This window comes from Parafrankia colletiae (genome assembly GCF_001854655.1).
Lineage (GTDB): Bacteria > Actinomycetota > Actinomycetes > Frankiales > Frankiaceae > Parafrankia > Parafrankia colletiae.
On the sequence record NZ_MBLM01000047.1, the window covers coordinates 1 to 57671 of the forward strand.

Annotated in this window: 51 protein-coding genes, 5 pseudogenes and 1 riboswitch (1 of these 57 running past the window's edge); of the genes and pseudogenes, 33 read left to right on the plus strand and 23 right to left on the minus strand. The window is 73.0% G+C overall.

From position 1 onward, the window contains the following. Positions 1-96 precede the first annotated feature (96 nt). The 3 genes and pseudogenes from CC117_RS40370 to CC117_RS06950 all read left to right on the plus strand — a co-directional run. Positions 97-233 (plus strand): annotated as a pseudogene (locus tag CC117_RS40370) (Tn3 family transposase); the annotation flags it as partial. 497 nt (positions 234-730) lie between these two features. Continuing rightward, positions 731-2182: an amidase gene (locus tag CC117_RS06945; protein WP_071082927.1), complete on the plus strand. Its 1452-nt coding sequence runs from the start codon at positions 731-733 to the stop codon at positions 2180-2182. 592 nt (positions 2183-2774) lie between these two features. After that, positions 2775-3272, plus strand: a pseudogene (locus CC117_RS06950) (dienelactone hydrolase family protein); the annotation flags it as partial. A 350-nt stretch (positions 3273-3622) separates the two neighbouring features. Here CC117_RS06950 and CC117_RS06955 read toward each other — a convergent pair. After that, entirely contained in the window at positions 3623-5197 is a 1575-nt protein-coding gene (locus CC117_RS06955) for an ISL3 family transposase (RefSeq protein WP_456320344.1), read from the minus strand. Between the two features lie 317 nt (positions 5198-5514). Next, the gene (locus CC117_RS06960) at positions 5515-6459 is read right to left on the minus strand and encodes an AraC family transcriptional regulator (RefSeq protein WP_071082928.1); all 945 of its coding nucleotides are present in this window, start codon (positions 6457-6459) and stop codon (positions 5515-5517) included. 180 nt (positions 6460-6639) lie between these two features. Here CC117_RS06960 and CC117_RS06965 point away from each other — a divergent pair, with 180 nt between their 5' ends. Continuing rightward, positions 6640-7716 carry a saccharopine dehydrogenase family protein gene (locus CC117_RS06965; RefSeq protein WP_071082929.1) on the plus strand — a complete coding sequence of 359 codons (1077 nt, stop codon included), beginning with the start codon at positions 6640-6642 and terminating at the stop codon, positions 7714-7716. A 543-nt stretch (positions 7717-8259) separates the two neighbouring features. On the opposite strand, the gene CC117_RS40375 is transcribed toward CC117_RS06965, so the two are convergent. From CC117_RS40375 to CC117_RS06980, 3 genes are all read right to left on the minus strand, one after another. Then, on the minus strand, positions 8260-8844 hold the full coding sequence (locus tag CC117_RS40375; protein WP_198541763.1) for a Tn3 family transposase: 585 nt from the start codon (positions 8842-8844) through the stop codon (positions 8260-8262). A 104-nt stretch (positions 8845-8948) separates the two neighbouring features. Further along, a complete protein-coding gene (locus CC117_RS06975) occupies positions 8949-9755 on the minus strand; it encodes a methylenetetrahydrofolate reductase (RefSeq protein ID WP_071082931.1) in 807 nt (268 codons plus the stop codon). A gap of 49 nt (positions 9756-9804) precedes the next feature. Next, positions 9805-10401, minus strand: a complete 597-nt coding sequence (locus CC117_RS06980; RefSeq protein WP_071082932.1) for a TetR/AcrR family transcriptional regulator — start codon at positions 10399-10401, stop codon at positions 9805-9807. Between the two features lie 148 nt (positions 10402-10549). On the opposite strand from CC117_RS06980, the gene CC117_RS06985 reads away from it, so the two are divergent. Next, the gene (locus tag CC117_RS06985) at positions 10550-11458 is read left to right on the plus strand and encodes a TIGR03620 family F420-dependent LLM class oxidoreductase (RefSeq protein WP_241829892.1); all 909 of its coding nucleotides are present in this window, start codon (positions 10550-10552) and stop codon (positions 11456-11458) included. Positions 11459-11504: 46 nt separating this feature from the next. Here CC117_RS06985 and CC117_RS06990 read toward each other — a convergent pair whose 3' ends face one another. Then, positions 11505-12095, minus strand: a complete 591-nt coding sequence (locus CC117_RS06990; RefSeq protein ID WP_071082934.1) for a class I SAM-dependent methyltransferase — start codon at positions 12093-12095, stop codon at positions 11505-11507. A gap of 59 nt (positions 12096-12154) precedes the next feature. Here CC117_RS06990 and CC117_RS40380 point away from each other — a divergent pair. Continuing rightward, a pseudogene (locus tag CC117_RS40380) lies at positions 12155-12516 on the plus strand (hypothetical protein); the annotation flags it as partial. A gap of 146 nt (positions 12517-12662) precedes the next feature. Further along, on the plus strand, positions 12663-13127 hold the full coding sequence (locus tag CC117_RS07000; RefSeq protein WP_131803027.1) for a hypothetical protein: 465 nt from the start codon (positions 12663-12665) through the stop codon (positions 13125-13127). Positions 13128-13298: 171 nt separating this feature from the next. Here the strand turns inward: CC117_RS07000 and CC117_RS07005 are convergent, their stop codons facing one another. Beyond that, complete coding sequence (locus CC117_RS07005; RefSeq protein ID WP_071082937.1) at positions 13299-14717, minus strand: AlbA family DNA-binding domain-containing protein; 1419 nt, start codon at positions 14715-14717, stop codon at positions 13299-13301. 455 nt (positions 14718-15172) lie between these two features. On the opposite strand from CC117_RS07005, the gene CC117_RS07010 reads away from it, so the two are divergent. Then, on the plus strand, positions 15173-15994 hold the full coding sequence (locus tag CC117_RS07010; protein ID WP_241829893.1) for a hypothetical protein: 822 nt from the start codon (positions 15173-15175) through the stop codon (positions 15992-15994). 44 nt (positions 15995-16038) lie between these two features. On the opposite strand, the gene CC117_RS07015 is transcribed toward CC117_RS07010, so the two are convergent. Continuing rightward, entirely contained in the window at positions 16039-16947 is a 909-nt protein-coding gene (locus CC117_RS07015; protein WP_071082938.1) for a DUF4232 domain-containing protein, read from the minus strand. A gap of 152 nt (positions 16948-17099) precedes the next feature. On the opposite strand from CC117_RS07015, the gene CC117_RS07020 reads away from it, so the two are divergent. From CC117_RS07020 to CC117_RS37295, 5 genes are all read left to right on the plus strand, one after another. Then, positions 17100-17534: a hypothetical protein gene (locus CC117_RS07020; protein WP_071082939.1), complete on the plus strand. Its 435-nt coding sequence runs from the start codon at positions 17100-17102 to the stop codon at positions 17532-17534. After that, the gene (locus CC117_RS39755) at positions 17519-17647 is read left to right on the plus strand and encodes a hypothetical protein (protein ID WP_256385359.1); all 129 of its coding nucleotides are present in this window, start codon (positions 17519-17521) and stop codon (positions 17645-17647) included. Before CC117_RS07020 ends, CC117_RS39755 begins: the two co-directional genes overlap by 16 nt. A 213-nt stretch (positions 17648-17860) precedes the next feature. Next, positions 17861-18106, plus strand: a complete 246-nt coding sequence (locus CC117_RS07025) for a hypothetical protein (RefSeq protein WP_071082940.1) — start codon at positions 17861-17863, stop codon at positions 18104-18106. After that, entirely contained in the window at positions 18079-18378 is a 300-nt protein-coding gene (locus tag CC117_RS07030; protein WP_071082941.1) for a hypothetical protein, read from the plus strand. The genes CC117_RS07025 and CC117_RS07030 overlap by 28 nt, the downstream gene beginning before the upstream one ends. Further along, the gene (locus CC117_RS37295) at positions 18332-18505 is read left to right on the plus strand and encodes a hypothetical protein (RefSeq protein WP_157905366.1); all 174 of its coding nucleotides are present in this window, start codon (positions 18332-18334) and stop codon (positions 18503-18505) included. Before CC117_RS07030 ends, CC117_RS37295 begins: the two co-directional genes overlap by 47 nt. Before the next feature lie 106 nt (positions 18506-18611). Here the strand turns inward: CC117_RS37295 and CC117_RS37905 are convergent, their stop codons facing one another. The 3 genes from CC117_RS37905 to CC117_RS07045 form a co-directional block, all read right to left on the minus strand. Further along, a complete protein-coding gene (locus CC117_RS37905) occupies positions 18612-19238 on the minus strand; it encodes a hypothetical protein (RefSeq protein WP_131803028.1) in 627 nt (208 codons plus the stop codon). A 358-nt stretch (positions 19239-19596) separates the two neighbouring features. Next, positions 19597-20886: an MFS transporter gene (locus CC117_RS07040; RefSeq protein WP_071083064.1), complete on the minus strand. Its 1290-nt coding sequence runs from the start codon at positions 20884-20886 to the stop codon at positions 19597-19599. Between the two features lie 56 nt (positions 20887-20942). Further along, on the minus strand, positions 20943-21830 hold the full coding sequence (locus CC117_RS07045; protein WP_071082943.1) for a dienelactone hydrolase family protein: 888 nt from the start codon (positions 21828-21830) through the stop codon (positions 20943-20945). Positions 21831-21918: 88 nt separating this feature from the next. Here CC117_RS07045 and CC117_RS07050 point away from each other — a divergent pair, with 88 nt between their 5' ends. The 4 genes and pseudogenes from CC117_RS07050 (at position 21919) to CC117_RS07065 (ending at position 24309) form a co-directional block, all read left to right on the plus strand. Further along, positions 21919-22647, plus strand: a complete 729-nt coding sequence (locus tag CC117_RS07050; protein ID WP_241829894.1) for a phosphotransferase — start codon at positions 21919-21921, stop codon at positions 22645-22647. Positions 22648-22728: 81 nt separating this feature from the next. Continuing rightward, complete coding sequence (locus CC117_RS07055; RefSeq protein WP_071082945.1) at positions 22729-23436, plus strand: SDR family oxidoreductase; 708 nt, start codon at positions 22729-22731, stop codon at positions 23434-23436. 56 nt (positions 23437-23492) lie between these two features. Next, positions 23493-23897, plus strand: a pseudogene (locus CC117_RS07060) (class I SAM-dependent methyltransferase); the annotation flags it as partial. Between the two features lie 130 nt (positions 23898-24027). Beyond that, complete coding sequence (locus tag CC117_RS07065; RefSeq protein WP_198541765.1) at positions 24028-24309, plus strand: nucleoside/nucleotide kinase family protein; 282 nt, start codon at positions 24028-24030, stop codon at positions 24307-24309. Between the two features lie 40 nt (positions 24310-24349). On the opposite strand, the gene CC117_RS07070 is transcribed toward CC117_RS07065, so the two are convergent. Next, the gene (locus CC117_RS07070; RefSeq protein ID WP_071082946.1) at positions 24350-24673 is read right to left on the minus strand and encodes a hypothetical protein; all 324 of its coding nucleotides are present in this window, start codon (positions 24671-24673) and stop codon (positions 24350-24352) included. Between the two features lie 120 nt (positions 24674-24793). Here CC117_RS07070 and CC117_RS07075 point away from each other — a divergent pair, with 120 nt between their 5' ends. Next, positions 24794-25672: an SCO6745 family protein gene (locus tag CC117_RS07075; protein ID WP_071082947.1), complete on the plus strand. Its 879-nt coding sequence runs from the start codon at positions 24794-24796 to the stop codon at positions 25670-25672. 50 nt (positions 25673-25722) lie between these two features. On the opposite strand, the pseudogene CC117_RS07080 reads toward CC117_RS07075, so the two are convergent. Further along, positions 25723-25953: pseudogene (locus CC117_RS07080) on the minus strand (VOC family protein); the annotation flags it as partial. A gap of 47 nt (positions 25954-26000) precedes the next feature. Here CC117_RS07080 and CC117_RS07085 point away from each other — a divergent pair. Then, positions 26001-26747, plus strand: a complete 747-nt coding sequence (locus CC117_RS07085) for a class I SAM-dependent methyltransferase (protein WP_071082948.1) — start codon at positions 26001-26003, stop codon at positions 26745-26747. A 5-nt stretch (positions 26748-26752) separates the two neighbouring features. Next, positions 26753-27538, plus strand: coding sequence for a histidine phosphatase family protein (locus CC117_RS07090; RefSeq protein ID WP_071083065.1), 786 nt, complete (start codon positions 26753-26755; stop codon positions 27536-27538). Between the two features lie 629 nt (positions 27539-28167). Here CC117_RS07090 and CC117_RS07100 read toward each other — a convergent pair. Then, complete coding sequence (locus CC117_RS07100; RefSeq protein ID WP_241829896.1) at positions 28168-28737, minus strand: hypothetical protein; 570 nt, start codon at positions 28735-28737, stop codon at positions 28168-28170. A 360-nt stretch (positions 28738-29097) separates the two neighbouring features. Here CC117_RS07100 and CC117_RS07105 point away from each other — a divergent pair, with 360 nt between their 5' ends. Both CC117_RS07105 and CC117_RS07110 read left to right on the plus strand, forming a co-directional pair. Further along, positions 29098-30495 carry an MBL fold metallo-hydrolase gene (locus tag CC117_RS07105; protein ID WP_071082950.1) on the plus strand — a complete coding sequence of 466 codons (1398 nt, stop codon included), beginning with the start codon at positions 29098-29100 and terminating at the stop codon, positions 30493-30495. A gap of 122 nt (positions 30496-30617) precedes the next feature. Then, positions 30618-31232 carry a TetR/AcrR family transcriptional regulator gene (locus CC117_RS07110; protein WP_071082951.1) on the plus strand — a complete coding sequence of 205 codons (615 nt, stop codon included), beginning with the start codon at positions 30618-30620 and terminating at the stop codon, positions 31230-31232. Positions 31233-31263: 31 nt separating this feature from the next. Here the strand turns inward: CC117_RS07110 and CC117_RS37005 are convergent, their stop codons facing one another. Beyond that, entirely contained in the window at positions 31264-32058 is a 795-nt protein-coding gene (locus CC117_RS37005) for a hypothetical protein (RefSeq protein WP_071082952.1), read from the minus strand. A gap of 362 nt (positions 32059-32420) precedes the next feature. Between CC117_RS37005 and CC117_RS07120 the strand changes: the two genes are divergently transcribed. The 7 genes from CC117_RS07120 to CC117_RS07150 all read left to right on the plus strand — a co-directional run bounded on the left by CC117_RS07120 (position 32421) and on the right by CC117_RS07150 (position 42929). Continuing rightward, positions 32421-33425, plus strand: coding sequence for a site-specific integrase (locus CC117_RS07120; protein ID WP_407673486.1), 1005 nt, complete (start codon positions 32421-32423; stop codon positions 33423-33425). Between the two features lie 138 nt (positions 33426-33563). Then, positions 33564-33694: riboswitch (cobalamin riboswitch) on the plus strand. Between the two features lie 179 nt (positions 33695-33873). Further along, positions 33874-36102, plus strand: coding sequence for a VWA domain-containing protein (locus CC117_RS07125; protein WP_071083070.1), 2229 nt, complete (start codon positions 33874-33876; stop codon positions 36100-36102). Next, positions 36102-36710, plus strand: a complete 609-nt coding sequence (gene cobO / locus CC117_RS07130; protein ID WP_071083068.1) for a cob(I)yrinic acid a,c-diamide adenosyltransferase — start codon at positions 36102-36104, stop codon at positions 36708-36710. The genes CC117_RS07125 and cobO overlap by 1 nt, the downstream gene beginning before the upstream one ends. Before the next feature lie 4 nt (positions 36711-36714). Next, positions 36715-38205, plus strand: coding sequence for a cobyrinate a,c-diamide synthase (locus CC117_RS07135; protein ID WP_071082953.1), 1491 nt, complete (start codon positions 36715-36717; stop codon positions 38203-38205). Further along, the gene (gene cobI, locus CC117_RS07140; RefSeq protein ID WP_071082954.1) at positions 38202-39008 is read left to right on the plus strand and encodes a precorrin-2 C(20)-methyltransferase; all 807 of its coding nucleotides are present in this window, start codon (positions 38202-38204) and stop codon (positions 39006-39008) included. Before CC117_RS07135 ends, cobI begins: the two co-directional genes overlap by 4 nt. Continuing rightward, the gene (cobM, locus tag CC117_RS07145) at positions 39005-41866 is read left to right on the plus strand and encodes a precorrin-4 C(11)-methyltransferase (RefSeq protein ID WP_241829898.1); all 2862 of its coding nucleotides are present in this window, start codon (positions 39005-39007) and stop codon (positions 41864-41866) included. Before cobI ends, cobM begins: the two co-directional genes overlap by 4 nt. A gap of 46 nt (positions 41867-41912) precedes the next feature. Further along, positions 41913-42929, plus strand: a complete 1017-nt coding sequence (locus CC117_RS07150) for a sirohydrochlorin chelatase (RefSeq protein WP_071082955.1) — start codon at positions 41913-41915, stop codon at positions 42927-42929. A gap of 42 nt (positions 42930-42971) precedes the next feature. Here CC117_RS07150 and CC117_RS07155 read toward each other — a convergent pair whose 3' ends face one another. Both CC117_RS07155 and speB read right to left on the minus strand, forming a co-directional pair. Continuing rightward, complete coding sequence (locus tag CC117_RS07155) at positions 42972-43295, minus strand: helix-turn-helix domain-containing protein (protein WP_241829924.1); 324 nt, start codon at positions 43293-43295, stop codon at positions 42972-42974. Positions 43296-43368: 73 nt separating this feature from the next. Beyond that, entirely contained in the window at positions 43369-44373 is a 1005-nt protein-coding gene (speB, locus tag CC117_RS07160; RefSeq protein WP_071082957.1) for an agmatinase, read from the minus strand. A gap of 502 nt (positions 44374-44875) precedes the next feature. On the opposite strand from speB, the gene CC117_RS07165 reads away from it, so the two are divergent. Continuing rightward, entirely contained in the window at positions 44876-45838 is a 963-nt protein-coding gene (locus CC117_RS07165; protein ID WP_071082958.1) for a hypothetical protein, read from the plus strand. A 38-nt stretch (positions 45839-45876) separates the two neighbouring features. Here CC117_RS07165 and CC117_RS07170 read toward each other — a convergent pair whose 3' ends face one another. From CC117_RS07170 to CC117_RS07195, 6 genes are all read right to left on the minus strand, one after another. Further along, positions 45877-46155 (minus strand): hypothetical protein, encoded by a 279-nt coding sequence (locus tag CC117_RS07170; protein ID WP_071082959.1) that lies wholly within the window; start codon positions 46153-46155, stop codon positions 45877-45879. Between the two features lie 180 nt (positions 46156-46335). After that, positions 46336-47319 (minus strand): lysophospholipid acyltransferase family protein, encoded by a 984-nt coding sequence (locus tag CC117_RS07175; RefSeq protein WP_071082960.1) that lies wholly within the window; start codon positions 47317-47319, stop codon positions 46336-46338. Then, complete coding sequence (locus CC117_RS07180; protein WP_071082961.1) at positions 47316-48875, minus strand: lactate racemase domain-containing protein; 1560 nt, start codon at positions 48873-48875, stop codon at positions 47316-47318. The genes CC117_RS07175 and CC117_RS07180 overlap by 4 nt, the downstream gene beginning before the upstream one ends. Positions 48876-49086: 211 nt before the next feature. Then, positions 49087-50379 carry a zinc-dependent alcohol dehydrogenase gene (locus tag CC117_RS07185; protein ID WP_071082962.1) on the minus strand — a complete coding sequence of 431 codons (1293 nt, stop codon included), beginning with the start codon at positions 50377-50379 and terminating at the stop codon, positions 49087-49089. Continuing rightward, positions 50376-52784, minus strand: a complete 2409-nt coding sequence (locus tag CC117_RS07190; RefSeq protein WP_071082963.1) for an HAD-IB family hydrolase — start codon at positions 52782-52784, stop codon at positions 50376-50378. The genes CC117_RS07185 and CC117_RS07190 overlap by 4 nt, the downstream gene beginning before the upstream one ends. A 259-nt stretch (positions 52785-53043) precedes the next feature. Continuing rightward, positions 53044-54144 (minus strand): 5'-3' exonuclease, encoded by a 1101-nt coding sequence (locus tag CC117_RS07195; RefSeq protein ID WP_071082964.1) that lies wholly within the window; start codon positions 54142-54144, stop codon positions 53044-53046. Between the two features lie 263 nt (positions 54145-54407). Here CC117_RS07195 and CC117_RS07200 point away from each other — a divergent pair, with 263 nt between their 5' ends. The 3 genes from CC117_RS07200 to lnt all read left to right on the plus strand — a co-directional run. After that, entirely contained in the window at positions 54408-54851 is a 444-nt protein-coding gene (locus tag CC117_RS07200; protein ID WP_026311539.1) for an Lrp/AsnC family transcriptional regulator, read from the plus strand. Positions 54852-54880: 29 nt separating this feature from the next. Beyond that, complete coding sequence (locus CC117_RS07205) at positions 54881-56485, plus strand: amidohydrolase (RefSeq protein WP_071083071.1); 1605 nt, start codon at positions 54881-54883, stop codon at positions 56483-56485. Positions 56486-56872: 387 nt separating this feature from the next. Further along, a protein-coding gene (gene lnt, locus CC117_RS07210) for an apolipoprotein N-acyltransferase (RefSeq protein ID WP_241829900.1) crosses the window boundary here: on the plus strand, positions 56873-57671 show its 5' portion. It continues 1814 nt past the right edge of the window; the window shows 799 of its 2613 coding nt (coding positions 1-799); its start codon is at positions 56873-56875; its stop codon lies beyond the right edge, outside the window.

The window sequence follows — 57671 nt, forward strand, 5'->3', positions numbered from 1 at the left end:
ACCCCGTCACACCCCGACGGCACAACTCAACATCAAAAACGGGGCAGGGTGACCCGACAAGCCGACCCAGCCACCCGGCGAAAGATCGAGGCTAGATCGCCGATCGTGTCGCTGCTGATCGAGATGGACAAACGACCGGGTTCCTGGACTGCTTCACCCACGCGGGCGGCAAACAGTCCCGGACTCCGGAGCTGAAGCGGAACCTGCTCGCGGTACTGCTCGCGCATTCCACTCTCGCTGACGAGTGTGAACTGGGCCGCATCGCGGCCGACGTCGACGCTGACTCGCTCGCGCTCTCGCTGATCGGGGCCGGACACCTGCTGTTCGCGGGCCGACAGGGCGCCCCAACCGGGACCTGGAGCTGTCGACAAGGTTTGTAAACCATGGTCATCGCCGATGCATGCAAAGACGGCTGCTGTAAGCCACCCGCCAGCGCACCGCTTGATGCAAGGCGTTAAGGAATTTCTCGCAAACGGTCATTTATGAGAATCACGGTGCGCGGCAAGCGTTGGTTGGGGCGGGTGCCCGTGTCATATCGCGATCGATCGGGGCGCTGGGGCGCCTCCGTCGTGACCGTCTCCGTAGGTGTGCCAGGCCGCCGTGCGTCGCCGTGGCCAGCGGTCGGGCGAATTTCTGTGGCCGGAGAGCAACATGATGGGTTGGAGACGTCTCTCCCGTTGCGCGAAGCGGAATTTCATGGCCTGTTTCAGGGGTCGGTAGCGTCGGATTCATGGAGTGGAGTTTTCGGTCGGCCGAAGAGTTGGTGGCCGCGTTGCGTGCCGGTGAGGTGACCTCGGTGGAGCTGACCGATGAGGCGATCGCCCGTATCGAGCGGGACGACAAGGTGATCAACGCGATCTGTGTGCCGGACTTCGACCGTGCGCGGGCCGCGGCGCGTGGTGCCGACCAGGCGCGTGCCCGCGGTGAGGTCCGGCCGCTGCTCGGTATTCCGGTGACGGTCAAGGAGTCCTACAACATGGTGGGGCTGCCCACGACCTGGGGCATGCCGCAGCACCGAGACTATGTGCCGGCCGAGGACGCGGTACAGGTGTCGCGGCTCAGGGTCGCGGGCGCGGTGGTGCTGGGTAAGACCAACGTGCCGTTGGGGCTGCAGGATATCCAGAGCTTCAACGAGATCTACGGCACCACCAACAATCCGTGGGATCACGGTCGCACTTCGGGTGGATCCTCCGGTGGGTCGGCGGCGGCCCTGGCGTCCGGGTTCGGCGCGCTGTCCATCGGCTCCGACCTCGCCGGTTCGCTGCGCACCCCCGCGCATTTCTGCGGCGTCTATGCGCACAAGCCGACAGTCGGACTGGCGGCAACCCGCGGCATGGTCGCGCCGCCGGCGCCGGCCTTGCCGGTCGATCTCGACCTCGCCGTCGTCGGTCCGATGGCGCGTACTGCCCGCGACCTCACGCTCCTGCTCGACGTCATGGCCGGACCGGACCCGTTGACGCTCGGCGTGGCGCACCACGTGGTGCTGCCGCCCGCGCGCCACGAGCGCCTCGGCGACTTCCGGGTCCTGGTCGTCGACGAGCATCCGCTCCTTGCGACCGGGTCCGCTGTGCGGGCGGGCGTGAACCGGGTGGCCGACGCGCTTGCCGACGGTGGCGCCCGCGTCGAACGGCACACTGTGCTGCTGCCCGATCTGGCCGAAGCCGCGGCGCTCTACACGCAGTTGCTGTTCTCGGGCTCTGTCGCGCGTTTTCCCGTCGAGGCGTACGAGCAGCTGCGGACCCGCGCCGCGGGGCTGAGCGCGGACGACCGGAGTCTCGACGCGGCGCGGCTGCGCGGGATGGTGTTCAGTCACCGCGACTGGATCGAGGCGAACAACCGTCGCGAGCTCCACCGTCACGGCTGGCGGCAGCTGTTCGCCGAGTTCGACGCCGTGGTGTGTCCGATCACACCCACTCCCGCGTTCGGTCACGACCACAACCCCCATCCGCTGGAACGCCGGATCGACATCGACGGCGTCGAGTACCCGTACTTCGACCAGCTCGTCTGGGCCGGCCTGGCCACCATGCCCGGCCTGCCCGCCACCGCCATACCAGCGGGCCGGCCCGCCGAGGGCCTGCCGGTGGGAGTGCAGCTCATCGGTCCGATGTTCGAGGACCGCACCCCGCTGCGGCTGGCCGAACTGCTCGAGCAGAAGATCGGCGGCTTCCAGACACCGAGGTAGGGCGTACTACCGCCCCTTTCTGGTGTATTCGGTTCCCACCCCGAACACGCCAAGCGCGAGGCGTACCCGGAGGCGATCGACCAGGCCCGCGCTGACTTCGCCTCCAGCCCGGCGAGCCCCTGCCCAACGCAACCGTCCTGAGCAGGGGCACCGCTGGTCAGCCATATCCGCCCGATTTTTCCTGAGTGCTACGGGGAACCCCGATCCTGCTCGGGCCCRATGCCACGACGGGCGACCCGGCATCCGCCGGGCCGTTGCGTTACGTCCATACGTTCCGTATCGGCCATGGAACGAAACGCGCCCGTGCGGCGTCGTCGAGACCCGCTCAGTCTGCGGGACTCCCCCCGAGCCCTCCCGTCCTAACGCCCGATAAGCCTCCCTTCTCGGGCGTTAGAAATCAGGGGAGTGGCGACTACGCAGCGCTGGCATCCTCGATTCCGTTTCGTCGTTACGTAGGTTTGATACGTAACGACGAAACGGAACTGGGTGGGTTGGTGGAAGGTGCGCTCGCCGCGGGCGCGTCGACGGTGCCGGGGTCCACACTCGGGATGACCGGCACCACGCAGACGAAGATCGCCGGGTTGATCGCCCGGGTTGCCGGGCTCGGCCAGCCGCGCTGTGGACCCAGCGGCATCGCTGGCCGGGCAGGACCGCCGAACGTGTCCTGAGCGACGCCGACGCCTACCTCAGGTTCCTCACCGCCCAGCCCGAGGTCGGAGCGGGTCCGGTCGCGGTGACCGGCTACTGCATAGGCGGCCTCCTGGCGATGCGCACCGCCGCGGCCCACCCCGGCCAGGTGGCCGCCGCCGCCGGATTCCACGGCCCCGTGCACGCCGACGGGCCCGACCTCTTCTCCAAGCTCACCGCCCAGGTCCACCTCGGCCATGCCGAAAGCGACATCACACCCGAGGCCCTCACCGAGCTCAACCAGGCCCTGGATGCCGCAGGTGTCGGCTACACCTCCGAGATCTACCCCGGCACCATCCACGGCTTCACCATGTCCGACACCGACGCTTTCAGCGCCCCAGGGCTGAAACACCACTGGGACCGCCTGCTCCCTCGCCTGGACCGCGGCCTGGCCAACAGCTGAGGCTCCAGCCCGGAAACCAGAGCCTTGAAGTACACGGCTCCGGAGTTTCGAAGCTGGTGTGAGGGCGGCCTCAGCCCGCCCTCACCGATGCCATCACCTCGGACGGCACATCCTCCGCCGACAGCGGAGAGATCACCAGGTCCCCATCACCGTCCATCCGGACCGGACCATCGCCTTCGCCGAGGGTCTGTTCCAGCYCGCCCAGGGCGGCGTGCAGCTCGTCTTTCACCCGGGCCATCGCCGGCCTTGCCGCGCTCGGCCAGCTCGTCGCGCATCTGGTGCGCGGCTGGTTTTGTCTGCGAGAACTGGATCTGTCCCTGATCTTGTGATCGAAGTGGACCCGGGCGCCGTCAGGTCGCGAGGAGAACTCGTTTGCGGAGCAGGTCGAAGTTCGCCCTGCCATACATCTGCCGTTTGATCATTTTGATGCGGTTCACGGTGCCTTCGACCTGTCCGGAGCTGTGCGGCAGGGTCAGGCCGTTGAGGACGGCGTCGTGGTCGCGCAGGAGGCCGCGGGTGAAGCGGTGCAGTTCGGGCAGGTCGTCGGCGTCGACGGCGGCGATCCAGCCGTTGAGCCGGTCGCCGTGGCGGCCGGTGAGCATCTGCGCGAACGCGGTGACATGGCCGGCAGTCTTCCGGAGGTCCTGGCAGCGGGTGAGGACCTGCTGTAACGCGAGGGTGTCCTGCTCATCCAGGTGTTCGGGGTGCGTGAGGATCCAGCGGGTGACGGTGCGGACCTTCGGTGCCGGCTGTGGGGCGGGTGCGGCGGTGCTGCCGCCGGCGCGTAGGGGGCGCAGGTAGGTCAGGACGACGGCCTTGCTCCCGGTGTAGCCCTGGTCTCGGATCTCCTGAAACAGCTGGCTGCCGTTGGTGATCCCGGCGTTGACCCGCTCGGTGAGGTAGGGCTCCCACGGCCGCAGGATCGAACCGCGGCCGTCGCGGGCCTTGGCCAGGACGTCGTCGACGCTGGCGGCGCGGTAGTACTTGCGGACCGTTCCTCGGGCCAGGCCGAGTCGGGCGGCGATCGGTTTGATGCCCACGCCTGCGGCTTTGAGTTCCTGGACGGCGGTGTACCGCTCGCGGGCATGTCGCACGAACGCCCGCTGCTCGAAGGACGCGTCCCGCGCTGCGGCCACCGCGTTGTCAAGGTCCGCCCGCGGCTCGTCCGCAGCCTCGTGGGTGACTGGTGGTTGCGCCAGGCAGGAACGGTGCCGGGCGACCGTTGTCTCGACGTATCCGGCGAGGTTGCTCCATAGATGGAAGCGGTCCGCTACCTGCACCGCGTCGGGGGCGCCGGTGCGGGCGCCCTCGGCGTAGGCACCGGCGCGGTCCCGGCAGATCACCTGCGCGCCGGGATGCTCGGCCAGCCAGCCGGCGAACGTCGCCGCTTCCCGGTCGGGCAGCAGGTCTACCGGCCGGTGGCTGTCGAGATCGATCAGGACCGTTCCGTAGACCCGGCCCCGGCGCAGCGCGAAGTCATCCACCCCGAGGACCGTCACCGCCCCGATCTGCGGGTCGGATAGGGCCCGGACCCGGCGTAGCAGCGTGTTCCGACCCGCGGGAAGGCCGATCCTGCCGGCGAGGCGTGCTCCGGCTCTGCCCGCCAACGCCAACCCGATCGCCTCGATCATCCGACCGGCGAGCGGGGTGTACCGGGCATGCGGACTCGTCAGACCCGCGACCTGCTCCGCAAACGTCACCCGCGGACAGCCGGCTGTCAGGCAGCGGAACCGCCGGACCAGCAGATCGATCTCGACCTGAGCACCCGCGATCGCCGCATCGACCAACCGCCGGCGATACCGCCCGTGGACCCGCTCCGAGACCACCCCGCAGCCGGGGCACGCACCAGCGGCTCCTCGAACACGGGCCCGCAACCGCAGCCGATCACCAGACCGGTCAACCCGATCGACAACGAGACCCGCCAGGTGCGGAAGGAGAACCCCAAGGTCAGAGAGGCACCCGACACATGATCACAGAGGGTCCCTCGTGGTCAGCGCGCCACCCCGGGGTCAGTCTGTTCACAAGATCAGGGACAGATCCAGAGAACTGACCGCGGATGTTCTCGAATTTTGACCGCACTTGCCGATCAGTTGCATGATCAATGTCGGTGAGAAGTGACCGCGCCCGGTGGAAGCGGCGAGCGGGTCTCGCATCGGTGTCGGAGGCCGAGCCCTCACTTGGGAGCCGGGAGATGACTGCGTCCGGAGCCTCGGCGAAGTGGGTCGCCTGTCAGCGGCTCAGACTACGTTTGCCGGGCGGATCTCCGGAATCCGCCGGGAGCCGACCCGTGTTCCCGTTTGAACGCGTGGGCAAAGGCGAACTCTGAGGTGTAGCCCACCTTCCTGGCCACTGTGGCCAACGGTGCGTCACCGTCGCGCAGTAGCCGGGCTGCGAGTGTCATCCGCCACCAGGTCAGGTACGCCTGCGGCGGCTGACCGACCAACGCGGCGAACCGTCGGGCGAAGGCCGCGCGGGACAGCCCGGCCTGGGAAGCCAGTTCCCCGACGGTCCATGGCCGGCCAGGGTCGCTGTGGATGGCCCGAAGCCCAGCGGCGACGGCGGGATCGCGCAGCGCTGCTGCCCAGYCGGTAGCGACACCGTGGGCGGGTTGTTCGTCGAACCAGGCGCGCAGGATGTGCAGCAGCAGCACGTCCAACAGGGCGGGCAGCATGGCGTCGCCACCCGGCCGTGGCTGCTCCAGTTCACCGCCGAGCAGGTCAACGGCGGCCCGGAGCTCCGGGTGGTGTCCGACCCGGGCCGGGAGATGGATGACCTCCGGCAGGTCGCCGAGCAGCGGATGTGYCCGGGACTGGTCCAGCAGGTACGCGCCGCAGAGCATGACCGTCGCAGCGGCCGAACCGTCCGGGTGCTGGTCAGCTGGTACCCCGTCGTCGTCTTGGCCGGGTGGAATCTCGGCCAGTGACGCGGCGGCGTCCACCAGCGGGGTCGACAGGCTGTCGGCGAGGCCGTGGGCGGCCCCGTGGGGCAGAAATGCCACATCCCCCACGCCGAGGGCGATCGGTGCGCCGTCTGGTGGGAACAGCCAGCACGATCCCTGCAAGACGATGTGGAAGCCAGCCCCCGCGACCGGCGGGTTCCGTATGCCGAACGGCGCCGGCCGCCGTACCCGGCCGGAGTGCGGTTCGCCGGTGCGCATGGCGGTGACCGCATCGGAGAGCACGTCCATTCAGCCAGCGTATATCCCCGGTCTAATGCGAAGACGGTCGCGCATGGGACGGAGACACTCACGTATTGGGCGTCTCGCCATGCCGCCATACGGTGAGTCACGGGCGAGCTGGTCAGCCGGCTCGCACGACATCACTCATCAACACTCATCAACACTCATTGCTCGAACCAGGAGATCCACGTGAAGATCGCCGTCTACGGCGCAAGCGGCTACCAGGGAAAGCTCGTCCTCGCGGAACTGGCCCACCGTGACATCGACATGCTGCTCGTCGGCCGCAACGCCGCACGCCTGCGCGAGGCCGCGACGACTGTGGGAACGGCTGTGGGAACAGTCGACGCCGGGCAGCGGGTAGCCGACACCGACGACCACGACCGCCTCGCGGCAGCCTTCCGCGGATGTGACGCGGTCATCAACTGCGCCGGACCGTTCACCAGCTCCGGCCCCGCCGTGGTCCGGGCGGCTATCGCCGCCGGCTGCCACTACGTCGACACCGCCGGCGAGCAGCTCTACACCAAAGCGGTCTTCGACACCTTCGCCGGCGAGGCGGAGCGCGCCGGGGTCACCGTCGTCCCCGCCACGAACGACGGCTGCGTCCCCGGGGACCTCATTGCGCACCTGCTCGCCGAGCGCGTCCAACCGATCGAGGAGATCACCGTCAGCCACTTCATCGTCGGCGGGGGCGGGTTCTCCCGCGGCTCGCTCCGCTCGGCCGTCGAGACGATCGACGCGATCAAGGCGGGCGGCCTCAGCTACGACGGCGACGACTGGCGTACCGGCACTCCCGCCCGGCACGCCACGGTCACCCTGCCCGACGCCCCGCAACCGACCGACGTGGTGAAATGCCCCTTGTCAGAGGTGGTCACCATCCCCCGCCACATAGAGGTCCGGCACGTCGAGAGCCTCGTCGACGCCACGGTCGGCGCCCAACTGGGCACCCCGCTCACTCCACAGATCATCGACAGCCTGCCCGAAGGACCCACCGAAGAGGACCGCCGCACCCAACGGTTCACCTACCTCATCGACGTCGTCAGCCACGACGACCAATCGGCCCGCGGGATCATACGGGGCCACGACACCTACGGCATCACCGCCGTGATCGCCGTCGAAGCCGCCCGCCGACTGGTCACCGACGGCGCCAAACCAGGCGTGCTCGCTCCGGCACAGGCATACGACCCGACCAGCTTCCTCACCTTCCTCGCCCCACACGGAATCAGCTGGACCATCACCGTCTCCAACACCCCAACCCCACAACAATGACACCCAGGTGCGCGCGGCCGTCCACGGTCGTGCGCACCACACCGACCACCCCCTTGATCAGCCAACCCGCACCAGCACGTCACTGCGGCCAGCGAATTTCACCAACGTCCGAGATTCCGACCCCTGTGAGGCCGGATGCCGTCCACGTCCGGCACCCGCACTTCGGATCCGCGACCAGTGATAAGGAACTGTCTCAACGGCATTGAGGCAGTTCCTTCGAGATCGAGATACCGCTACGTAGCCCGATCAGAACTCGCTACGGGAGCCGGGCGACCGAGTGCGTTCAGCTCTCGCGAACACAAGCCTCCTGCGAAACGGCGTGCGGTCGGCTCGCACGGAGAAACGCGGTCACAAGTGACGGATAGAACCACGCGGCCTTGCTTTCCCGCGCCGAGACGGCCTGGTCGAACAACACCACGGCCTCGTCCGACTCCCGATCGCCACCACCACCGGTCCCGCGACCGTGCAGCGGAGAACCTCGACACGGCGATCGAGCCGCCACAAAGATCACTGAACTGTAGTACTAGCCCCGGATCGGCGCGGTCAGTCCTCGGCCTCATCGTCGTCATCCGACTCTTTCGGGTCGCGCAGGGGTCGAAGCGCCCCGCCGGCCGGACCGGAGGCGCGGAAGCTGTAGCGGCCGAGCACGTTGAGGTTGGCATGCTTGAGCGGGGACAGCCGGGTAACGTCCTCGTCCAAGACCTCGTATTCGCGCCGCTCGGCGGGCAGTGTCCGTAGCTGCTCGACGGCCGCGTCCAGGTAGCGGGTGGTCCACAGCACCGCGGCGTTCAGCACGAGGCCAAGCGCGCCGAGCTGGTCCTCTTGGCCTCGGCGCCCAGGGGCGGCGTTCGGCCCCCGCCGGGCATCCGTCAGCCAGCGCCGGGCATCGTCGAGTTCGCAGCAGGCCAGCGAGGCGTCCGCCACCGCCGCTTCCTCGGTGCGAGCCGGGTCGCCAGCAACTTTCTGCATCCGGACATTGTCGGGGCGAACACGCTGTGCGTCAGGAAGTCCCCGGCGGGAGGTATTGGCTTCCTGCCAGACGCCCAGGGCGGCTGGAAGATCGTCGCCGCGCGCACGACGAATCACCACCGGCACCGGGTCCGGGTCCGGGTCCGGTACAGGTTCCATAGCCAAGTATCGCCCGCTACCGCACGCTGACTGCCTGCACTGGGGGTTACGGTCGTGCTGTCCGGCAGCGTGTCTCAGGAGACCTGCGAGAAACGGCCCCCGGGTCAGAGAAGATCCTCGAGGCGGGCGGCGACCTGGCGGTAGCGGCTGACTGGGACGAGGTGCACACCGGCGAAGGCGCCGCTCTCGCGCAGCTGTAGTACCTGGTCGCAGGCCGCGTCGACGCCGGCGGCCCGGTCCCGTTCGACCGCTTGGACGAGGTCGTCGGGGATGTCGATGTCGGGGATGGTCGCGGCGAGGCGGCGGGCCATCCCGGCGCTCGCGAGGACCATCACGCCGGCGTAGACCGGCAGTTCGACCGGGTGGGCGTCGCGCCAGCGCAGCAGGGCGTCCACCGAGTAGCTGACCTGCACGAACAGAAAGTCGGCCGCTCGTTTCCACGCGGGCAGTGGCCGCAGACCGGCCGCGGCGCCGACCCGGAACGCCGGCATGTCCGCGAAGACCGGATCCTCGCCGGCCGCGCGGGCCTCGTCCATCATCGCGCGCACCGTCAGGTCGCTGGTCCGGTTCCCGGCGGTGGGTTTGTCCCCGTGGACGAACAGGAACTCCTCGACGCCGTAGGCCGCTGCGGTGAGCAGGTCGCGGCGGAAGCCGAGCAGGTTACGGTCACGGGAGTTCACRCAGGCGATGCTGCGTCCTCCCATGGTCTGCACCTCGTGGGCGACGGCGATGCTCGACACGGTCGCTCGTCCGATGTGGTTGTCGGGGATCAGGAACGCGTCGGTGACGGGGCTCAGGACGCCGATCTGATGACGGGCATGGGTCAGGTCCGGCCGGGTCGGCGGCTCGATCTCGCAGATCAGCTCGAAGTCGCGTGCTGGATGTCCGTGACCCGCCGTGGATTCCCGCATGCGAACAGGATAAGACGCCACGATCTACCGACCACTCGTAGGCGTGACGCTAGCGAACGGTGCCGCCTGCCCGTAGACCGTCGAGGGTGAGCGTGAGGAGCCGGTCGACGTGGAGGTCGACATCGACGGTGCCCGTGCTCTGCTCGCAGGCCCACGACAGGCCGCTGACCAGGGCGAACAGCTCGGGGGCGGCCAGGTCGGCGCGGATCACGCCGGCCTGCTGTGCACCGGCGAGCAGGGTCGCTCCCGCCGCGCGCACGGCCGCGCAGGCGGCGTACAGCTCGGTGGAGGGGTCGCGCAGGGTCTGCAGGAGTGCGGCGGTGAGTCCCCGGTAGGCCCCGGCGAACTCGACGAACTCGCGGAGCCAGACGGTGAGCGCGACGCCGGGCTCCGTGGTGGCCGCCAGTGCGTCGGCGCGCGCGCTGAGACGCTCGAACCGGTCATGCAGAACGGCTTCCAGCAGGGCGTCCCGTGAGGGGAAGTGCCGGTAGAAGGTGCCGGTTCCCACCCCGGCCCGCCGGGCGATGTCCTCCAGGGACGCGCCGGTGCCGTGTTCGGCGAAGGCGAGGCGTGCCTGGGCGARCAGCCGTTCGTAGTTCGCGCGGGCGTCAGCACGCAGGGGCCGCGCCCTGGTCGCACCGTCCATCGCTGTTCCCTCCCCTGCCTGACGATCGGGAGGCTACCTGCACCCCGCACACACATGCGGAGGCTTCCTCCGGTTAGGCTGTGCCCCCTTACAGGAGGCAGCCTCCGCTTCTGGCGGGGCGATGCCGACGGCGAGGAGGGAGCGAGCGGTGGGGACGGTATCGGAGACACGGCGCCGGCTGGGCAGGTTCGGGGTGTGGGTGGCCCCGTTCACGTTGCTGGAGACACCGGTGGCGGTGCAGCGCAGCCAGTTCGCCCGGATCGAACGGCTCGGCTACGGCTCGCTGTGGAGCGGGGAGACTCCACCCGGTACGTCCGTCGGCGGCCGGGAGGTGTTCACCCAGCACGGGCTGATGCTCGCTGCGACCGAACACATCGTCGTCGGCACGGGTATCGCCAACATCAGTAGCCGCGCGGCGGTCGCGATGCACACCGGCGCCGCGACACTGGCCGAGGCGTACCCCGGCCGGTTCGTGCTCGGCCTCGGTGGCCATGCGGGCGAACGGCCCCTGACCCGTCTGCGGGAGTACCTCGACGCGATGGACCAGGCCGCGCAGCGCCTGACCCAGCTGCCGGCTCCCGCCTACCCGCGTGTTCTCGCCGCGCTCGGACCCCGCGCCCACCGCCTCGCCGTCGATCGCGCCGACGGTGTCCACCCGTTCCTGCAACCGGTGGCGCACACGGCGGCGGCCCGCGCGGCCGTCGGGCCGGACCGTCTGGTCATCGCCCATCAGGCCGTCCTGCTCGACACCGACGCGGACACCGCCCGGTCGCGGCTGCGGGCCGTGCTCGCCATGGGCGCGGGCGCTCCGCTGTCGCCCTACACGGTGCACTACCGGCGGCTCGGCTACGGCGAGTCCGACGTGACCGGGCAGCGCAGCGACCGGCTGGTCGACGACCTACTGGCCTGGGGCGATGAGGCCGACGTCGCGGCCCGGCTGACCGCCCAGCTCGACGCCGGCGCCGATCATGTGCTGGTGCACCCGTTCGCGGCGGACCTTCCCGCGGCCGTCGACCAGCTCGAACAACTCGCTCCCCTGCTGTTCGACGCCGCCTGACGCTCTGCCTGCGCACCCGGGCTGCGGGCAGGTCCGGGTGGGCCGGTCACGTGCCGGTGAGGTCCGCGGCGATGACCACCAGGTCACGGCTCTGCCAGACGACGGCGGCTCGGAAACCGGCCGCATGCAGCCAGCCGATCTGCTCGCGCACACCGCTCGGCCGGTCATGCTCGGCGTTGGTCGGGGTGACGGCGTCGCGGGGATCGTCGGGGACCACCACGTCACCGAGGACGAACCGGCCGCCGGGGCGCAGAACGGCCGCGACCCGGGTGAACAGGTCCGCTTTCCCGGGGCCGTCGAGGTGGTGCACGGCCAGCGCGGACACCACCAGGTCGAACGGGCCGGCGGGCAGCGGGTCCTGCAGCCGGCCGACGTGCAGATGGGCGGTGGGCAGCTGCGCCTGGGCCCGGTCGAGCATCGCCGCGCTCTCGTCGAGGGCGACCAGGGTGGCGTGGGGATGGCGGGCGAGGACACGCAGGCTGGTCTCGCCGGTGCCGGCGCCGAGATCGAGCAGCCGTGTCGTCGGGGTGTCGGCACCGGCCCGGGCCACCTGGTCCTGCAGGTCCGCGTAGGCGGGTACCTCGGCGATGACCATGTCCCGGTAGGTCGCCGGGTCGAAGTGGTACTGCTGCGCCATGAGCCGTTTCTAACCCGCGGCGCTCCCAGACGCGAGAGGCGGGCGGGGACGGTTCCCGGATGCCGGATGCGATCTTCGCCCATCCGCGTCTCGCGGGCGTGTACGACGCGTTCGACGCGGACCGCGGCGACCTGGCCGCCTACCTCGCGATCGCCGACGAGGTGTCCGCGGGCCATGTTCTCGACGTCCGCAGCGTCGTGCCTGGCAGGAGTGGGCGCGCGACGTCGAACCGGTAGTCCTCACCGTCGCGGGCGTCGGACGGGTGGAGCGGCGTCTGGAGGTCACCGACGTCCGCCTCCCCCTCGTCTCCTTCCGGTACACCTACCGGTTCCTGAGCGACGGTGTGATCGTCACGTCGGACTCGACGCTGCGGTTCCGTGGGCGGGACGAGATCGCCGCAGACCTGGCCACCCACGGCTACTCGGGGCCGGGTGCCCGCCGGCGCGACTGCTGTGAATCCTCGGCCAGATCAGCCGCTGATGGGGGCAGGTGGACCGCAGGGTGGTGGGCATGAGTTCTCTGAGTGAGTGGATACGGGTATGTGGCATCGACCAGTAGAGTCAGACCGTGGATGATCAAGAACTGGATTGGCTGAGGCTGAATCAGGTTCACTGGGACGAGCGGGTTCTGACTCGATGGGCCCAGGTAGTGGAACGATTGCTCGCGTCCGGCGGGTTCTTGTACCTCGTCGAGTTCCATCCGTTCGCCCACACCCTGGACGAGGCCACGGGCCGCACGGTGGCCTTCGACTACTTCGATGAAGGCCCGCTCGTATCGACCGATTCGGGTAGCTATGCCGATCGGGCTGCCGCCACGCGACAAAACACCACCGTGCAGTACGAGCACCGGCTGGGCAGCGTGATCTCGGCAATCGCTGGTGCTGGGCTGCGGATCGAGTTCCTCCACGAGCACGAGATCACACTGTTCCAACAGTTCGCTTCGCTGGTCCGTGGACCGGATGGATTCCGACTGCCCGCAGGGCACCAGCGAGTGCCGCTCATGTATTCACTGCGTGCTTCCAAGTCACGCTGACCAGTCGTGTCGTAGCTCGCCGAGCTAGCTGCCCGGCTCGGCTCCCTCGGCTCCCGGCACAAGGGCGACCTCGGCACCGATCGGGACGCCTACACCGACGGCAAAACGACCTTCGTCGAACACGCTCTCGGACGGGCATCAGGCCCGTCACGCGCCGGGACGGCGGGGGTGTCAGTCCCGGTCGGGGGCGTCGACGGGGATCCCGCTCTCCTTGGCCCAGACCAGGTACTCGGTGCGCCAGGTCGCCCAGCCGGCGAGCCGGATCCGGCCGTCGCCACTGGTCTGGGCGGGTTCGGCGTAGCCGAACTCCTGGAAGAGCAGGGTGGTGAGATGGTGCGTGGCCGCGACCAGTCGTGATCCGTCCTCGGCGAGATCATCGAGGTCCGCCCGGCCGGTCGAGGACGGGGAGTGGGACAGGACGGCGTCGCCGAGCTGGTCCACCCAGGGGCTGAAGTGCGCCAGCCGCAGATCACCGGACGCCGTCTCGATCTGCGCGCGGATGGTCGCCGTCCCGCCGGTGCCCGTGCGGTCCCGGGCGTGGCGGGCGAGGAACCGCAGGCCGCTCAGGACGGCGTCGACGACGTCCTCGTCGCTGATCTGACGGCTGGCGTCGGTCAGCGCCGGGGTGGCCCTGACCCGCACGGCGATACTGCCCGCGCCGGTGGAATGCAGGACGCACACCGGTTCCCGGGGTTCACCGCCGGCGCCGCCGTGGGCGATGAAACGCCCCGGCCGCAGGGTGTGCGCCGTCCACGTGTTCCGGTCCCGTGCACCGATGAACGGCACCTGCCCGGTCACCTCGGCGGTGAAGGCGTGATGGGACGCCGCGGTGACCGAATGGTCGCCGGGGATGTCCGGGAGAAGGGACACCGTCACCCGCGCCCCGTCGGGAGCGGACCGGTGGAGCAGCCTGCGGATCTGGCCGTGAACGTCGTCCAGGTCGCCCAGGTCGCTCTCCCGGGCGTCCAGGTCGGCGAAACGTCGCCGGTAGGCCTGCGCCACCTCCTCCTCCGACAGGTTGACGGTGGTGGCGCCACTGCGGCGCGGGTACGTCAGCGTCCCACCGGCGCCGGACACCGCATGCGGCCCGGACACGCTCGCCGCGACGGCGATGAGCAGAAAACCACGGCCGCGGTCGTCCGGATCCGCGACGACGCGGGCCTGGGTGAGCGGGCGGGGACACACCCGGGTCGCGAGAACGGTGTCCATCCAGCGCAGGTCACCGGCGGAGACAGGCACCGGCACGACCGTCGCCGCCCGGCCCTGACTGTCCGCGGCGATACCGACGACGAGGAGCCCACCGGCACCATTCGCCAGCGCCGCGACGTCCCGCGCCAGGGCGTCGCGGCCACGCTCCCGCGCCTCACCGCGCCGCGCGCGTTCCCGGGCAGCGCCCGCGTTGTCCGCGATCTCCGCGTCGGCCGCCGGCCCGCCCGCGGTGTCCGCAACCTGGTAGGGCTCGCCCCGCAGCTGCAGGTCGGACGCCGCAGGCGCCGGCACGTCGACCATTCCCGCCACCTGCCGGTAGGTGACCCGGTCCCAGCGCGCTCCGAGGAGAGCTTCCAGCCGAGGGAAACGCCATGCGGTCATGGTCACGATCGTGCCAGGCGGCGGTGCGCCTCACGGGACCGGTCAGGACCGCGGAGGTCCTGCGGGGTCCGGTTCTCGACACCGAAAGTCCGGCGGGTGCTCAGACGGCGGAAGAGTCCCCTAACGCGGTGCAAACTTTCCCTCTCGTCAACACCGCTACACAGCCCTCCGTAGCCAAGGTGATCCCTTTCCGGAGTTCTCGCACGGGTGGGTCCGACGCTGGCCCGCCGAGGAGGTCTGGTCCGCCCGCCAGGAGCCCGGAGGTTTCGATCACTGTGCGTCCACCGCCATCAGGCGGATCGGCCGGTGGCCATCTCAGCTACGCCGGCGCCACGCGGTGGGCCTGGTCGGCACGTCGCGGAGTTGCCAGTGCCGCGCGCGCCCGGCAAGATCAACACGACGGTCGCACGCCCACCGGCAATCGTCGGTGGCGTTCGGGCATTCATGGAGGTCGGATGCGCATCGAAGGCGACGGCGGGGTCGCGGACTGCCACCGGTCGCGGGTCACACGCGCCATCCGCCGCAGGCGCTGGCGGTCCGCCGGCATCGCCGCCGCGGCGGTCATCGCCCTGGCCGCATGCGGCGACCCCCGCGACGAAGGCACGGCGGCGGCACCGGCCGGGTCGCCCCGTCCGGCCGGACCCCCACCTGTGGTGCTCCCCGCCGGCCCGGGAGGCGAGCCGGTCACGCTCCGCTTCGTCGAGACCCGGCGGCTCCTCGACCTCGACGCCGACGCCGAGGCGGCGGTTGTCCACCGCTGCGTCCCGGGGAACAACCGCCGCCCGGGGCCGGCGGAGGGCGGCGGCCGGCTGCTCTTCGCGGGCGACGGCCCCCTCGTGCTCGTCCAGAACAGCCAGGGCCTGGCCGCCTGCCTGGTCGAACTGGTCGGCCGTGACGGCCCGCCGGACTTCTCCTGGTCTGACAAGCCCATGCTCCAGTGGTGGCAGTCGGACCGCAGCCCCGACTTCTCCCAGCCACCGCAAACGCCGATCGAGGTGTTCAACACGAGCACCGGGGACGGCGGCACCGTCGAATGGGTCCACCCGACCTGGTTCTGGCACGCCTTCGGGCGGGTGTCCCCGCAGGTGAAGGAACTGCTCGCCGTGATCCCGAACGGAGAGGCGATCAACCTCCCCGTCGCTGCCACGGGCGCGTTCGCCCTCTACTGGAACAGGGAGGTCGACACGTCCGAGCAGGTGCCGCTGCGGCCGCCGCTGTCACTGTTCGCCCGCGACAGCACCGGCCAGGTGCTGCACTCGATGACCCTCCCCCATTGACGGCCAGCCTCGACCTGGCGATGGTCGGCGCCGAAACCGGGGCCTTACGCCGGCGGGCGCGTCCAGGGGCGGACGGTCAGCTTCCCGGTGGTGCCGAGGTCGAGGTGCAGGGTCAGGGTCACCGGATCGTCGCCCCGCTGGGCCCGCGCCCTGACGTAGGGGACGTTGACCGGGGCGGGGCCTATTTCGGTGGTGTTGCGCCAGGTGATGCTGGAAAGGGCGCTCTCGCCCGGTTTCAGGACCAGTGGACGTGCCGGCTCGTCGGATCCTGGTTCCGAGCCGCTGATGCTGCCGCTGTCCTGCAGGATCTGGACACCTTCGACGGGTGACCGGTCCTTGTCCAGCAGTTCCAGGAGCGGGTAGCCGTCGACTGCGTAGTCGCGCGTCCCACAGTTCTCCAGGTGCAGACCCGCCGAACGCAGCCCCGTCGCGGCTGAGACGTCACCGGCAGTGAGACGGATACCCGACGGTGAGCACTCGCCGGGCGCGGGTGGCGCCTCGGCGGCAGGCACCCTGGTCACCTCGGCGATCCTGATGCCGGTCACCGGGCACGTGCCGAGCTCCAGCACTCCCAGCCGGACCGTGCCGCGCACGGTCGCGCCGGGGCCCACCGCGGGCACGGTCTCGTATCGGCTGGTCACGCCCCTGCGGACGTCCGTGGTGAAGGCGAACCGGATCGTGTACGTGAACGCCTCAACGCCGGAGTTGGCGACCTCGTAGGTGGCGAAAATCCCGGGATCACCGCTGGGAAGGGGATCGGGGTCGGCTTCGGCGGGGTCCGGGCACGGGGGGTGCCTGCCGGAGAAGACGGTCATCGAGGTGATCCGGACATCGTCCACAGGTGGGACGGTGACGGAGGTCTGGACTATGGTCGGGTCCCCGGATACGAATCCGCATGCCGTGACCAGCAGAAATGCGGCGAGGGCCGGCAGCAGAAGGACGGCTCTGCGCATCCGGTCATCCCATCATCAGGGGTAGGAGCGCCAGCTTCCGCCGACGCCCGGCGGTTTGCCGGTCCGCGGCGGGTTTCAACGCAGACTACACATACGGAGGAGACGGAGGGGTGTGATCGCGTATGACGCGGCGCTGAGCAAGAATGAACCCCATGACCGATCGGACTTCGGGCTGGGCCGGCTTCGACGCGACCTTTCTCCTACGGCTGCTGCTGGGCGTCGGGGGAATCTTCGGGACGGCGGTAAGCCTGTTTGGCGCGATGCTCATGGCCACCAACATGACCGGCGACCCGACGACCCGATCCCAGATCCTTGYCGGCGATCGGGCCCTGATCCTCGCCGCCGTCATAGCGGCCGGCGCGCCTCTGGCCGCGCTCCTGCTGGCCTGGTTGGTCCACAACCGAGGTGCTGTCCAGCGATGGACGGTCGCGTCCGTCGTCGGGCTGATCGCCGCCGTCGTGATTCTCTCCAGCCGGTACTCCTACCTGCACCAGTGCCTGTCGACAAGCTCGACAAGCTGGCCGGGTGGCGGGACGCATTGCGACGAGTACAGCGACGCCTGGAGATACGCGTGGCTGATGTACTGATGCCGTTCCCGGCAATGTCCGCGCGTTGCGGCGATATCGACATCACCGCGGACCGGGTCCGTGACCTGCTGACGAGGCGGCGGTCCGGCGCACCCGCGGGCTGGCTTCTCTGAGAAGTCCTTCCTCACGCTCATGGGGAGTGGCCGCCTGGTCATGGGGAACGATGGTCACATGTCGTGGCGTCCTGTCCTCACGCTGCTTCTGGTGGCCCCGTATCTGGGTGAGGTGCTGTCGACCGCGACGCCTCCGATCGAGCTGTTACTGCCATCGAGCTGTTACTGCCGTGGAACCTCGCGTTCGTCGTCGCGCTGTATGGCTGCGGGGCGTTGCTGTGTCGCGAGCTGGCCCAGCGTTGGGGGCTCGGCCTGCCCGGGCTTGCGCTGCTCGGCGCGGCCTACGGTGTCTACGAGGAGGCGCTGGTCGACCGGTTCTGGTTCGACCCCGAGTACGCCCACGACACCGGTATCGGCGGTTACGCCGAGGTCTGGCACACGAACCTGCTGATCGCCACGCAGCTCACCGTCTTCCACAGCGCGGTGAGCGTGTGCTCGTCGGTCCTCATCGTCACCTGATCGCCGATCTGCCGGCGGCGGCCGCGGAGCTGCGGCGGGTGCTGGCCCCGTCCGCGCCGGTGCTCATCCGCTCGCCGTTCCCTGGCCGGCACGGGCAGACAGGCCTGTTCCGGTTCTTCCCGGAGGCGACCCGGGCCCTGGACGACTACCCCACCGTCGAGAGGGTCCGCCAGGTGTTCACCGCCGCCGGTTTCCGTTACCGGACCCTGGAAACCCATCCCCCAGGTGACCGCGGACTCCCTGGCAGCAATCCTCGACCGGTTCAGTCGTGACGCGTATTCGCCCCTGCGGACGATCAGTGACACCGCCTACGAGGCGGGCCTCGCCCGCCTGCGCGCCGCTGCCGAGACAGAGCACGGCCCGGTTGTCGACACCATGGACCTCCTCGTCTTCGACTGACGTCGAAGGCCAGCGCGGTGGCGGTCTCGCCGGTCGCCGCGGTCAGGCCGGCGGTTTCGGGACCTTCGGTCGCCGGCCTGACCGCGGCCAGCCGCCCGCAGGTGGCTCAGTTGTAGATGGCGCTACCCAGGCCGTGCACCACCAGATATCCCCCGGCGGGTACCGGCCCGGACGCGCAGCGGCGGTAGCTCTCGGTGATGCTCTGCCCGGGCCGCAGACCTCCCGGGATGGCCGCGTTGACGAAGTTCGGGCTGGTCGTCGCATGGTGGACGCCGACCCACCACAGGATGTAGACCGCGACGGTGCCTGTGGTCGTCGCCGCCGCGCCGCTGTTCGCGTACGCGATCGAGAAGCGGACACAGGACGGATCCGGATCGGACTGTCCCGACGCCTGCACCAGCCGCATCGTCAGCACAGGCAGCGGCGGCTGGGTCATCGGCGGGATGTACGGCGTCGTAGGAGGCGGCGGTGCAGGGTCCGGTGGCCCGGGAACCGGGGGTGGCGGTGCCGGGGCCTGCCGGGGAGTCGGCGTGCCCGCCCGGGGCGGCGGCGCAGGAGCGGTCGCACCGCCGGCTCCCGCCTGCGTCATCCTCGCCGCCACGGACCGGGTGGGGGTGGTGGCCGGCTGACCTGCCGCCGCCCGGCCCGCCGGCCCGGTCGTCGTGCTCGCCGCGGGCCGGGGACCGGCACCGGAGGCGGACCCGCCGAACTGCAGGCTTCCCGCCGTAGGCACTGCCCCCGCCTGGCTGCCCGCCGACACCGCCGGCGCGGTGGGCGATGGCGACCCTGGCGGCGGGGTAGCCCACGTGACTCGGCCGGAGCGCGCGGGTTCAGCCTTTTCCGCCTGGCATCCGGTCAGCGCCGTGCTGACCAGCACCACCACCCCGCCGACCGTCAGCGCCGCCGTGCGCCGTCGACCAGGACCACACCGGACCCGCATCTCGTCCTCCGCCCCACCCGTACCGGTCCCACTCACCGTCAACCCTCTGGGAACAAAGGGGAACAAGCCTGCAGAACCCTCCCACACAAGATCCCCGTGAAGGGCGGCGGGGCGGCGGCACCTGACGGGACGATGACCGACGTCCGCCGGGTCAGACCTGGGGCTGGGTGGCGGGCGAAGGCGCGCCGGTGAGATGCACTGCGTCCACGGGCTCGTCGGGATGGACGGGGGCCCGGTACCGCCAGAAGGCGGGGAAGGCCGTCACCACGGCGATCATCGCCCCCACGGTGAGCAGCCCACCGCCGCTGATCGCCCAGCTGGTACCGAGCGTCGCGCCGACCGTGCCATGTGCCAGAGCGGCCAGCTGCGGGCCCCCAGCGGAGACGGTGACGTCGATCCCCTGCATCCGACCACGCAGCTCGTCGGACACCGCGTCCTGCAGCACGGTCTTGCGGAACACACTCAGCATGATCAGCGCGGCGCCGGCGAGTGCCAGGAACATCGCGGCCAGCAGCAGCGAACGGCACAGGCCGAACGCGGCGATCCCCAGCCCCCACACGCACACCGCCACGGTGATCGCCGCGCCGTGACGGCGCAGCCCGGTGAACGTCCCGGACAGGGCGGCGGCGCCCAGCGCCCCGGCGGAGGGCGCGGCGTAGAGCACGCCCAGCGCCAGCCCCCCACCGGCCGGGTCCGCGAACGTCTCCTGCGCCACCTGCGGGAACAGTGCCACCGGGTTGGCGAACAGCATCGCGATGAGATCCGCCAGGTAGCAGACGACCAGGATCGGACGTGTCCGCAGGTAGCCCACACCAGCCGCGATCTCCCGGGCCCCGGCACGGCGGGCCCCACCCTGCACCGGGGGGAGCGGCGGCAACGTCCACACCGCCCACAGGGCCGCGACCAGCGTCACCGCATCGAGCAGGTACAGCCAGCCGACGCCGATCGCGAGGAGCAGAACGCCGGCGAGCAGCGGTCCGACCACCGCGCCGAGGTAGAAGACCGAGGACTGCAGCATGTTCGCGGCGGGACGCAGCGCGGGCGCCACCAGCCGGGCCACGACCACACCGCGCGCCGCCGTGTTGGCCCCGAACAGGCCCTGTGTCACCGCGACCATTCCCAGCAGGAACGCCACCGACCGCCCGCCGAGCAGAGCGTGAACACCGAGCGCGGCCGAGGCGGCCGCGATCCCGCTGCTGGTGACCAGCAGCATCCGCCGCCGGTCGACGGCATCCGCCACCGCACCGCCCCACAGCCCGCCGCACACCAGCGGGCCGAACCCCACCAGCCCGGACAGCCCGATCCATGCCGACGACCCGGTGATCTCGTAGATCTGCAGCGGCACCGCCACCGCGGTCAGCGCAGCGCCCACCGTCGTGACGAACCCGGAAGCCCACAGCCGCCGGAACGGTCGGACCCGCAACGGGCGAACGTCAGCCATCAGGCGCATCCGTGTCCCTCCACGCAGCCTTCGGTATGACCGCCGAACAGGGGTGATCAGGCGGGGCGGATTACGCCCGCGAGGTACTGGCGTAGCCAGGCGAACGCGGCCTGCTGCATCGTCATGTCGAACTTGTGGGACCCGTCGAAGAACTGGCCGGTGTAGCCGCCGGGGGCAGCTGCATGGCGATAGTGGGCGGTGAGACGGTCGTGGGCGGCGCGCATGCCGGCCGGGGAGAACAGCTGATCGTTCCGGTTGTACTGCACCAGCAGCGGAGAGGGTGCGCGGCAGGCGGCAAGGTCGGGCCAGTCGCCGTGACGGGGCCAGGTCGCGGGAAAGAACAGCCAGCCATGCCCGGCGACGTGCCGGTCGAGCAGACCGTCGTAGGTGCTCATCATCCCGACGACGACCGCGGCGGTGATCTTCTCGCAGGTGGCCTGCAGAAGCGCCGCGCGGGCACCGCCACCCGACAGACCGACACAGCCGATGCCCCTGGGCGCGACGTCGGGACGGGAGACCAGGTCGTCGGCGAATGCCCGTCCGCCGTACTGACGTGCACGCAACGCCGTGGCAACCGGGGGAGCCTCCGCGGGCCCGTCGGCGACTTTCTCCTTGCCGTAGTAGGTGAGGCCGTCGTGGCTGTGCAGGGCCAGGACCCCGGGCAGTGGCCCCTCGGCGTCCGCCGGTTTCAGCAGGTAGGCGTGGGTGCGCGGCCCGAAACCGACCGACCAGGACAGCTCCTCACCGAGCAGGTCGCCTGACCTCCACCGCTGTTCGACGCGGACGTCACCAGGAGCCTCCTCGCCGCCGCCGAAACCCAGCGTGTCGAACACCAGAGCTCTCGTGGCCGGCCCGGGAAGCGCCGCAGGGACGGGGCCGCCGTGCCGCGCGCGGGCGACACGGACAAGGTCGCTGTAGACGCCGAGGTGCTGGTAGTCGCTCACGGTCAGTCTCAGTCCTCCTCAGGCAGGCAACTCCGGGTCCAGGGTCTCGCCATGCCAGGGTCCAGGGGTGGCAAGTGAGGAAGAGCCGTTGGCGGGACGTGTCACGACCGGCGTGGTCCGCGTCGGCCAGACTGTGCGCCGTCCGGTCGGGCCGTGGACCGACGCGGTCGATACGCTGCTCGAACATCTACACAGGGTGGGTTTCGCCGGTGCTCCCCGCCCGCTGGGCCGGGACGCGCAGGGACGCCAGGTGCTCGAGTACCTACCAGGGGAGCTCGGCGCGCCGGCCGGCACCTACTCGGCGGCCGAGCTGTTCTCCATCGGCCGGATGCTGGCCGACCTGCATCAGGCTCTCGCCAGCTTCGTGCCCCCGACCGGGGCGGTGTGGAACAGGATCATCCCGCCGGACCGGGAGGATCTCGTCTGCCAGAACGACGTCGCACCGTGGAACCTCGTCCGGTCCCCGCGCGGCTGGGCCCTGATCGACTGGGATGGCGCCGCGCCCAGCTCCCGGCTGTGGGATCTCGCCTACGCCGCGCAGAGCATGGCAGGGCTGCGGGCCGATCGTCCGGTGGCGCAGTCGGCGGCGCGGCTGCGCGTCTTCGTCGACGGCTACGGTCTGGATGGGCCGTCCCGGCCGGCGTTGGCGAGCATGCTGGGCCGCCGGGCCAGGGCGATGTACGACCTGCTGCGCGACGGCGCCAGCCGTAACCACCAGCCCTGGGCCAGAATCTGGACCGAAGACGGCCCCTACTGGCTCGCGGCCTCCCACTACCTTCAGGCCAACACCAGCACCTGGACAGCCGCACTGAGCTGATGCGCTGATGTCCTGAGTACGCCGTACCAGCGGGGTGGCCAGCGGGGTGGGCGGAGTCGTCGGATCAGCACGATGTGGGGCATGACCGCACCTGTACTCCTGATCACCGGCGCCTCGTCCGGGATCGGTGCCGCGACCGCACGCCTGGCAGCACGCGAGGGCTTCTCGCTCGTGCTCGCAGCGCGGTCCCGTCACCGGCTGCACGCCCTCGCCGACAGCCTCGGTGGCACCGCGGCCACGCCCCTCACCGTGGCCTGCGACGTGCAGGACTGGGAGCAGGTCGCGGCGCTGCCCGCCCACGCGGAGAAGGCCTTCGGTCGGCTCGACGCCGTGTTCGCCAACGCCGGTGTGTTCGCTCCGACCTCGTTCCTGCACGGCACCGGTTCCCCCGAGCAGTGGCGCGAGATGGTGCTGACCAACGTCTACGGCACCGCCCTCGTCGCACGCGCGACCCTGCCAGCCCTCGCGCGTTCCCGGGGGCATCTGGTCCTCACCGGTTCGGTCGCCGGCCGTGTCACCGTCCCCGGCCAGCTGTACTCGGCAACGAAGTGGGCGGTCACCGCGATGGCCCAGTCGATCCGCGCCGAGGCTGTCGACACCGGCATCCGGGTCACCCTCCTGCAGCCCGGTCTCGTCAACAGCGGCGAGCGGGCACCCGAACGCGGCGCCGACCCGGCGCTCGACCCCGACGACGTCGCCCGCGCGGTCCTGTTCGCCCTCAGCCAGCCTGACAGCGTCGACGTCAGCGAGCTGGTCCTTCGCCCCACCGGCCAGCACCCCCATCGCTGACCGCGGCAGAGGAAAACCGATGGACCGCGGCTGTGCCTCGGGCGATCGTTGGCACCGTGCGGCAGGAGGAGATCTGGGACGTTGATACCGCCCGGCGCTATGACACGCCGGGCGCCGGCATGTTCGCCGCCGAGGTGGTGGAGCCGACCGTGGACCGCCTGGCGGAGCTTGCCGGCGAGGGACGGGCGTTGGAGTTCGCCATCGGAACCGGCCGGGTGGCCGTCCCCCTCGCCGAGCGAGGCGTGCCTGTCACCGGGATCGAACTGTCCCGTCCAATGATCGACCGGCTACGCGCAAAGGTGGACGAGGCGACGATCCCGGTCGTCATCGGGGACATGGCGACGGCGCTCGCCCCGGGTTCGTACACGCTGGTGTACCTCGTCTACAACACGATCTCCGACCTGCTCACGCAACCCGAGCAGGTCGCCTGCTTCCGCAACGCTGCCCGTCACCTCGTCCCCGATCGCGCTGCGCCGGCTTCTGCTCGACCCGCTGAGCCCCGGCGGGAATCGGCGCTACCGCACCGCCGCGTTCGACCACCACCACGACTGCCCGCTCGACGGCCCGACCCGCGAGGCGCCGGCGGACGCGGTGCTCCTCGTTGACGGGGTCTTCCTCCTCCGCGACGAGCTGCGCGGCTGCTGGGACCTCACCGTGTTCCTGCAGATCAGTCCGGCCGCATCGCTGCGCCGGGCGTTGGATCGCGACGTCGCCCTGTTCGGCTCGCCTGCCGCGGTCCGCGAGCGCTACCAGACGCGGTACCTGCCTGGCCAGGAGCTGTACCGGGCGGCCGCAGCCCCGGCTGACCACGCCGACGTGCTGATCGACCACGAGCGGCCGCACACCCCGCAGGTTCTGCGCTGGCCCACCTGACCCACTGCGCGGCCGGGACATACTCAGCGGGGCGTGCGGGTCAGGTGAAGCGGTCGGCGAGGTCGCGGAGCCGGCGGGCGGCGGCGCGGACGTCGTGGGCCTGGTCGCCGCCGAGCAGACCCGCGGACTGTTCGATCCGGGTGGCGTAGCGCAGGTGCCGTTCGCGGGCGTGCCGCCGGCAGGGCAGGCAGGTGACGTGTTCGGGGCGGGCGGACGTCGCCGCGTAGGGGACCTGCGCGTCGCAGCCGGCCCGCACCGTGCGGGGGGTGTCGCCGACGAGCCCGAACACCGAGGCGGTCACCGCCCGGGTGGCGGCGGTGGTGTTCGGCGCGGTCCACTCGACGTGCACATGCGGATCGTCCACACCTCTATTTTCCCGCCACGGCCGGAACCGTGGGCGTCGGTGGCAGGCTGCGTTCCGCTCGGCCAGGGACGTCCCCGCATCCCTTGACCGGGCCGGGGCCGGCGGCTTACCTGAAGGACCATGTCTGAGGAAACCGTGGCCCGGCGGATGTGGCGGCTGTTCGAGCCGGTGTATGCCCTCACCTCCGTCGCACCGGCCAGCCTCGCCGCGTTCCAGGACGCCGGGCTGCGTGGCTTCTGGCGTGCCTACTTCGCAGGCCGCGCAGCCCCCCTCGGCCCGGTCGGCGCGGCACCGGTCATCGGTGCCTTCTTCGGTTTCGCGCCGACGATGGTCGCCCGTGCCCTGCCGGACGTGTGGACACGGATCTCCCCCGATGCCGCCCTGGCCGCCCGTCTCGCCGGTGCCCGCACCGTCCTCACCCCGCTGCTGGCACCGACGGACCGCGACGAGCTCGCTGACCTCACCGCGCTGATGCGGGCCGCCGCCGAGCAGGTGACGGTCGCCGGCCGTGTCCTCGCCGCCGCGAACGCGGCCCTGCCGTGGCCGGACGACCCGGCTGGTGTCCTGTGGCAGGCGGCGAACATTCTGCGGGAGYACCGCGGCGACGGCCATGTGGCAGCGCTGGTAACCGCCGGTCTCGACGGCGCCGAGACCTGTGTGTGGCGGTCCAGCCTGGGCGGTGTCAGCCGGGCGGACTTCCAGAGCATCCGAGGCTGGTCCGATGACGAGTGGGCCGCTGCCTCCTGTCGGCTGCGTGCCCGTGGCTGGCTCGATGACACCGACCAGCCGACCGTGACCGCCCGTGACGCCCTCGACCGGATCGAGGCAACCACGGACCAGCTGGCCAGCCCGGTCTGGGACGCCCTCGGCGCGGACGCCGTCGACCGCTGCGCGGCGGCCCTCACCCCCGTCGCGACCCGCGTCGCCGCCCACATCGCCTGGCAGACACCGCTCAGCGTGCCCGACCAGTCCGCGGTCGGCGCGGCCGGCGCCAGCTAGCGAACGGTGTCACGCAGTGCCCGCCTGCGTTCGCCCTCCGTCGGGCCGGGTTAGGGCCGGGTGAGGATCTCCAGGACGTGCCCGGACGGGTCGAGGAAGTACAGTCCGCGGCCGCCGTGATGGTGGTTGATCTCCCCGGGCTTTCTGCGGTGTGGGTCGGCGTAGTAGGTGACTCCCGCCCGGGTGATGCGGTCGAAGGCCTGGTCGAACTCGTCCTCCGACACCAGGAAGGCATAGTGCTGCGGGGTGACCGGCTCGCTGATGCTGGCGAAGTCGAGGGTGCGGGCGTCGCCGGGCGCTGGCCGCGGTTGGTGAAGGGGAACCCTGCATGCCGGATGCGATCTTCGCCCATCCACGTCTTGCCCGTGTGTACGACGCGTTCGACGCGGACCGCAGCGATCTGGCGGCCTATCTCACGATCGCGGACGAGGTGTCCGCACGCCGGGTGCTTGACGTGGGGTGCGGGACGGGATCGTTCGCGGTCCGGCTTGCCGACGGCGCTCGCGCGGTGGTGGGCGTCGACCCGGCCGAGGAGTCGCTTGCGGTCGCCCAGGCGAAGGACGGCGCGGGCCGGGTCCGCTGGATCCATGGCGATGCCGCCGCGTTGCCGGTGTGGGAGGCGGATCTGGTCACGATGACCGGGAACGTGGCCCAGGTCTTCCTCACCGACGACGGGTGGGGGCGGGCGCTGCGGGGCATCCGGGCCGCGCTGCGCCCGCACGGCTGGCTGGTGTTCGAGACCCGACGTCCCGAGCGCCGCGCCTGGGAGGAGTGGGCACGTGACGTCGAGCCGGTCGTCCTCGACATCGCCGGTGTCGGACGGGTGCAGCGACGTCTGACGGTCACCGATGTCAGCCTCCCCCTCGTCTCGTTCCGGTACGTCTACCGGTTCCTGTCCGACGGGATGATCGTCACGTCGGACTCGACGTTGCGGTTCCGTGGCCGCGACGAGATCGCCGCGGGCCTGGCCGCACACGGTTATCTGGTCCGGGATGTGCGGGACGCGCCGGATCGCCCGGGCCGCGAGTTCGTGTTCCTCGCGACCCGCGCAGACGCGGCGACGCCCCCGGCGTGATCGACATGGGGTCTGTGCGGCACGGACTGGGTGAGCTGACCGTGGTTCGACATGGGCGGAGCACAGCCAACGCGGCGCTGGCGGCAGCCGAGGCGGCGGGGGCGATGGACACGGCCATCACCGGCCTCGATGTGGACGTCCCCCTGTCGGAGCTCGGCCGGGTGCGGGCCGCCGCCCTGGGCGGGCATCTGGCAGGCCGGTACCTCGAGGAGCGGCATCGGACGGAGCGCCGCGGGCCGACGCCGGGCCCTGCCCTGGACCCGGGGCGGGGGCAGCCGCCACAGGTGGTGATCTGCTCGCCGTTTCTACGAGCCCGCCAGACGTGGCAGGTCGCCGCCGCAGCCGCGCGTGATGGCGGCCTGGTGCTCCCGGAGCCGGTGGTCGACGCGCGGCTGGGTGACCGGGCGATGGGCCGGCTGCAGCTGCTGACGTCCGCGGCGGTCGCGCGGCGTTTCCCCGACGAGGCGGGTCGGCGCCGCCGCGCCGGGGAGTTTCACTACCGGCCGCCCGGCGGCGAGTCGTTCGCGGATGTCGCGGTTCGGCTCGCCGCGTTCCTCGACGACTGGGGCCGCCGCGCCGCGGGCGGCCGGGTGTTCCTCGTCGCCCACGACGCCGTGGTGTTGCTGCTGCGGTACGTCCTGGAGAAGCTGACCGTGGACGACGTCGCCGCGATCGTCGCCGCCGGCCCGGTGATCAACGCTGCCGTGACCCGTTTCGTGCGCGACGGTGACCGGCTGGTACTGGCCGAGTACAACACCGCCACCTGGGCGTCTCACAGGATTTACAAATAATGCTCGATGTGAACCCGGGGTGGTTTGACGTGGACCCGGGACGGGTCCACGTCCCTGCCTCCCGCCCTTACAAGGGACGCCAGCGAGAGAAATCCCATCATGGCCGCGAGAACCGCCAACAGAAGAATCAGCTCGAAGAATTCATTCCACCAGTCCGCCCACCGTTTCAAAGCCACCGTCAAGAGGCCGAATGCCACCGGAAATCCAATGACCGTCAGCATGGCACAGGCGGGCCATCGCCAGCTGCTCGACGCGAGCATCGTCGCCCACGTTGCAAAAGAGATAAGAAAGACAAGTGTTGCCAGCGAGACCCCTACGGCGGCTCCGCTGGGGGCGCCTGTGAGGCTTCCGCTCCTGTCGGAGGATGTCGGGCCTCGGGTTCGCATGATCTCCCCCGGTCGGGTCGTGCCAGTTGTCGGCGACCGCCGGTCCGTCTGACTGGTCTCGCGTTGCGGTGGAGTCACTTCAGGAAATGACCCTCCTGCGAGGAGAACCTACCTGGCCAGCGGCATGGACGGGGCGGGGAAAGGCCAGGAAAGCGAAAAATTTGCTTCACGAAAGACAGTGGGCCTGTCGCGATCGAGGGCGCGCACCGGCTGACTGGCCGTTCCCACCGCTGTCTGGCAGCCTCAGCAGTTTCGGTAGCCGTCGGGGTCGTCGGGGTCCGCGCTCACGAACACGTCGACGTCACGAGGGCCCGGTCCGAGGACGTCGTCGGGTCCCTCGCCGACCTCGCCGGGGAACCCGACCGACAGGTACGCCGTGACACCGTCGACGGGCCGCGAGTAGCACATTCTCTCGCCGCGGAAGGCACGTTGGCCGGGGTGGATGTCGCCCTTGTGGACGAGGGTCCAGCCGGCGGCGGGCAGGGCGTGCCGGTAGTACGCCGTGACCTCGGTGAGGGGGCTGGTCGTGTGGTACCAGCGTGAGGCGTAGGGCATGAAGGTGCTGTCGGTRCAGCCGTGGCCGGCGCCGTCGGTGACCAGGGTCGCGCCCGGGGGGTGCAGGTCGAGCGCGGCGAGGGTGTTCAGTGTCGCGGCGATGCGCCGGTCCCGGCCTGTGCAGTCGTCCCGCAGGACGGAACGTGCCTCGATCACGGAGCAGCCGCTGGTCACAGCGGTGACGGTGAGCGCGCCGACGATCAGGGCACCCCGGGTGCCGCGTCTGCCCCGCTGCGACCGGATCTGTCTGCTGTGCACGGAGCCCGAGGATAGCCAGGGGGCGGCGGGTGGCGGCGCGGGAGGCCTGGATGGGGGGTGGGACGGACCGCGGTGGGTGAGGGTCGTCACCCCGGTGGCGGCGGGGGTGGTGCCGCGCAGGGGCCGGTGTGGCCTGTGACCAGCCCCGATGGGTGATGGCGCGGGGGGTGGGGGTGGCCCGGGCCGGCGGGGGGCGGTCGCCGCGCGGGCCGGTGGGCGTATTGGCTGGAGGTGGTCGTCCTGTGACCGGCGCCGGTGCGTGGCCGCGGGGTGGGCCGGGAACGGGCAGGGCGACGTCGACCGACAGGACCGCCGACGCCACCCCGCCCGGGGGGCGTCGGCGGGCGGGCAGGGGTGGGGATGACGACGGGTCAGGTGCAGGTGGAGGTCGTGGAGACCTCGACGTTGGGCGACCGCAGCTATCTGGCCCATGACGGGCAGGTGGCGGTGGTCATCGACCCGCAGCGCGACATCGACCGGATGCTGGCGCTGGCGGGCCGGCTCGGGGTGCGGATCAGTCATGTCGCCGAGACACATCTGCACAACGACTATGTCTCCGGGGGGTTGGCGCTGGCCCGGCTGACCGGGGCGCGGTATCTCGTCGCGGCCGCGGACCCGGTGGGTTTCGACCGGGTGGCGGTCGCCGACGGCGACGAGGTGGTGGTGTCGCCGTCGCTGCGGCTGGTGGTGGTGGGCACGCCGGGGCACACGTTCACCCACCTGTCGTTCGTGCTGGCCGGTCCGGACGGGCCGGTGGGGGTGTTCACCGGCGGGTCGCTGCTGTTCGGGACGACGGGACGCACCGACCTGCTCGGTCCGGATCATGCGCACACCCTCGCCGACCGCCAGCATGCGTCGGTGCGGCGGCTGGCCGATGCGCTGCCGGGCGGGGCGTGGGTGTGGCCGACGCACGGCTTCGGCAGTTTCTGCTCGGCGACGCAGGCGGACGCGGCGGCGTCGACGATCGGGCGGGAACGGACGGTGAACCCGGCGCTGCGCCTGGAACGCGACGACTTCGTCGCCGAGGTGCTGGCCGGGTTGGACGCCTACCCGGCGTACTACGCGCACATGGGTGCCCGTAACGCCGCCGGTGCGGCGCCGGTGGATCTGACGCCGGTGCGCCGCGCGGCGCCGGCGGAGCTGGGGGCGCGGCTGGCGGCCGGCGAGTGGGTGGTGGACCTGCGGTCGCGGACCGCGTACACGCAGTGCCATCTGGCGGGCACGATCAGCCTGGGTCTGGATGGTCCGATGGCGACGTGGCTGGGCTGGCTGGTGCCGTGGGAGGCGCCGATCACGCTGCTCGCCGACACGGAGGCCGATCTGGCGCAGGCGCAGTGGGAGCTGGCCCGGATCGGGATCGACCGGCCGGCGGGAGCGGCGACGGGCAGCCCGGCGCGGTGGGCGGACGGGGAGGCGCGGCGGCTCGCGGCGCTGCCGACGGCGACCTTCGCGGACCTGGCCGCGGCCCGGGCGGGGACGCCGCCACGCGGGCTGCCCCCGGCGCAGGTGGTCCTCGATGTACGCCTGGGCGGGGAGTGGGAGGCGGGGCATGTCGACGGGGCGGTACATGTGCCGTTGCCGGAGGTTGCGGGCCGGGTCGGGGAGCTGCCGGCGGGGGTGGTGTGGGTGTACTGCGGGTCGGGGTACCGGGCGGCGATCGCGGCGGGGCTGCTGGCGCGGGCCGGTCGCACGGTGGTGCATCTCGACGACGACGTCGACGGGGCCGCCGCCGCGGGTCTCGTCGTCCGCGGCGGGTAAGGCCCCGGACCGGCGGGTCGGCGGGTCGGCGGGTCGGCAGACCAGCAGAGTCGAGGTGAGGAGCCACCGGGCAAGACACCGGGGAATGGACCTGTGGGTCCAGTCCGTGCCACGGTGGGGCTGTGGAGCGAACGTTGACGGCGAAGGGGACGGCGACCCGGGAGCGGATCGTCGCCGGGGCGGCGGCGCGGATCCGCGAGCACGGGGTGGCCGCGACGACACTGGACGACATCCGGGAACGGACCGCGACGAGCAAGAGTCAGCTGTTCCACTACTTCCCCGGCGGCCGGGAGGAGCTGCTGCTGGCGGTGGCCCGGTTCGAAGCCGACCGGGTGCTCGCCGACCAGCAGCCGCAGCTGGGCGCGTTGACGTCGTGGGAGGCGTGGGAGGGCTGGCGGGAGAAGGTGCTGGCCCGCTACCGGGCGCAGGGCCGCGCCTGCCCGCTCGGGGGGCTGCTCACCCAGGTCGGGAGGGCCACCCCGGGCGCGCAGGCGGTGGTCGCGGAGCTGATGGCCCGCTGGGAGGCGGAGCTGGCCGCCGGGGTGGTGGCGATGCAGCGCGGCGGGTTCGTCGACACCGGGCTGGATGCGGCGCGGGAGGCGGCGGCGTTGCTGGCCGGGCTGCAGGGCGGGGTGCTGATGCTGATCACCACCGGCCGGCTGACCTATCTGCAGGCCGCGTTGGACGTCGGGCTGGAACGGCTGCGCCGCGCCGGCGGGGAGCGACCGGTGCCGTAGCGGCCGGTGCGCCGCCGCCCGGTGGCTGCCGCTACGCGGGGATGCCGCGGCGTTCGAACGGCTGGAAGCCGTCGATGCTGGTGGGGGTGCTGATGACGGCGCCGAAGTCACCGTTCGGTGGCGCGAGGAGTTTCCAGTCGCCGTCGACCCAGCGGACCGTGAGGCGGTACACGGCGTACTTGTGCTGGCTGCCTCGGGTGGCGACCAGCAGGTAGCTGATGGTCGCCTCGTCGTCGGTGTAGGAGTGGAGGGTGAACCCGTGGGAGCCGACGCCGGTGCCGTCGGTCTGCTCACCGGTGGCGGGGACGTCGGGACGTCCGTCGCGGTGCACCCGGCGCAGCAGGTCGGCCTGGCCGTCGCCGATCACCTGACGTTCGATGGTCGGCCGGTAGATCGGCTCCCCCAGGCTGCCGTCGGCCCGCCCGGCGATGTTGATCCCGGCGACGACCGCGCCGAGCGGGGTGCGCGCGAACCCGGTGGCCAGGTTGTTGTCCAGGCGTGACGGTCCGGCGGACGGGCTGCGGGCGATGCGTTCCCCGCCGGGCAGTTCGTACAGCTCGGTGTCGACGAACCCGATGTCGGCGGGTGCGGTGGTCGCCGCACCGGCCGGGGTGGTGGGCCGCCCGGCGAGTGCCTCCTCCTGGGAGCGCGGCGTGGTGGAGGTGGGTGTCGGGGTGACGCTGGTGGGTGCGGTGGTGGACGGTGCGGGACCGGGGGGTGCCGCCGCCGGCGCGTCGCCGGGGCCACAGCCGCTGGCCAGTCCCACCACCAGCGCGGCGGCCAGGGTCAGCCGGGCTGCCAGCGCACGATCAGGACGTGTCCTCATGCCCCCGGGACCCTACGATCACCGCTGTGAGCTGCGGGTAGGGCTGTCAGCCTGAGGACACCGCACCGGCACCGGACGGTGCCCGCCCCTACCGGCCGGTAGGGGCCGGTGTGCTGCCCGGCCCACCCCCGCCCGGCGATTACGATCACCGAGGTGCGGGTGAACGTCGCCCAGCCCCCGGGGGTGGGTGGGCGCGGGTAGGGAGGTGACCGAGGGTGAACGGGCAGGCTGAGGGTGGGCGGGGGGACGCGGTCGCGTCGCCCCCCGCCGCCGCTGCTGCGTCCACCGGCCCGGTCGCGCCGACCGTGACAGGTGACGTGACGGGTGACGGCGCGGGCGGTGGGGTGGTGCCGGCGGGTGCGGTGGTCGCCGGGGAGGTGGTGGGACCGGCGACCGGTGGGGCCGGGCCGCTGGCAGGGCTCGGCGGTCCGCTCGCCGGCCGGGTCGGGGACTATGCGCGGGCGTCCCGGTCGGCGGCGACGTGGCGGGCCTACGACGCGGACCTGCGCCACTTCCGCGGCTGGTGCGCGCAGGAGGGGCTGGGTGACCTGCCGGCGTCCGCGGTGACCGTCGCCGGGTACATCGCCGCGCTGGCCGACGCCGGGTACGCCCCGTCGACGATCCGCCGCCGGCTGGCGGCGATCTCGGTGGCCCACCAGCTCGCCCACGCGGTCAACCCGACGGGCGCGGCGGAGGTGTCGGCGGTGTGGAACGGGATCCGCCGTTCCCGCGGCGTCGCCCCGTCCCGTAAGGCGGCGCTGGACACCTCGCTGCTGTCCCGGGTCGTCGCCGGTCTGGACGACGCGGTGCTGGCCGATGTGCGGGACCGGGCGCTGCTGCTGGTCGGGTTCGCCGGCTGTCTGCGTCGCAGCGAGCTGGTCGGGTTGAACACCGCGGATCTGGTGGAGACCGACGACGGGCTGGTGGTGACGGTGCGCCGATCGAAGACCGACCAGGAGGCGGCCGGCGCGCAGGTGGGTCTGGCGTACGGGTCGTACCGGCCGACGTGCCCGGTGCGGGCGTGGCGCGGCTGGGTGGCGGCGGCGGCCGGGGCGGGGGTGCCGTTGGCCGGCGGGCCGGCGTTTCGGGGCATCAACCGGCATGGGCAGGTCGGCGCGGTGCGGCTCTACTCCGGGTCGGTGGCGCGGATCGTGCAGCGCCGGGTGGCGGCCGCGGGGCTCGACCCGGCGGATTTCGCCGGGCATTCGCTGCGGTCGGGGTTCGCGACGGCGGCGGCGCGCGCCGGGGTGACCGACCGGTCGATCATGCGGCAGGGCCGGTGGCGGTCGGCGGCGTCGTTGGAGTCGTATGTGCGCGCCGGGCGGCTGTTCGACGCCGACAACCCGTCGGGTCGCGTCGGTCTGTAGCCCCCACCGTGGGGGGTGCGCGAACCCCTGGTATCCCCCGATGGTGCTGCTGGGGGGCGGTGGGCGGAACGGGGCGTGGGTCTCAGGCGGGCCCCGGCGCGATGCCCGATGTGCCATGCTGAGCGCCGGACGGTCGGGCAGGAAGCCGGTGCGAATCCGGCGCGGTCCCGCCACTGTCACCGGGGAGTCGACCTCAGCACACGGTCACGGCGGCGAGGATGGCCGTTGGAAGACCGAGGGCAGGCGTTGATCCGGGAGCCAGGATACTGCCGCCGTCCGTGCTGGCTTCGAGGGCGAGGACACCCCGGGGAGGACGTTTCGCCATGCCCACCACTGTGCGTGCCGYTGTGACGGCGAGGCCGGCGATGCCGGCGAGACCCCAGCCACCCGCAGAACAACCCGCGGAGCAACCCGCGGGGCCGGGGTGCGGGCGGGGGTGTGCGGGCCGGTGGTGACGTTTCCGTTCAGCGCCCTGGTCGGGTTGGACGAGCTGCGGCTGGCGTTGCTGCTCAACGCGGTGTCCCCGGCGGTCGGCGGGGTGCTGGTCCGTGGGGAGAAGGGCACCGCGAAGTCGACGGCGGTGCGGGCGCTGGCGTCGCTGCTGCCGACGGTGACGGTGGTGGCGGGCTGCCGGTTCTCCTGCGACCCGCAGGCACCGGCGCCGCAGTGCCCGGACGGGCCGCATCCGTCCCCGACCGCGCTGACCCGCCCGGCGCGCCTCGTCGAGCTGCCGGTGGGGGCGTCCGAGGACCGGGTGACCGGCGCGCTGGACCTGGACCGGGCGCTGGCCGAAGGGGTGACCGCGCTGCGCCCGGGGCTGCTCGCCGCCGCCCACCGGGGGGTGCTCTACGTCGACGAGGTGAACCTGCTCGCCGACCATCTCGTGGACGTCCTGCTCGACGCGGCCGCTCTCGGGGTGGCGCAGGTGGAACGGGACGGGGTGTCGGTGCGTCACCCGGCCCGGTTCTGGCTGGTGGGGACGATGAACCCGGAGGAGGGGGAGCTGCGTCCGCAGCTGGTGGACCGGTTCGGGTTGACGGTGACGGTCGCCGCCAGCCGGGATCCGGCGGTGCGCGCGGAGGTGATCCGCCGCCGGTTGGCGTTCGACGCCGACCCGGCCGGCTTCACCGCCGCCTGGGAGGGCCACGAGGCGCAGCTGGCCGCCCGGATCGCCGACGCCCGCGACCGGCTCGCCGGCATGGTCCTCGCCGACGCGGCGGTGGACGCGGTGGCGGCGGTGTGCGCGGCGTGTGATGTGGACGGGATGCGCGCCGACGTGGTGCTGGCCCGCACCGCGATGGCGGTGGCGGCGTGGGAGGGCCGCGAGGAGGTGCTGGCGGACGACATTCGGGTCGCGGCCCGGTTCGTGCTGCCGCACCGGCGCCGCCGCGGCCCGTTCGACGCCCCCGGCGCCGCGGACGACACCGGTCTGACGCAGACCGTCGACGACGCGTTGCGGGACCGGATCAGCCCGCCCGACGGGGACGATGACGGTCCGGGCGGAGGGGGGCCGGGGCCGGGCGGCGGGCAGCACTGGCCCACCCAGACCCCCCACACGGACCTGCCTTCCTCCGCCAAGCCGGCGGGAGCGGGCTCGGCGGGTGCGGGTGCCGGTGGCGGGCAGGCCTCGGCTGCTGGTGCGGCGTCCCCGCCGGGCGGCGGGTCCCGCGCGGCCGGTGACCCGCCCCCCGGCACGCACCCGGACCGTGGCCCCACGGGCGACGGCGCCGAGGACGGGTCCGCCCCGGCCGGGGCGGGTGCGGCGGGACCGCAGGTCGCCCGGTCGGGGCAGGAACCCGGATCCGGGCAGGGGTCTGCCGCGGGCACGGTCGGAGCCCCCGGGGCGCCGTTTCGGCCGCGGCTGCTGCAGGTCGCCGGCGTCGGTGCCGGGGCGGCGGGCCGCCGCTCGGCGGCCCGCGGTCCTCGCGGCGCGGTGACCGGCGCCGGGGCCGACGCCCCCGGGCTGCACCTGCCGGCGACGCTGCGTGCCGCCGCGCCGCATCAGCAGCTCCGCGGCCGCACCGGCCCGGGCCTGGTCCTGACACCGGCGGACCGCCGGGGGCCGCACCGCCGCGGCCGGGAGGGGAACCTGGTGCTGTTCGTCGTCGATGCCAGCGGGTCGATGGCGGCCCGCACCCGGCTGCGGCACGTCGCGACCGCGGTGATGTCCCTGCTCGTCGACGCCTACCAGCGCCGCGACCGCATCGGCATGATCACGTTTCGGGGGGTGGGGGCACAGGTGGTGCTGGCACCGACGTCCAGTGTGGAGGTGGGGGCCCGGCACCTGGCGGGGCTGGCGACCGGCGGGCGGACCCCGATCGCGGCCGGGTTGGACGCCGCGGCGGGGGTGCTGCGCGCCGAGGCCCGCCGTGATCCGCAGCGACGTCCCCTGCTGGTACTCGTCACCGACGGGCGGGCCACCGCCGGGCCGGATCCGCAGGTGGCGGCGCGGGCGCTGGTCCGCGGTGCCGGCGGGGTCGCCACCCGGACGGGGCGGGCGCCCGCCGCGGCGCCGCGGCGGGCGGGGCTGACCAGTGTGGTGGTCGACTGCGAGACCGGCCCGGTGCGCCTGGGCCTCGCGGGCCGCCTCGCCGTCGCTCTCGGCGCGTCCGTCGTCGGTCTGGACGCGCTGCACGTACCCGGCGCTGCGGGTGCGGCGACCGGGTGGGTGGCCTGATGGCGCCGCAGGGGCAGCCGGAGCAGGTCCCCGACGACGGGCTGACGACCCGGCAGCGCCGCGACCGGCCGCTGCTGATCGTGCACACCGGGACGGGGAAGGGGAAGTCGACCGCCGCGTTCGGGCTGGCGTTGCGCGGCTGGGCGCAGGGCTGGCCGGTCGGGGTGTTCCAGTTCGTCAAGTCGGCGAAGTGGCGCATCGGGGAGGAGAAGGCGCTGCGGGCACTGGCCGACACCGGGCAGGGCGGAACGGTCACCTGGCACAAGATGGGGTCGGGGTGGAGCTGGGTGCAGCGCCGCCTGGAGCTGGCGGAGGACCCGGCGGGTGCGGCGGCGGAAGGCTGGGCGCAGATCGCCCGTGACCTGGCCGCGCAGACCTACCAGCTGTACGTCCTCGACGAGCTGACCTACCCGCTGCGCTGGGGGTGGATCGACCTCGACGAGGTCCTCGCCGTTCTCGCCGCCCGCCCCGGCCACCAGCATGTGGTGATCACCGGCCGCGACGCGCCGGCGGCGCTCCTCGACGCCGCCGACCTCGTCACCGAGATGACGAAGGTGAAACATCCGATGGACGTCGGGCAGAAGGGCCAGCGGGGTATCGAATGGTGACCCGGTGAGCCCGCTGGACATCCCCCGGCTGGTGATCGCCGCGCCGGGCAGCGGGTCGGGGAAGACGACGGTGGCGACCGGGGTGATGGCGGCGCTGGCGGCGCGGGGGCTGGCGGTCTCGGCGCACAAGGTCGGCCCGGACTACATCGACCCGACCTACCATGCGCTGGCCACCGGGCGTCCCGGCCGCAACCTGGACATGGTGCTGTGCGGGGCGGCGCGCATCGCGCCGCTGTTCGCGCACGGCGCCGCCGGTGCGCAGGTCGCGGTCATCGAAGGGGTGATGGGCCTGTTCGACGGGGTCGCCACCCCCCGCCCGGGCGAGGAGGCCGACCACGGGTCGACGGCGGCGGTGGCGCGGCTGCTCGACGCACCGGTGCTGCTCGTCGTCGACGGGTCGGGCCTGGGCCGGTCCGTGGCCGCCCTCGCCGCCGGGTTCGCCCGGTTCGACCCGCGGGTGCGGCTGGCGGGGGTGATCCTCAACCGGGTCGGGTCACCGCGGCACCGGCGGATCCTCACCGAGGCGCTGGCCGACGTCGGCGTGGCGGTGTTCGGGTCGCTGCCCCGCGACGACGCGATACACACCCCGTCACGGCACCTGGGCCTGGTCCCGGCGGCGGAACGGTCGGCCCCGGCCCGGGCCGCGGTGGACCGCCTCGGYGCGCTCGCCGCCGCCGCGGTCGACCTGGACGGGCTGCTGCGCCTGGCCGCCACCGCCCCACCGCTGCCCACCGACCCGTGGGATCCCACCGCGGCCGCGGGCCACGCCGGGACACGGGGGCGGGGGCGGCCGGTGCGGGTCGTGGTGGCCGGCGGGCCGGCGTTCACGTTCGGCTACGCCGAGCACGCCGAACTGCTCACCGCCGCCGGCGCCGACGTCCTCACGGTGGATCCGCTGCGTGACGAGACCCTGCCGCCGGGTACCGACGCCCTCGTCGTCGGCGGCGGTTTCCCCGAGGAGCACGCCGCCGCCCTCGGCGCCAACACCCGGCTGCGCGACGCCGTCGCCGCCCTCGCCGCCCGCGGCGCACCGGTGATCGGGGAATGCGCCGGGCTGCTGTACCTGGGCCGGTCCCTGGACGGCACGCGGATGTGCGGTGTCCTCGACACCGACGCGGTGATGGGCCCGCGGCTCACCCTGGGGTACCGGCGGGCGGTCGCCGCCACGGACAGTGCGCTGGCCGCGGCGGGCACGGTGGTGCACGCCCACGAGTTCCACCGCACCCGGCTGACCGTGCCCCGCGCGGCGCTGGGGGACCCGCCGGCCTGGCGGATCGACCCCCCGCCCGGCGCGGACCGCGACGACGGCACACACGACGGGCAGGTGGAGGGCTTCGTCCGGGGCGGGGTGCACGCCTCCTACCTGCACCTGCACTGGGCGGGAGTACCGGGGCTGGCGGCCCGGCTGGTCGCCGCCGCCCACACCGCCCGCCCGTCGGGGGCGGGCCTGCAGACACCTGGCGCGAACGGAGAACGGGAGGTGGCGTCGCGGTGAGTGGCACAGCGAGTCCGCGGCTGGTCGGGGTCGGGGTCGGGCCGGGAGACCCGGACCTGGTGACCTTCCGCGCGGTGCGGGTCCTACGGGACGCCGATGTGGTGTTCGTCCCCGTCAGTGACGGTCATGGGCCGTACGGGCCGGGCGCCGGTGGGGACGGGACGGCGGTGCCGGGCCGGGCGGAGATGACCGTCCGCAGCCATGTCGATCATGACCGGGTGGTGCGGTTGCCGTTCCGGATGACCGGCGACGCCGACTACGCGGGCCCCGCCCGCACCGTCGCCGACGCGCTACACCACGGCCACCACACCGGTGGTCACCGGGCCGGTGCCGCGGTGACGGCGGCGTTCGCGACCATCGGCGACCCGAACCTGTACTCGACGTTCACCGCGCTCGCCGCGGCCGTGACCGCGCTCGTCCCCGACCTGGTCCTGGACACGGTGCCGGGGATCACCGCGATGCAGGACCTGGCCGCCCGCTCCGGGACGGTCCTCGCGCACGGCACGGAGACGGTCGCGTTGCTGCCGCTGACCGCCGGGGTGCCGGCCTACCAGGCGGCCGTCGACACGTTCGACACGGTCGTCGCGTACAAGGGCGGGCGGGCGTTGCCGGCGCTGCGCGCGGTCCTCGCGGCCGCGGGACGCCTCGACGGCCCGGCCGGGCATGCCGTCTACGGGGCGGCACTCGGCCTGCCCGAGCAGGACATCCGCCCGGCCGGCGACCTTGACGTCGACGCGACCGGCCCCTACCTGTCCACGGTGCTGGCGACCCGCCGGCCGCGCTGGCCCGGGCGGGCCCGGTGACCGGGCGGGTCAGTTTCGTCGGCGCCGGGCCCGGCGCCGCGGATCTGATCACGGTCCGCGGCGCGGCGGTGATCGGCGCCGCCGACATCGTGATCTGGGCGTCGTCGCTGGTCCATCCGGACATGTTGCAGTACGCCCGCGCCGGGGCGGAACTCGTCGACTCGGCGGCGCTGCCGCTGGAAGGGGTGGAGGCGATCTACCGGCGGGCCGCCGCCGACGGGCTGCACGTCGCCCGGGTGCACTCCGGGGACCCGGCGCTGTGGGGTGCGGTGCAGGAGCAGGTGGAGATCTGCGACCGGCTCGGGATGAGCTGCGACATCGTCCCCGGGGTCAGTAGTTTCACCGCGCTGGCCGCGGCGATCGGCCGGGAGCTGACCGTGCCGGAGATCGCCCAGACGGTGATCCTGACCCGTCTCGGTGGCGGGAAGACGCCGATGCCTCCCGGGGAGGAGGTCCGTGACCTGGCCCGGCACGGCACGACGATGGCGCTGTTCCTGTCCGCCGCCCGGTCCACGCAGCTACGCGAGGAGCTGCTCGCCGGCGGCTACCCGCCGGACACCCCGTGTGTGATCGCCTACCAGGTCAGCTGGCCGGATGAGCTGATCGTGCGCGCCACCGTGGACACGCTGGCCGACACCGTCCGCGAGCACCGGCTGTGGAAGCACACGCTGATCCTCGTCGGACCGGCGTTGGATGCCGGCGGCCGCCGCTCCCACCTCTACCATCCGGGGCACTTCCACACCTACCGGCGGGCGCAGCCGGCGGCACGCAGCGCCCTGCGTGATCAGGACCGGGCGCTGGTCGCAGCCGGCGGCACCCAGACCCCGGCCGGACCCGCGTCCACCACCACGCGGACCGCCCCGCCCCCGCCTGTGGCTGTGTCGTCGCTGGCCGCGTCGTCGGCCGGGGTCGAGGCGACGGAGCTCGGCGGGACGGGTGGGTCGGCGGGACGGGTGGCGCTGGTGGCGGTGACCGCCGCCGGGCGGGCCGCCGCCGCCGAGCTCGCCGCCCGCTGGCCCACCGCCCGCCTGTACCCGGGCCGGGCACGTGACGCGCTCGCCGCCGCCGTCACCGACGGTGTCGACGGAGTCGTCTGTTTCCTGGCGACCGGCGCGACGGTGCGGCTCCTCGACGGGCTGCTGCGCGGCAAGGACCACGACCCGGGTGTGGTGTGTGTGGACGAGGCACGCCGGTTCGCCGTCGCGTTGTGCGGCGGGCACGCCGGGGGCGCGAACCGGCTCGCCGAACAGGTCGCCGACGTCTTCGACGCCACCCCGGTGATCACCACGGCCAGTGACGTGACCGGCGTCGCCGCCCTCGACGGCCTCGGCGCCGAGGCCGGGTTCACGGTRGACGCCGGTGCGCAGCTGGCCGCGGTCGGCGCGGCGATGCTGTCCGGGCAGCCGGTGACCCTGCACACCGACGCGGTGTGGCCGTTGCCGGCGCTGCCCCCGTCGGTGCGCGCCGCCGACCCACCCGACACTGTCCCACCCGGCACCGACCCGGCGGCCTCGGACGGCCCGGCGGACGGGACCGTCGCCGGGGAGATCCACATCACTGACCGGCTGCTGCCCGACCCGCCGGCCGGTGCCGTGCCGCGGGTCGTCTACCGGCCACCGAGCCTGGTCGTCGGGGTCGGGGCGAGCCGCGGGGCACCCGCCGCGGAGATCGACACGCTGATCGACGCCGCGCTGGCCGGTGCCGGTCTGTCTCCCGCCGCGGTGTCCCATCTGGCGACGGTGACGGCGAAGGCCGACGAGGCCGGGCTGCTACAGGTCGCCGCGCGCCGCGGCTGGCCGCTGGTCGTGCACACCGCCGAGGAGCTGGCCGGGGTGACGGTGCCCCATCCCTCGGAGGTCGTCCGCGCCGCGGTCGGCACCCCGAGTGTCGCCGAGGCCGCCTGCCTGCTGTCCGCCCCGGCGCGCCGCGCCGACGGCCCACCCGGCCAGGTCGCATCCGCCGGTGCGGGCACCGTCGCGGAGGGGCACGCCGCGGGAGCCGCAGGAACCGTGGGGGTGGCGGGGGCGCAGCTGGTCGTCGCCAAGCAGGTCAGTGCCCATGCGACGGTCGCCGTCGCGCGGCACCGGCCCCGGGGGCGGCTCGCCGTCGTCGGGCTCGGCCCGGGTGACCGGGGGCTGCTGACCGGGCGGGCCCGCGCCGAGCTGCGCCGCGCCGGCGTCGTCGTCGGCCTCGACCAGTACGTCGCCTCGGTGGCGGATCTGCTGCCGGCCGGGGTGCGGGTGCTGGCCAGCGGGCTCGGCGACGAGCAGGCCCGCGCCCAGGCTGCGGTGGACCAGGCCCGCGCCGGTCATGCGGTGGCGCTGATCGGCAGCGGGGACGCCGGGATCTACGCGATGGGCAGCCCGGCGCTGGACCTGGCCGACGGGTCGTTCGACGTCGTCGCCGTGCCGGGGGTGACCGCGGCGCTGGCCGCCGCGGCGCTGCTGGGCGCCCCGCTGGGCCATGACCATGCGCTGATCAGCCTGTCGGACCTGCACACCCCGTGGGAGCGGATCGTGCACCGGGTGCGCGCCGTCGCCGACGCCGACCTGGCCGTCGCGTTCTACAACCCGCGCAGCCGTACCCGCCGCCACCAGCTGCCCGACGCGCTGGCCGCGCTCGCCGCCGCCCGCCCGCCGGGCACCCCGGTGGGTCTGGTCACCGACGCGTTCCGGCCCGGGCAGCGGGTCACCGTCACCACCCTCGGTGCGCTGACCGGCGGGGACGGCGGCGGCGCGGCGGAGCGGGAGCGGCTGCTGGACCTGGTCGGGATGACCACGACGGTGGTGGTCGGCTCGTCGCGGACCCGGCTGCGCGCCGGGCTGGTGGTCACCCCCCGGGACTACGCATGGAGCTGATCCGTTCCCGCCGCCGTGCCGGCCGAGCCGCAGGAGGACCGTCGAGGTGACCGTCGAGCACACCCCCACCCCCATCCCCACCGCCGCCAGCCGTCCCGCGCCCGCACCGGCGCTGCTGATCGTCGGGCATGGCACCCGGGACCGGGACGGCGCCGAGCAGTTCCGCCGGTTCGTCATCCGGGTGCGGGAGCGGGCCGGCGGGCTGGCGGTCGACGGCGGGTTCATCGAGCTGTCCGCGCCGCCGGTCGCCGACGCGGTGACCCGCCTGGTCGACGCCGGGCATCACCGGCTCGGTGTCGTCCCGCTCACGCTGGTCTCCGCCGGCCATGCCAAGGGGGACATTCCCGGGTCGATGGCCCGGGAGCGGGACCGTCATCCGCAGCTGACCTACGCCTATGGGCGTCCCCTCGGCCCGCATCCGTCGCTGCTGGCCCTGCTGGAGGAGCGCATCGACGCGGTGTGCCCGCCCGGACAGCGGTCGGCGACGACGGTGCTGCTGGTCGGGCGCGGGTCGACCGACCCGGACRCCAACGCCGAGGTGGTCAAGGTCGCCCGGCTGCTGTGGGAGGGCCGCGGGTTCGCCGGGGTGGAGGTGGCGTTCATCAGCCTGGCCGAGCCGTCGGTGCCCGCCGGGCTGGAGCGGATCCGCCGCCTGGGCGGGACCCGGGTCGTGGTCGCCCCGTACTTCCTGTTCACCGGGGTGCTGCCGCGGCGCACCGTGGCGCAGGCACAGGAGTGGGCGGCGGCGCATCCGCAGGTGGCGGTGGCGTGCGCGGGGCTGCTCGGGGACGGGCCGGCGCTCGTCGACCTGGTGCTGGAACGCTACCGGGAGGCCCTCGGCGGGGACATCCGGATGAACTGTGACACCTGCCTGTACCGGATCGCGCTGCCCGGGCATGCGCACCGGGTCGGGCAGGTGCAGACCCCGCACGACCATCCCGACGACCCCACCAGCCCCCACGGGCACGACCACTCCCACGGGCACGGGCAGCATGCTCACGACGACGGGGGCCGGGTGGTCGGCGTCGCCTCGGCGGGGGGCCTCGCCCGCGGAGGCGACTGACCATCCGCCGGCCCGGACACGTCCGCCGGGTGCGGACTGGTGTCAGCCGCCGGCGCCAGCGCCGGCGGTGACGGTGGGCAGACCGGCCGCGGCCGCCGGGCGGGCGGTGGACGTGTCGTACGACGGGGCGTCGCAGGTGTGCGCCAGTGTGTCCAGGGACAGGTCGAGGGCCCGCGCGAGCGCGGCGACGGTGAAGAACGTCGGGGTGGGAATCCGTCCACTCTCGATCTTGCGGAGGGTTTCGACGGACAGGCCGGCGGCCAGGGCGATCTCGGCGACGGCGCGGGCCCCACGGGCCTCCCGCAGCAGAGCACCAAGACGGCAGCCGCGGGCACGTTCAGCCGGGGTCAGCGCGGTGCGTACCATACCCATCACACTAACTCCGGTATACAAATACCGAAGTTCGGTATAGTTATCCGACCGTGGACCTGGCGGACGCCTAGGGCGTCGCGACGGGAGCCGGCACCGGCACAGCCGCCCCGGGCAGGCGCTCCGCCCCGTACGGGGAGACCGCCATCGTCGACAAGATCTCATAACCGGTGTGCGCTGCGGCGATCCCGGTGATCTGAGCGTGGTCGTAGGCGGGCGCCACCTCGACGATGTCACCGGACACGACGTTCATCGAGCGGAACTCGCGGAGCAGGACCAGCAGCTCGCGGCTGGTCAGACCACCCGCCTCGGGGGTGCCGGTACCCGGCGCAAACGCCGGGTCGAGGACGTCGATGTCGACGGACACGTACACCGGACGGTCCCCGATCCGCGCCCGGAGACGCTCACCGGCGGTCCGGACACCCTCCATCTCGAGGTCCGTGGCCGTGATGACGGTGAAACCGAGYCGCCTRTCGTCCTCGAGATCCGTGTCGGCGGGAAGAGGACCGCGCACCCCCACATGGATGCTCGCCTCCATGTCGATCAGACCTTCTTCGACCGCGCGGCGGAACGGCGTCGCGTGGTTGAACACGGTGCCGTAGGAGCCCTCCCAGGTGTCCAGGTGGGCGTCGAAGTGAGCGACGGCGACAGGTCCGTGCACCGCCGCGACCGCCCGCAGCAGGGGCAGCGAGATCGTGTGGTCGCCACCGATGGTGAGCAGCCGGGCGCCGCCGTCGAGCAGGTCCCGCGCCTGCCTCTCGACCACGGCGAGCGCGGCGGGCAGGTCGTACGGCCCCGCCGCGACGTCTCCGGCGTCGGCGACCTGCAGCCGCTGAAACGGCGCGACGGCCAGCTCCGGGTTGTACGGCCGGAGCAGCCGTGAACTCTCCCGAATGTGATTCGGCCCGAACCGGGCGCCCGGCCGATAGCTCACACCCGAGTCGAAGGGAACTCCCAGAATCGCGACGTCTGTCTGGCTGACCTCGTCGAGCCGGGGCAGTTTGGCGAACGTCCCCAGGCCCGCATAACGCGGAAGTCCCGCGGGTTCCCCCGGGCTGCTCTGAATCGGCGGCACAGCAACTCCTCGTGAACAGGTACGCACACCATGTGGGGCGCACCACCGGGGCGGGCCACGGTTCCTCACCCTGACCCGGCCGGGACCGGGTCGGGCCCCGAGGCCGGCCACCCCCGCCGCAGGCGATGCCCTCAGACGGGGGGAGGGCGGGCAATCAGCTGCCCGTAACACACCACAATCCCGCTGAAACCTGTACTCCGCACCAGGACGTGGACAACAATCGGCGTGCGGGGGGAATCCGGCCTGGCAGCTGCGGCGCGATGGTGCCAGGCCACCACGACATCACACCTCCATTTCCCGCCGTGACGGCGAACACGGTAGCGTGCGAGAGTCACTGATCCGACGGAGTGGGTGACGCACCGCAGCGCACAGTCCGGTTCACCTCCGACCCCAGGCCACCTCGGCCCGGGGTCGCGCCACGGACCGTGTCCCCGGCCCACGCCGGGAACGCATCACGGCCCCACCGCCCACACCAGGCGGGCCCGGGGCGGGAAGGAGGGGGATGAGCCACGTGGAGCTACCCGACTCCGCCCGTCCCGACCGGCTGGGGATGGCGGCGGCGTCCCGCGCCGCCGCCATGCTGTCCCGCGAGATCGCCTACGCCGACCCGGACCCGCTGACCATGGCCGAGTTCGACGACCGGCTGCACCGCTACGCCACCACCCTGCTCACCCTGCCGCACACCCTGCTGGTCCGGCCGGTGATCGCCGACTGGCGCCGCGCGCAGGCCGCGCTGGGCCGCCGGCTGTCCCCGGCCGTACACCGCGAACTCACCGGCGTCGCCGGGTTCCTGTCGTTCTACCTGGGGGTGCTCGCCGTCGAAGCCGGCGACGACCCGTCCGCGCGCCGGTTCGCCACCCTCACCGACCAGTTCGCCGCCCAGCTCGACGACCCGCTGCTCACCGGCACCGCCGCGACCCTCGACTCGCTCGTCGCGTTCGTCACCGGCCGCTACGACGCGGCGGCGGGTGCGGCGCGCCGCGCCGACGCCGCCGGGCATCCCTACCTGCACGGCTGGGCGGCCGCGCTCGAAGCCGGCGCCGCCGCGACCCTCGGTGACACCGACACCGCGCTGATCGCCCTGGACCGGCTGACCCAACGCCCCAACGTCCAGGGGCTGCGCCACCCCGGCTGGCCGGCGTTCGACGAGGTTCGCGAAGCGTGCGTCGTCGCCGACGTCGTCAGCCGCATGGGCGGCGACGGAGCGGCGGACCTCGGCCGCATCGCGGTCGACATGACCAGCTCGGGGACGGTGGAACGCGGCTGGGCGCTGGCGTCGCTGGCCGGGGCGCTCGCCCCCGACGACCCACCGGAAGCCTCACGGATGCTCGGCGAGATCGTCGACATCCTCGACGTGCACCCGTCCCGGCTGCTCAGCCGCCGCGTCAACGAGATCGTGTCCATCGCCGGGCTGGGCCTGCTCCCCCTGACCACCCACCCGGACGGCGCCGACACCACCGCCTGACCACCGCCTGACCACCCACGGCCGCCGGACGGGCGGGCTCAGGCGGACAGCTGCCGCGGCGGCTCCGCCGCGGTGAGACGGTCACGGCGGCGGGCCAGCAGCCGTGCGGCGAGCCTGTCGGCGCGTTCCATGTCGTCCAGCGTCGCGCGGGTGCGGCCCTCGATCTCCAGCATCGCGGCGAGCAGCTCGGCGGACAGCCGGGTGCGGGCCGCGACCCGCGCCACACTCGGCGGCAGGGTGGACGGGGCGCGGGTGGACGGGGCGGGCCGCTCGGTGGGACGGCCGTCGGGGCGCGGGAACCGGTGCAGCAAAGCCATGCACACAGTGATACCTGTGACACCCGGCGAAGTGACGCCTTGACTTCCTGCCCCCGCCGGGGTCGGCCGCGACCCACAGGTCATCCCCAGGTCGTCCCCCGCCACCCACCCTTCCGTGAACAGGGTTATCCACAAAACGATCTACGTGTGAGGAGTGTCACACTGTCGGGGAGGGCCGGGTCAGTGCTCCCACGGCGACCGTGACCGCGCCGGCGCCGGAGGCTCGGTGGCCTCCCACACCCGCCGCCACCGCGCCACCGGCACCGCCCCACGCCCGCCGGCCGCACCCACCCGGGGGGAGGGCACCGCACCGTCGGCAGCTGTACCGTCGGCCGCCGCGCCGGGGCGCAGCGACGCCCACCAGCTCGTCGCGTCCTCCACCCCGAGCCGGTCCACCTCCGCCGACAACCGGGCGGTGAACGCCCGCACATCCTCCCCGTCACCCGGACGCATCGGCTGGCCGAACCGCACCGACACCCGCGGACGGCCCGCCGCCGGCCACGCCCGGCCCCGCGGCATCGCCGCGTACGCCCCCCGCACCGCCGCCGGGACGACCGGTACCCCCGCCGTCACCGCCAGATACGCCGCACCGAGCCGGAACCGGCCCCGCGCCCCGTCCGCCGACCGGGTGCCTTCGGGAAACACCACCAGGTTCCAGCCGTCACGCAGCAGATCCACCGGCGTCGACGACGGCGCCCCGCCGCGGCGCTCGATCGGYACCGTCCCGAACGCCAGCGCCGAGGACAGACCCCGCCAGGTGCTTTCGAAGAAGTAGTCCGCCGCCGCCGTCACCGCGGTACGTTCCCGCACCCGCCGCGGCAGCGCACACAGCAGCATCGGCGCGTCCAGATGGCTGGAATGGTTCGACACCACCAGCACCGGGCCGCCCTCGACCGCGTCGAACACCTCCGCCCCGGTCACCGTCGGCGTCAACGCCGCATGCAGCAGCGGACCCATCGCCGACTCCAGGAACACGGTGCGCGCCGCCCGCGCCGGGCCGCTGCGCGCCCACGCCGTCGGGAACTCCCGCGCCGGCACCGCCCGGCGGTACTCCTGCGCCGACGCCGGGACCAGCCGCCGCCCACCCCAGCGGAACCCGCGCGCCAGCTCCCGCGCCCCCACCCCGGGACGCGGCGGACCTCCGAACCGGCCCGCCGCGCTCATCGCACGTCCGCCAGCGCGTGCGGCGGGGAATGCAGGTAGGTGATCGACGGGTCGCGGCCCACCGTGCCCGACACCATCTCCAACGCGTCCGCGAACGTCGACGCCGCCCGGAAACCCATCCGCGCGCACGCCGCCCGGTCACCGCCCACCCACACCACATCACCCAGGTGGTCCATGCCGTGCGCGGCCCAGTACCACATGTAGAACGGGTGGACACCGTGATAGGCGTGCGACGTCCGGTACAGATGCGTGTACCACGGATCGGTCGCGTACTGCTTCTCGAACTTCGCCTCGATCGTCGCCGGGTCCGTCGACTCCGCCAGCACCTCGGAGAAGAAGTCCACATACGACGGATGGTGCAGCTGGGAGAACTCCGGCGTCACCGGGTGGTAGAGGATCATCGCCCCCTGGTGACGCACCAGCGGCTTCCCCCGGTACATGTTGAAGAAATACCCCAGCCCCACGCAGGTCGCGAGGATCGGGTTCATCACCGAGTTCACGTTGTACGGGCCGACGTAGGGCACGCCCACCACCAGCACGTCGGACTGGCCCTGGACCTCGACCAGCTGCTGGCGATGCACGCTGGCGATCGTCTGGTCGTGGGTGGCCTCCGTCTCCCCGGCGAACACCCCCGTCACCTGATAGTCGGCCAGCAGGTCGTGGAACAGCTTGCGACGCGGCCGGGTCGGCATCACCGACAGGCCCCGGCTCATCCCGTACGCCATCGCCTGGTCCCGCACCGACCACTCCCACTCACGGCGGGTCAGGAAGCTGTACCGGTCCGGGAAACAGTCGTTGTTCAGCGTCGTCTCCACATGGAAGATCTTCAGATGGTCGGCGAGGAGCCGACCCATCCGCCACGCCGAGGAATGCATCTCCGACCGGGTGTGGTCCATGAACGACCGCGACCGCAGCATCGTGTGACTGTTGTGGTGGTGGCGCAGGCTGTTGTACGACGCCAACCCGATCGGCACCGACTTGTGCCCGCCGTCCATCGCGACCAGGTTCACGTTCACATACACCAGCAGGTCGCTTTCCGCGGCCCGCCGGTTGATCTCCACATCCTCACCGTGGTCGGTCACCCCCACATGCAGGAGGTTGTCCCGGTCCTCGGCGTCGTGGTTGTACAGGTTGTCCGGCCAGAACGACCGGAACACCCGCTCCCCGACAATGTGCTCGATCTCCGCCGCCGTCATCCGCCGGTGCAGCGCGTTCGCCGCGATCAGCTGCACGTCGTCGACCCCGGYCTCCGCCGCCAGCGTCAGCACCTGCTCGATGATCCGCTGCCGCACATCCGGCCGGCGCATCCGCGGCAGCGGAATCGACAGATCGTCGAACGCGATCGTCAGCCGCATCCCCGGCCGCAGCAGCACCCGCAGCGGCTCACAGTTGTACGGATGCTCCAACGCGTCCGCGATCGCCGCGTCCACATCGCCCACCCCCGGAAGCGACTCCGGCGGATACACCACCCGGGTGCCCAGCGGGAACCGCTCCAGCGTCAGCCCCTCACCCTGGTGCACCAGCAGCGGAGGAGTGCGCTCGTCGACCTCGAGCACGAACCCCGGTCTCACCTACACGTTCCCCTCGTCTGTGAGTCGCCCCGGCCCGACCCGGCGCCCCCGCGCCCGCCGCGCCCTCGGCGGCAGCAGCCGCCACCACCTGGGCAGACAGTCCCGTATACCCCGACCGTGCCGCCTCCCGCGGCACCCCAGCCCCCGGCCCGCCATCCCGGCACGCCACCGGCGGCGCTCCACGCACCGACGCGCCTCACGCCGACGCCGCCGGATCGAACACGATCTTCACCGCGCCGAGCCGACCCGCCGACAGCGCATGATCCAACGCCTCCCGCCACCGTGCCAGCGGATACACCGCCGACACCACCCCGTCCAGCGGGGCGGTCGCGGCCAGAGCCAACGCCCGACCGAAATCCGACCCGTCCCCCGGCTCACCCGGATCCCCCGACGGGCCCGGCCCACCGGCTCCGGTGTCGTCGCCGGTGCCGGTGCCGCGGCGCCGGCCCCCCGACGACGCGTACGTCCCGACCAGTTCCAGTTCCCGGAACCACAGCGGCGTCAGATCCACCGACCCCGACGGYACCCCCGACAGCACCACCCGGCCCCCCGCCCGGGTCACCCGCAGCGCCGTCGACAACGACGACGCACTGCCCACGCAGTCCATCGCCACATCCACCCCGCCGAGCAGGAAATCACCCCCGAGCTGCGGGGTCAGCCGCACCGCCCGGCTCGCCCGCCGCACCCCACCGATCGTGTCATCCGGCGCCAGCACCTCGTCGGCGCCGAACCGCACGGCGAGCTCCACCTGCCGGCGATGCTTGGCCACCATCGTCACATGCTCGGCCTTCGTGAACGCCCGCACCGCCAGCAGCGTCAGCAGCCCCACCGCCCCCGACCCGACGATCAGCACCCGGTCCCCGGCCACCACCCCCGCCCGACCCGCGGTGTGCACCGCCGTCGCCAACGGCTCGACCAGCACCGCACGCTCGTCGGCAAGCCCGTCGGGCACCGGATGCACCTGGCTGTGATGCGCCACCAACGCCCGGCTCCACCCCCCGCCGGTGTCCGCGCAGTACCCCGTCTGCAACCCCGGCGACAGATGCCCCACCGTCACCCGGTCACAGCGCGACGTACGCCCCCCCGCACACGCCCCGCACAGCTCCAGGCCCCGCGCCGCACAGCCCAGCACCGGATCGATCACCACCCGTGACCCCGCCTCCAACCGCCGGCCATCCCCCAGAGTCACCGACTCCTGAAGATCACCGACGATCTCGTGGCCGGGTGTGAACGGCATCGACACCAGCGGAGAGAAGTAGAACGAGCTCTGCCCCGTCACCGTCGCCAGATCCGACCCGCAGATCCCCGCCAGCCGGGGCCGCACCGTCACCCACCCCGGCCCCGGCAGCGCCGGATCCCCCCGGTCCACCAGCCGCAGCGGCGCCGCGGTCGTCGCCGCCGCCCCCGCCAGCCACGGCAACCGGCCCGACACCACCCGCGCCGCCGCATACCGCGGCAACGACCGGTACACCTCCAGACCGCGCGTCACCGCACCTCACCCGCTCGCACCGCATCCCCCTGACCCACCGAACGATCCTGACCCCCCGCACGACCCGGCGGCACCGGCAGCCCCGGCCCGCCCCCACCCGCGGCACGACCCCGGCCCTGCGCCACCGCCGCCGCCGCGAACAACCCGCGTTCCACCCGGCTGCCCACCAGCAGCCGCGGCTCACCCGGCGTCGACGGCCACTCCTCGATCGGCCAGCCCGCCGACCGGGCGAACCGGTGCAGCGCCACATCCGGGTTCACCGCCACCGGATTACCGACCGCCCGCAACATCGGCAGATCCGACAGGCTGTCCGCATACGCCCACGACGCGGCGAGATCCGCCCCCCGCCCCCGCGCGTAATGATCCACAAACGCCGCCCGGGAATCCCCGACCAGCGGCGAGGACTCCAACCGGCCGGTGTACCGACCGTCCGCCCCGACCTCCAGCTCGGTCGCGACGATCTCGTCGAACAGCGGGGCCAGCGGCGCCGTCAACGCCGACACCGCCCCCGTCAGCARCACCGTGCGATGCCCCGCCGCCCGGTGCTCCCGCACCCGGCGCACCGCCGCCGGTTTCACCCGCCGCAGCACCACATCCGCCCCGGCCTGCGCCACCACCGCCGCCAGCTCCGCCGGATCCACCCCCGCGTACCGGCCGTACACCGACCGGATCAGATGCCCCCGGTCCCGCCGCTCCGCTCGCAGATACCCCGGCAGCGCCCGCGCCAGCGACACCACCTCCCGCGCCCGACCCGCCGCCGACGCATCCGCCAGCCGCAGCCACAGATACGACTCGACCACCGTCGAGGACACCAACGTCCCGTCCAGGTCGAACACCGCCAGCACCCCCTCCCCGGCCGGAAGGTTACGCGCCAGCCGCCGCGGCCCCGCCGCGTCCCGCGGCCGGCGCAGCACCGCCGTCACCGCCGGGCAGTGCACCTCCTGCAGATAGTGCCGCCAGTCGAAACACGACGGGTCGAACCCGAAATCCGCCTGGTCGGACGGATCCATCGCCGCATGCAGCGCCGCCGTCGCGTCATCGACGTAGACCAGCTCCGCACTCGTGTACGCCCGATACACGTCCGAATAGCGGCGCAGGAACGCCACCCGACCCTCGGAACGCTCCAGGTCCACCGCCCACCGGCGCACCCGCTCCGACCGCGGCGCATGCGACAACGCCCGGTTCGCCCACTCCACCGCCTTCTCCCCGCGGCGCAGCTGCGCCTCCACCGCCACCGACCCGGCGAACGGCCAYTCCGGCACCGCCGCCGACCCCCGGCCCCGCTGCGGCAGCGGATGCGCCAGGAAGTACCCCCGCACATAGTCGTACAGATCACGGAACAGCAACGGGTTCCGGAACCCCGAACACACCGTGTAGTACGCCGGTACGTCCACCGGCGGCGGTGGGGACCCCGCCGCCGCCAGCAGCGCGTTCACGACCAGATCCACCGGGATGATGTCCACCACCGCGTCCGGCGACGCCGGGAAGTCCGGCAGCTCACCGCGGCCGTACGCCAAGATCAGCGGCTCGGCCATCTTGAACCCCTCGATCCACCCCGGGAACGGCTTCGCCAGCGCGCTCTCGATGATCGACGGACGCACGATCGTCAACGGCAGGTCGCCGTGCGACTCCTCCAGATACCGCTCCGCCATCGCCTTCGTGAACGTGTACGCATCCGTCCACCCCAGCACCTGCGCCCGCTCCGCACCCGCCGACACCAGCCGGCGGGCCACCCACGCCCGCCGCGCCGCCTCCGCCTGCGCCGCCACCGTCTGCGCCCCGGCCCGCAGATGCTCACCCGCCGCCTGCACCCGCAACCCGGACAGCGTCTCCGGCGACCGCGACGCATCCTCCGCCGCCACCCGCGCCCGCTCCGCCCACGCCTGCTCGACCCGCCAGTCCACGTCGTGCACCAGCCGGCCCTCGGCCACATGCCCCGACCGCAACCCGGCCACATACGCCGTCGACACGTGCACCACATGCGGACGGGCCCCCGTCGCGTGCACCGCCCGCAACAGCTCCTGCACCCCACCCACGTTCGTCGCGAACCCCTCGTCGATCGACGGGTCGAACGACACCTCTCCCGCGCAGTGGATCACCACATCCAGGTCGGCGGGCAGACCACCCATGTCCGCCAGATCACCCTCGATGACCGTCACCCGCTCCGCGAGCAGCGCCACCAGGCCCTCCCGGCCCAGCCGCTCCCGCAGCGCGCGAAACGCCGGCTTGCGCATCATCCGTTCCAGGCGAGCCGCCCCCGAATGGCTGCCCCGCGGCCGCACCAACGCCACCACCCGGGTATCCGGGAAGTCCGACAGCAGCCGCTCCAGCAGCGCCTCCCCGACGAACCCGGTCACCCCGGTCACGAACACGCGCCTGCCCGCGAGCCGCTCACGCAGCCCCACCCGGTCACCTCCACCTCACCGCAGCCCCACCGGCGCCCCCGTCGGACGCCCGGTGCGCAACAGTAGGCGACCCCGGCCCGTCCGCGAACGAACCCGTCGGTCACCTGCGTGTACACGCACGCTGCCAGATGAGGGGCAACCTACCGTCACGGCCGGTTCGGYCGCGCCGCCGGCCCACACCGACCCGCCCGGCGCGCCGGCCACGGTGACCCTCCGTACCACCCCCGCCCGGTCACACCCACCCCGGACCAGGGCATCCTCACCCGCCGCCCGCACCACCCGACCCGGCCCCCTGCACCGCTCCCTGCACCGCCACCGCGGCCAGGGCCGCGGCCAGCCGGCCCACCGGACCGTCCAGCCCGTAGCGCCGCGCCAGCTCCTCCACCGCCCCCGCATCCACCGCTCCCGCCGGCAGCACATCGGCCACCGGGCCCAGCGGCACATCCCGCACCACCGCCACCACCCCGACCGCCGCCGCCAGATACTCCCGGGACGCCTCCAGCCGGCCCCGCGCCCGCGCCGGGAACCCCTCCACCACCCCCGCGTCGACCGCCGCGAGGATCCCCTCCAACGACCCGAACCTGCCCAGCAACGCCGCCGCCGTCTTCGCCCCGATCCCCGCCACCCCCGGCAGCCCGTCGCTGGGATCCCCCCGCAGCACCGCGAAATCCGCGTACGCCCGGCCCGGAACCCCGTAGCGGGCGGTGATCGACGCCTCGTCCACCCGCACGAACTTCTCCACCGCGTACCGCACCGCCACCCCGGCCCCGTCATCCACCAGCTGGAACAGATCCCGGTCCCCGGTCAGGATGTCCACCGGCCCACCCGGCGCACCCGGCGCATCCGGCCCGCCCACGCTGTGCCGGGTCGCGAGCGTGGCGATCACGTCGTCGGCCTCGAACCCCGCCGCCTGCACCCGCGCGATCCCGAACGCGTCCAGCACCGCATCGATCACCGGCAGCTGCGCCTCCAGCTCGTCCGGCACCTCCTCCGCCACCTCGACCCCCGGCGAGGAGGACACCCGCGCCTCCCCAGCCGCACCGGCCGCGTTCCCGGCACCTGCCGGCGGCCCCGCCACCCGGTGCGCCTTGTACGACGGCATCAACGCCACCCGGAACGCCGGCCGCCAGTCCGCGTCGAAACAGCACACCAGGCGCCGCGGCCGCACCTCACCGATCTGCCGGGCCAGCACGTCCAGCAGCCCCCGCACCGCGTTCACCGCCATCCCGTCCGGCGCCCGCACCGACCGCGGCACCCCATGGAAGGCACGGAAGTACAACGACGGGGTGTCCGCGAGCAACAGCCGATCCCCACCCGCCACGCCACGCGCCCCACCCACCTGGTCATCCACGATGGTCATCTTGTCAGACTGGCATGCACAATCGACAGCCCAACGCGACCCGCACCCATCCACACCAGACCTTCACACCACCACCCCACGCCCCCGCACCGGACCCCCACCCCGCCGGAGACACCCGCCACGCCATCCCACCCCCCACCACCACACTTCGCCACATACACCCCACCGCGCGTAGCCGCAACCATCTGGCGAAGTCACCCGATGTCCCCACGGGACCAGGCCGCGCCGGCACCATCCGCCGATCTGTGCATAACCTCCGGAACGTGTTGGAGGATCTAGACCGTCAGATCGTGCAGCTGCTGTGCCGCGACGGCCGGATGAGCTTCACCGACCTCGGACGTGCCACCGGCCTGTCGGTGTCGGCCGTCCACCAGCGGGTCCGCCGTCTCGAACAGCGCGGGGTCATCACGTCCTACGTCGCCCTCGTCGACCCCTCCCAGGTCGGCCTGGCCCTCACCGCGTTCGTCTCCATCAAGGAGATCGACCCCAGCCAGCCCGACGACGCCCCCGACCGGCTCACCCACCTGCCCGCCGTCGAGGCCTGCTACAGCGTCGCGGGGGAGGAGAGCTACCTGCTCAAGGTCCGCGTCTCCGACCCCGCCGCCCTCGAAGCGCTCCTGCAGGAGATCCGCGCCGCCGCCAACGTCTCCACCCGCACCATGGTCGTCCTGTCCACCCCCTACGAAGGACGTCCCCCCAGCCTCTGACACCCCCACCACCCGGCACAGTGGGCACCGTGCCCCCCACCCGCCCGGACCACCACCCCAGCGCACCCCGACGCGTCCTCTACCAGCACGGACACGTCCACAGCCCCACCACCGCACACGCCACCGCCCTGCTCGTCGACGGCGCCACCATCACCTGGATCGGCACCGCCACCGACACGCCGCCCGGTGGCCCCACCCCCACCACCATCGACCTGCACGGCGCCACCGTCACCCCCGCCTTCGTCGACGCCCACGTCCACACCACCGCCACCGGACTCGCCCTCGACGGGGTCGACCTCACCGACACCCCCACCCTCGGCCACGCCCTCGACCAGCTCAACCGCGCCGCCCGCCGCCGCCCCGGCCAGCCCCTGCTCGGCACCGGATGGGACGAGACCCGCTGGCCCGAACAGCGCCCACCCACCGCCACCGAACTGACCCGCGCCGCCGGCCCCGTCGACGTCTACCTCGCCCGCGCCGACGGCCACACCGCCGTCATCTCCCTGACGCTGGCCGAGCGCTCCCGCGCACCCCACGCCCCCGGCTGGCTCGGCGACGGACTATGCCGCGACGACGCCCACCACCGCGCCCGCACCACCGCCTACCACGACCTGCCCCGCACCAGCCGCCTCGACGCCGCCCGGCGCGTCCGCACCCACGCGGCCGCCCTCGGCATCGCCGCGCTGCACGAGATGGGCGGACCGCAGGTGTCCTCCGCCGACGACCTCGCCGACCTGCTCACCCTCGCCCGCGACGAACCCGGCCCCGCCGTCACCGGCTACTGGGCCGGCGACCTCGCCACCGCCCTCGACCTCGCCGCCGAACCCGGCCTCGGCCCCGTCGGCTACGGCGGCGACCTGTTCGTCGACGGCTCCCTCGGCTCCCACACCGCCGCCCTGCGCGCCCCCTACCACGACCAGCCCACCCACCACGGGCAGCTCCACCACGACGCCGACGACATCCGCGACATCGTCCTCGACGCCACCGCCGCCGGTCTGCAGACCGGCTTCCACGCCATCGGCGACGCCGCCCTCGACACCGTCCTGACCGGCCTRCACGCCGCCGCCGCCCGCCTCGGCACCGCCACCATCGCCGCCGCCCGCCACCGCGTCGAACACGCCGAGCTCGCCCACCCCGACCAGATCAGCGCCATGGCCCGCCTCGGCCTCATCGCCAGCGTCCAACCCGCCTTCGACGCCCGCTACGGCGGCCCCGACCGGCTGTACACCACCCGCCTCGGAACGACCCGCGCCGCGGCCATGAACCCGTTCGCCGCCTACGCCGCCGCCGGCGTCACCCTGGCCCTGTCCTCCGACAGCCCCGTCACCCCCCTCGACCCGTGGGGCGCCGTCCACGCCGCCGCCCACCACCACAACCCCGCGGCCCGCATCAGCACCGCGGACGCGTTCACCGCCGCCACCCGCGGCGGCTGGGTGGCCGCCCGCGCCGCCGTCGACGGCTCCGGGCAGCTCACCGCCGGCGCCCCCGCCACCTTCGCGATCTGGGACACCCGCCCCGTCCGCCGGGCCGAAGCAGCCGAAGCAGCCGCCGACCCGGTGGACGCGGCCGCGCGCACCCGGCCGGTATGCCTGCGCACCGTGCTGCGCGGCCAGATCCTGTACGACCGGCTCTGACACCGCCCGGTCGGAGCCGGACGGGATACGGGGGTCCGGACCCGCCCTTCGGACCGCCACCACCCGCGGACACACCATCACGGCGGCACCGTTGTCTAACGGACGGTCCGGACCCCCACCACCCGCCGCACCGGCCCAGTGGCCGGCGAGGCATCGCGCGATTTGACCACACCCACCCCTCCCACGAAAGCGCCCCACCCCGCCCCGAAAACCTCCCGGTAGTCCCAACGTGGTCCCCGATGACGGTGCAGCCAGCGGCGCAGACCGACCCGCCGCGGCACCATCCGCAGCTCACCCGGCCACACAACGCCCTCCCGAGCGCCCGCCCGGACAAACCGCACACAGCCCGGGGTGCTCCCAGCCACCGCCGTGCCGGACACTGGACAGGTGACCCACGCGCCCGCCACGCCACCCCCACACCACACGGCCCCGGCCGGCGCGCCCACATCCAGCAGCCCCACCCCGCCCCGCCGCACCCGCGGCCTGCCCGGACTCCACCGGCGCCTGGCCCGCCCCACCGCCGCCACCGCCTCCGGGCTCCTGCTCTACCTCGCCTCCCCCCCCGTCGGCCTGTGGCCGCTGGCACCCCTCGCCGTCGCCCTGCTCACCCTCACCGTCCACAACCGGCCCCTACGCGCCTCCTACGGCCTGGGCCTGCTGTTCTCCCTCGCCTTCATGCTCCCGCTGCTGCGCTTCGTCTCCTTCGTCGGCGTCGACGGCTGGATCGTCCTGTCCGCCGCCGAAGCCGCCATCCTCGCGCTCATCGCCCCCGCCACCACCCTCGCCTACCGCCTGCCGGCACCCTGGCTCTGGGCCGGCGCCGCCTGGGTCGCCCAGGAAGCCCTCCGCGGCCGCGCCCCCTTCGGCGGCTTCCCCTGGGGCCGGCTCGCCTTCAGCCAGCCCGACAGCCCCTACACCGGCCTCGCCGCGCTCGGTGGTGCCCCCCTCGTCACCTTCGCCGTGRCCACCACCGCCACCCTGCTCGCCACCACCGCGCTCACCGTCCGCCGCACACCCGCCCCACGCGTCGCAGYGGCCGCCGCCGGCGCCACCGCACTCACCCTCGCCGGGCTCGCCATCCCCCTGCCGACCGGACCCCAGCGCGGCACCCTGCAGGTCGCCGCCATCCAGGGCAACGTCCCCGAAGCAGGCGGCTACGACGCCCTCGGCGAAGCCTTCCAGGTCA

Bases quoted from the DNA above. Each gene is read 5' to 3' on its own strand.
- CC117_RS06945 (WP_071082927.1), top strand. From the start codon at position 731: ATGGAGTGGAGTTTTCGGTCGGCCGAAGAGTTGGTGGCCGCGTTGCGT.
- CC117_RS40375 (WP_198541763.1), bottom strand. From the start codon at position 8,844: ATGGAACCTGTACCGGACCCGGACCCGGACCCGGTGCCGGTGGTGATT.
- CC117_RS06990 (WP_071082934.1), bottom strand. From the start codon at position 12,095: ATGGCGCAGCAGTACCACTTCGACCCGGCGACCTACCGGGACATGGTC.
- CC117_RS07005 (WP_071082937.1), bottom strand. From the start codon at position 14,717: ATGACCGCATGGCGTTTCCCTCGGCTGGAAGCTCTCCTCGGAGCGCGC.
- CC117_RS07010 (WP_241829893.1), top strand. From the start codon at position 15,173: ATGCGCATCGAAGGCGACGGCGGGGTCGCGGACTGCCACCGGTCGCGG.
- CC117_RS07015 (WP_071082938.1), bottom strand. From the start codon at position 16,947: ATGCGCAGAGCCGTCCTTCTGCTGCCGGCCCTCGCCGCATTTCTGCTG.
- CC117_RS07040 (WP_071083064.1), bottom strand. From the start codon at position 20,886: ATGGCTGACGTTCGCCCGTTGCGGGTCCGACCGTTCCGGCGGCTGTGG.
- CC117_RS07055 (WP_071082945.1), top strand. From the start codon at position 22,729: ATGACCGCACCTGTACTCCTGATCACCGGCGCCTCGTCCGGGATCGGT.
- CC117_RS07085 (WP_071082948.1), top strand. From the start codon at position 26,001: ATGCCGGATGCGATCTTCGCCCATCCACGTCTTGCCCGTGTGTACGAC.
- CC117_RS07090 (WP_071083065.1), top strand. From the start codon at position 26,753: ATGGGGTCTGTGCGGCACGGACTGGGTGAGCTGACCGTGGTTCGACAT.
- CC117_RS07105 (WP_071082950.1), top strand. From the start codon at position 29,098: ATGACGACGGGTCAGGTGCAGGTGGAGGTCGTGGAGACCTCGACGTTG.
- CC117_RS37005 (WP_071082952.1), bottom strand. From the start codon at position 32,058: ATGAGGACACGTCCTGATCGTGCGCTGGCAGCCCGGCTGACCCTGGCC.
- cobO (WP_071083068.1), top strand. From the start codon at position 36,102: ATGGCGCCGCAGGGGCAGCCGGAGCAGGTCCCCGACGACGGGCTGACG.
- CC117_RS07155 (WP_241829924.1), bottom strand. From the start codon at position 43,295: ATGGTACGCACCGCGCTGACCCCGGCTGAACGTGCCCGCGGCTGCCGT.
- CC117_RS07165 (WP_071082958.1), top strand. From the start codon at position 44,876: ATGAGCCACGTGGAGCTACCCGACTCCGCCCGTCCCGACCGGCTGGGG.
- CC117_RS07170 (WP_071082959.1), bottom strand. From the start codon at position 46,155: ATGGCTTTGCTGCACCGGTTCCCGCGCCCCGACGGCCGTCCCACCGAG.
- CC117_RS07195 (WP_071082964.1), bottom strand. From the start codon at position 54,144: ATGACCATCGTGGATGACCAGGTGGGTGGGGCGCGTGGCGTGGCGGGT.